Consider the following 55,776-nt stretch of genomic DNA (forward strand, 5'->3'; position numbering starts at 1 on the left):
GGCAGCCAGATCGGCTACAGCCACCGATCGGCCGCGTTGCGCGACGGCAGTTTCCAGCTGGTCGCCGGCGCGTTCGACATCGATGCCGAGCGCGGCCGGCAATTCGGCGTGAAGCTCGGTGTCGCGGCCGAACGCTGCTATCCCGATTACGCGACGATGTTCGAAGCCGAGGCGAAGCGCGCCGACGGCATCCGCGCGGTGTCGATCGCGACGCCGAACAACACGCACTTCGAGATCTGCCGCGCGGCGCTGAGCGCTGGGCTGCACGTTGTCTGCGAGAAGCCGCTGTGCTTCACGACCGAGGAGGCCGAGGCGCTGCAGCGGCTGTCGGTCGAGAAGAATCGCATCGTCGGCGTCGCGTACGGTTATTCCGGACACCAGATGATCGAGCAGGCGCGCGAGATGATCGCGCGCGGCGATCTCGGCGAGATCCGCATCGTGCAGATGCAGTTCGCGCACGGCTTCCACAGCGAGGGCGTCGAGGCCGCGAGCGCGGCTGCACGCTGGCGCGTCGACCCGAAGTTCGCGGGCCCGAGCTACGTGCTCGGCGACATCGGCACGCATCCGCTGTACATCTCGGAAGTGATGGCGCCGGAACTGAAGATCAAGCGGCTGATGTGTTCGAGGCAGAGCTTCGTGAAGAGCCGCGCGCCGCTCGAGGACAACGCGTTCACGATCATGGAATACGACACCGGCGCGATCGGCTACGTCTGGTCGAGCGCGGTGAACGCGGGGTCGATGCACGGACAGAAGGTGCGCGTGATCGGGTCGAAGGCGAGCGTCGAATGGTGGGACGAGCATCCGAACCAGTTGCGCTACGAAATCCAGGGGCAGCCCGCGCAGGTGCTCGATCGCGGGATGGGGTATCTGCATCCGCAGGCATTGCGCGAGGATCGCATCGGCGCCGGGCATCCGGAAGGGCTGTTCGAAGCGTGGTCGAACCTGTATGCGCGCTTCGCGCTCGCGATGGACGCCGCCGATCGCGGCGACGGGCAGGCGTTGGAGGGCATCCATTTTCCGGACGTCCGCGCGGGTGTCGAGGGCGTGCGATGGGTCGAGAACTGCGTGCGCTCCGCCGATGCGGGCGGCGTGTGGGTCGACTATCGTTGAGCGATGGAGGGGCGATGCCGGCATCGGCGTCGGTGAACGCCCTAGTCTTTACGCCGGGGCAAGCACGTTGGAAAATCGTTTCCAGCCAAGCCGTGGAGCGTGTGCAGGTGATGATCGAGCGCGTGGGAGCGAGCGTGCGGCGCGGTCCGTGCCGCAAACGTGATTAAATTCGCCCTTCATGCATGTGTACAGGTGAGTCCCGGGCGGCGTGCGTCGGTATCGCGCGCGCATCGGGGCCGTCAATTTCGCGCTATCCGATGAGTTCATCCGAGAAACCTCCCGCCACCGTCGAGCAGTTCCTGCAGCATCTGACGCAGGAGTACGACGGCCTCAGCAATCGCCTGAAGGTGATCGCGCGTCACGTGGAAACGAATCGGGATCAGCTTGGCCTGGAAGGCATCCAGTCGCTCGCGGAGGCGTGCGGGGTCCAGCCGTCGGCCGTCGTGCGGTTCGCGAAGCATTTCGGCTTTTCCGGCTTCTCCGAGATGCAGCGATTGTTCCGCGAGGGCCTGGCCCAGCAGATCGCGCCGGGCCGCGCGTACAACCTGCGATTGCGCGACGTCATCGAATCGGGCTCGTCGAGCCTGCAGCCCGAGCAGATCGCCGACGAATTCATCAAGGGCAGCATTGCCGGGATGCAGCAGCTGCGGCAGACGCTCGACCCGCAGGCGCTCGCGCAGGCCGTCGACCTGCTCGCCGACACGCAGGCAATCTGGATCGCCGGCTCGCGCCGCGCGTTTCCGATCGCCGTCTATCTCGACTACGCGCTGCAGCACACCGACAAGCGCATCGGCCTGTTCAGCGCGCTCGGCAGCATGCATCTCGGGCAGATCCGGTCGGTGCGCGAAGGCGACGTGATGATCGTGATCTCGTTCATGCCGTACGCGGAAGAGACGGTGCAGGTCGCGCAGCAGGCCGTGCAGCGCGGCGCGCGCCTGATCGCGATCACCGACAGCCGGATGAGCCCGCTGGCGCGGGATGCCGAGGTGACACTGATGGTGCAGGACAGCGCGACGTTCGGGTTCCGTGCGCTGACCGCGACGATGGGCCTCGCGCAGAGCCTGTTCGTGGCGCTCGCATACCGGCTCGAGCTGTCGTACCTGCCGACCGCCGACGGAGCGCACGGCACGAAGGCCGGCTGACACCGGCCTTCCGCATGCCTGCCGCCCGAGGGCACATCCGGCGGGCGGCATACCCATCGCGCTTACTTCGCGGTCGGCATCGCGAACTCGGCACCCTTGCCGATGCTCGATGACCAGCGCTGCATCACCGACTTCTGGCGCGTGTAGAAGCGCACGCCTTCCTCGCCGTATGCATGCATGTCGCCGAACAGGCTCTTCTTCCAGCCGCCGAAGCCGTGCCATGCCATCGGCACCGGAATCGGCACGTTGATGCCGACCATGCCGACCTGGATGCGCCGCGCGAATTCGCGCGCGATGCCGCCGTCGCTCGTGAAGCACGACACGCCATTGCCGAACTCGTGCGCGTTGATCAGGTCGACCGCTTCGCCGAAGTCCTTCACGCGCACGCAGCCGAGAACGGGCCCGAAGATTTCTTCCTTGTAGATGCGCATGTCGGGCGTCACATGATCGAACAGCGTGCCGCCGGTGAAGAAGCCTGCCTCGCGGCCCGGCACGCGCAGCCCGCGCCCGTCGACCACCAGTTGCGCGCCTTCGCTCACGCCTTGCTCGATATAGCCTTCGATGCGCTTCAGCGCTTCGCCGGTGACGATCGGGCCCATCTCGACTTCCGGCGACATCCCGTCGCCGATCACCAGCGCGCGCGCGCGCTCGGCGACCGCCGGCACGATCTTGTCGGCCACGTCGCCGACCAGCACCGCGATGCTGATCGCCATGCAGCGTTCGCCCGCCGAGCCGTACGCGGCGCCGATCAGCGCGTCGACCGCCTGCTCGATGTTCGCGTCGGGCATCACGACGAGGTGGTTCTTCGCGCCGCCGAGCGCCTGCACGCGCTTGCCCGACTGAACCGCACGCTGCTGCACGTAGGCCGCGATCGGTGTCGAGCCGACGAAGCTGACGGCTTGCACATCCGGATGGTCGAGCAGCGCGTCGACCGCGCCCTTGTCGCCCTGCACGACGTTGAACACGCCGGCGGGCAGGCCGGCCTGCGTCAGCAGGTCGGCCATGAACAGCGCCGCCGACGGGTCGCGTTCGCTCGGCTTCAGCACGAACGTGTTGCCCGTCGCGAGCGCGACCGGGAACATCCAGCACGGCACCATGCAGGGGAAGTTGAACGGCGTGATCCCGGCGACAACGCCGAGCGGCTGGCGCATCGTCCAGTTGTCGATGCCGGTGCTGACCTGATCGGTGAAGTCGCCCTTCAGAAGCTGCGGCACGCCGCATGCGAATTCGATGATGTCGATGCCGCGCGCGACTTCGCCCTGCGCGTCGGAGAACACCTTGCCGTGCTCGGCCGTGATGATCGCGGCGAGCGCGTCGCGGTGTTCATTCATCAACTGCAGGAAGCGGTGCAGCACGCGTGCGCGGCGGATCGGCGGCGTCTCGGCCCAGGCCGGGAACGCGGCGTGGGCGGACGCGACGGCTTTCTGCACCTCGTCGTCGCCGGCGAGCGCGACGCGGCGCACCGCGCGGCCGAGCGCCGGATTGAGGACGTCCTGGAAGCGGCCGCTGCGGCCGGCAACGGGCGCGCCGTCGACATAGTGGCCGACGTCGGCGTCGGACGTGTAGGCGGGAACCGGGTTCATCGTGTCTCCAGAGGATGGGGGTGGACGGAACCTAGTCTAGGCAAAGCGGCGGGGCGGGAGAAGGCCGCGCAGCTTGATTCACTGTTCAGAATTCTGAATAATCGGCGAATGAATCAGCAAAATGTCCAGGCGCTCTGGCCGCATATCCATTCGCTGACCGTGCTGGCGGCGGCAGGCAGTTTCACGGCTGCCGCGCAGCGGCTCGGCATCAGCAAGGCCGCGATGAGCCAGCGCATCGCCGATCTCGAGAAGGCGGCCGGCGTGCCGCTGGTGCGGCGCACGACGCGCAGCGTTCGGCTCACCGACGCGGGGCAGACGCTGGTCGACAGCACGCGCGACGCGTTCGAATCGATCGGCCAGCACTTCGCGCGCGTGAAGGACCTGGCCGGCGAACCGCGCGGGCTGCTGCGCGTGACGGTGCCCGTCGCGCTGGGGCGCCAGCAGGTCGTGCCGCACTTGCCCGATTTCCTGCGGCAGCATCCGGGCGTGCATATCGAACTCGACCTGTCCGACCGGCTGCATTCGCTGACGCAGGAGGGTTTCGACCTCGCGATCCGCCATACGACGATCGCGCCGCAAACCCACGTCGCGTGGAAGCTGTGCGACACGCGTTCGTTGCTCGTCGCGAGCCGAGACTACCTCGACGCGCGCGGCACGCCGCGCCACCCGAGCGAACTCGTCGACCACAGCTGCCTGTGCTACCTGCGCGACAACGAACCGGCGGCCTGGAGCTTCGAGCCGGACGGCCGCCGGCGCCAGCGCGTGAGCGTGCCCGTGCGCGGCAGCTTTGCGGCGAATAACAGCGAGGCGATGCGCGAGGCCGCGCTCGGCGGGCTCGGCATCGCGCTGCTGCCGGATTTCAGCGCGCGGCGCGATCTCGACGCCGGCCGGCTCGTCGCGCTGCTCGATGGCTGGCGTCCGTCGGGCGCGTTCGGCGACCACATCTTCGCGATCCGGCCGTACAGCCCGGTCGTGCCGAGTGCCGTGCGCGCGCTCGTGCGGCACCTGCGCGAGCGGCTCGCGGGCGGTTTCACGGGCGCCTGACGGGCGAGGGCTCGCGAGGGCGGGCGCGCCGCGCCGCATGACCGGGCCCCGGCCGCGCGGGCAGGGGGGCGCTGCGGTAAAATCGCTGTTTCCTCCCGCGCCCGTGTGGCGCGTCATTCGAAGGTCGACAACCGATGCAGATTCACAAGGAAGTGGATGCGCGCGGGCTCAATTGCCCGTTGCCGATCCTGCGCGCCAAGAAAGCGCTCGCCGATATGGAGAGTGGGCAGATCCTCAAGGTGCTCGCGACCGATCCGGGCTCGCAGCGCGATTTCGCCGCGTTCGCGAAGCAGACGGGCAACGAGATCGTCGAAGTGACGACCCAGGACAAGACGTTCGTGTTCCTGATGCGGCGCCGCTGACGGTCCGCATCACGCGCCGCTTGCGGCACCCGCACGGGCAGCGCTCGTTGCGGCCTGGCCGCGCCTCTGACACCTCTGACAATTCTTAAACCTCGTCACACGGCCGGCTGCGTATACTGACCCGGCCGGTCGTCCGTCTCGGATGGATGCGCCGGCCACGGTACGTCACATGAGGCTGGCACGGGGGCCATGCCTGACGCTACCGTCGTACAAACGGGGAGAGGACATGTCCTTCAGACCAGGGACCATTCGAAGTCCGTCCGCAGCGGAATGCATCGCGCCCGCACGCGCGGCGGGGTTGAGCCGGATCGAGCTCGACCCGGAACGGGATCGCCACGCGCGTGCCGCGCTGGAAGCGTATGCCGATTCGGCGGCGGCCGAGATGCCGTGGCTGGCCGAATCGCTCGATGAAAGGCTGCGCGGCGCCGCGCAGGACGACGGCGCAGGCTTCACGTATTGCGGCGCAACGGTCGAGCGCGTGTTCGATATCGCGCAGACGTGGGCGGCGAGCCAGCCCGACTACGCGGCGCCGGCGTGGGAGCGCGTGCGCGGCCAGCTGGAGCGGCTGCTGCGGCAGCCGGAAGATCTCCCGGCCGCGCGGCTGCGGCGCCTGTCGACCGACGATCTGGCCGAGCCGGTGGCCGGCAAGGCGGGCCCCGACTAGGCGCGTGATCGCGCGACGGGAAGGATTATTCGAATAAAGGACCGTAGTTCGCGCAATTTCTTGGCGAATTTCATACTACTATGGTGAAATCGCCGGTTCGTCCGTGCCCCGTTTTCGAGATATTTTGCCGGGGTGCCGTGTCGCGCAGGTTGCGCGCTCGGCAAACGACGGCTCGCCGGCCGGCGTCGGCGGTTGCGCGGGGTGAGCGCGGGGAGCTGAACTGGACGAATCGATTTCGATTTGCGGGGTGCTATGAGAATTGCTGTACTGGATGACGATCCGGCCCAGACGGATTTCGTCAGTCAAACGCTGACGGCCGCCGGCCACACATGCTATGCGTTCAAGGAAGGCAAGGCCCTGAAGAAGCGTCTGCAGCGCGAGACGTTCGATCTGCTCGTGCTCGACTGGAATGTGCCGGACATGTCCGGCGAGGAAGTGCTCAAGTGGGTGCGTGCGAACCAGACCGAGCACAGCCTGCCGATCATCTTCATGACGAGCCGCGACGACGAGGCGGGGATCACGCAGATCCTCAATGCCGGCGCCGACGATTACGTGGTCAAGCCCGTGTCGGGCCCGATCCTGCGCGCGCGCATCGGCTCGCTGCTGCGGCGCGCGTATCCGGTCAACGCGGAGGCGACCGTTCGCGAGTTCGACCAGTTCCGCTTCGACGTGAACCTGAAGCAGGCGTACGTCGGCGACAAGGCCGTGAGCCTCACGCAGAAGGAATTCGAGCTCGCGCTGCTGCTGTTCCAGCACCTCGACCGACCGCTGTCGCGCGCGCACATTCTCGATCTCGTGTGGAAGCAGGCGACCGACATTCCGTCGCGCACGATGGACACGCACATCTCGATGCTGCGCACGAAGCTCGGCCTGCGGCCGGAAAACGGCTATCGCCTCGCGCCGATCTACGGCTACGGCTACCGGCTCGAGCGGGTCGGCCAGGGAGAACCGGAGTGACCCAGCGAATCACGCAGCGCACGGCGCGCTTGCGCACGGCGGCACTGCACGCGGCGTGCGCGGTCGCGGTTGCGTTCGCGTTCGCGGCACAGCAGGCCGTTGCGCAGCCGCCCGCTGCCGTGGGCAAGACGGTCGTCTACCGCACGCATGCCGGCGACACGCTGTACGACGTCGCCGCGCGCTACCTGCAGGGGCCGGACGACTGGCAACTCCTGCAGCAGATCAACGGCGTGCCCGCGCCGAAGCGCCTGCAGCCGGGCGTTGTGCTGAAGCTGCCCGTCGCGCGCTTGCGCAAGGAAAAGCTGACCGCGCGCGTCGTCGCAGTGCAGGGCACGGCCGAGCGCGCGTCCGGCGCCGCTTACGCGCCGCTCGTGAGCGATGCGACGCTCACCGAGGGCGACCGCGTGCGCACGGGCGCGAACGGCTTCCTGACGCTTGAACTGGCCGACGGCACGCACATGAGCCTGCCGCCCGACAGTCAGCTCGACCTGAAGACCTTGCGCCGCACCGTGCTGACCGGCACGCTCGATCGCGAATTCGAACTCACGCGCGGCTCGGTCGACAGCGAGGTCACGCATCTGAAGAAGCGCGACGACCGCTTCCAGATCCGCTCGCCGTCGGTCGTGGCCGGTGTGCGCGGCACGCGGTTCCGCGTGAACTACGACGCCGCCGGCAACGCGGCGACGCGCGTCGAGGTGCTCGACGGCACCGTCGGCGTCGCGGGCAAGCAGCAGTCGGCCGATCCGACGCTCGTGCATGCGAACTTCGGCAGCGTCTCGACGTCGTCCGGCGCGGTCGGCGCACCCGTGCCACTGCTGCCGGCGCCCGCGCTCATGCATCCCGACAAGGTGCAGGACGAGTCCGACCTCACGTTCGACATCGTGCCGCTCGAGCGTGCGCATGCCTATCACCTGCAGCTCGCGCGCGACGCGGGCATGCTCGAGCTGTTCAGCGAAACGCGCACGGTCTCGTCGCGCGCGGTGTTCCGCGAGGTGCCGAACGGTACGTACTTCGTCCGGATTGCCGCGATTGACGACAACGGCCTCGAAGGCATGCCGCACATTTACGCGTTCGAGCGGCGCCTGATGGGGCTCGACGCGACGGCGTCGCCCGGCCCGAACGGCTATGAGTTCCGCTGGTCGCCGAACGGCGCGAGCAAGGATGCGCGTTATCGGTTCGTGCTGTCGCGCTCGAAGGACCTGAGCGCGCCGGTCGTCGACCAGATGGGCCTGCAGGCGCGCAGGATCACGGTTTCGCACCTGCCGCCCGGCGACTACTACTGGGCGGTGACGGTCGAGGAGTTCGACGGCGGCAAGTTCTATCAGAAGACGAGTCCGGTCAGCGCGTTCACGTTGTCGCGCTGACCCGCGGCGCATGAAAACCGACTCCGTTTCCCCGCGGCGGCGCCTCGGCCGCCGCTTCCTGATCGAGTGGATCGCGATCGGCTGCCTCGGGATCGCGGTAATCCTCGCGTGCGCGTTCGGCCGGTTCTCGTCCAGCGTCGACGGGCTCATCTACGACCGGCTGCTGATGCTGCGCAGCCTGCCGTTGTCGCCCGATGTCGTCGTCGTCGACATCGACAACCAGAGCGTGTCCGCACTCGGTCGCTGGCCGTGGCCGCGCAGCGTGCACGCGCGGCTGCTCGACACGCTGGCGCGTGCGCAGCCGGCTGCCGTCGTCTACGACGTGCTGTTTACCGAGCCGTCGCCGGAAGATCGCGCGTTCGCGGACGCAATGACCCGTGTGCCGACCTTCCTGCCTGTCTTGCTGAGTCCCGAGCAGGCGGACGGCACGCGCACCATCGATCCGCCGGTGGCCGAGCTGTCGGCACGCACGATGGGGCTTGGCCACATCAATCTCGAAGTCGACCCCGACGGTATCGTGCGCAGCGTCGCGCTGTTCGAAAGCGACGGACGCGTGCGCTGGCCGCAACTGATGGTGCCCGTCTATCGTGCGATCCAGGCCGGCCGGCTGCATCCGGTCGGCGGTGTGCCCGGCGCGAATGCGCACGACCTGTCGCGCGACGCGACCGGCGAGGGCCGCTACCTGATCCCGTTCAGCCGCAACACGCCCGCCTATCCGACGCTGTCGTTCGACGACGTGCTCGAAGGGCGTGTGAAACCCGACGCGCTGCGCGGCAAGATCGTCGTCGTCGGCGTGACCGCATCGGGCCTCTACGACCGCTTCGCGACCCCGGTGTCGGGTGACTTCGGCCCGCTCGCCGGCGTGTACATTCATGCGAACGTGCTCGACATGCTGGCCACCGGCAGCGCGATCCTGCCCGCGTCTCGTATCTGGCTCTTCGCCGCATCGCTGCTGCCGCTCGCCGTGCTGCTGGGCGGATTCCTGATGCTGTCGCCGTGGCGCGCGCTGCTGCTGACGCTGAGCCTGGCCGCGCTGTCCGTCGTCGCGAGCCTGGCGCTGCTGTTCGAGGCGCGCGTGTGGCTGTCGCCCGCGCCGGCGATCTTCGGGCTGATCGCCGTCTACCCGATCTGGAACTGGCGGCGCCTGGAAATGACGATGTCGTACCTGCGCCGCGAACTGCAGCGGCTGGCCGACGAGCCGCATCTGCTGCCCGAGGCGCCGCGCACGCGCAGCGTCGGCGGCGACGTGCTCGAACGGCAGATGGCGCTGATGGCGCAGGCCGCGCAGCGCGTCCAGGACATGAAGCGCTTCGTGTGGGACAGCCTCGACAGCATGCCGGAGCCGATCTTCGTCACCGACCTGGCCGGGACCGTGCTGATCGCGAACCACGCGGCGAAGCGCTACGGGGAACGCCTCGCGCTGCCGCTGCCGGAAGGGCGGCCGCTGCGCGCCGCGCTCGGCGAGCTGACCTTCGTGAAGACCGTCGACGGCAACGCCGAACACGACGTCACGATCCGCGAACACTGGCCGGCCGCGCTCGACCCGACGCTCGGGGCCGAAGACGAAGCGATGGCGCGCGGCATCGAGGTGCGCGATCGCGACGGGCTCGACCATCTGTTACGCTACGCCCCGTGTACGAATGCGCAGGGCCACGTGACGGGCTGGATCGCCGGCCTCGTCGACGTGACCGAACTGCACGCGGCCGAGCGGCAGCGCGAGGAGGCGCTGCACCTGCTGTCGCACGACATGCGCTCGCCGCAGTCGTCGATCCTCGCGCTCGTCGAGATCGAGCGCGATCGCGTCGAAACCGACGCGATGCGCGGGCTGCTCGCGCGGATCGAGCGGTATGCGCACCGCGCGCTGTCACTCGCCGACGAGTTCGTGCAGCTGGCGCGCGCGGAGTCGCAGGCATATCAGCTCGAACCGACCAGTCTCGTCGACGTGCTGATCGACGCGAGCGACGAAGTCTGGCCGCAGGCGCAGGCGAAGCGCATCCGCATCGAGACCGACGTCGGCACCGACATGTGCTGGGCGCGTGCCGACCGCTCGCTGATCACGCGCGCGTTCGTCAACTTGTTGAACAATGCGGTCAAATACAGTCCGTCCGACACGGTGATCACGTGTACGCTGACGGTCGAGCATGCGTCGAAGCGGATGTTCTGTACGATTCGCGATCAGGGGTACGGCATTGCGCCGGAAGATCAGCGGCATCTGTTCGAGCGTTTCAAGCGATTCCATGCGGGCGAGCGGCCTGAAATCTCGGGCTCGGGGCTCGGCATGGCATTCGTGAAGACGGTCGTCACGCGCCACGGCGGCAGCGTGACGGTCGACAGCGAAGTGGGTGTCGGCACCGCGGTGACGGTGTCGCTGCCCGCGATCGACGAGCCGTCCGCCTGACAGGGCCGGGCACGACGGCAGGCATTTGGGGGAAGTCATGAGAAAGGAATGGGCAGCGACCGCGGTGGCGGTGGCGCTGTTGACGGGTTGCGCCGGCGTCACGACCGGCGTGAGCGCGCTCGGGCAGCCGACCGCGTTCGAATCCGGGGCGCACGTCTACGATTTCGTTCGCACGGCCGCGCAGGCGGACGACGCCGAATACCGGCGGATCGAGACGCTCGTGCGCGACGAACTCGCGCACCGCGGCTTCGACGCGCAGCCCGGCCAGGCCGCGCGCTACCGGCTGTCGATCGCATACGCGACGCAGCCGGCGTCGGTTGCGGCGACGGCCGACCAGTGCGGTGCGGCAAGCAGCGCGTGCGTGACCGTCGACGGGCCGGCACCGTTGGCGCTGCCGTTCGCCGGCAAGGTGTACCGCCACGTGCTGACGCTGCGTTTCGTCGACGCGAAGTCGGGCGCCGACGTCTATCGCGTGTCGGCGTCGATGCGCGATCGCGATGCGGGCACGCAGCGGGCCGCGCCGACGCTCGTGAAGAGCGCGCTCGCGAAGCTGCCGTTCGAGCAGGGCGACGGCTGGCTCGTGAAGACGAAAAAAGACGACGCGGGCGCAATGCCAAGCGTCGTCTCGGTGAAGTCGGCCGCCATGCGCTGACGCGCCGGCCGTGAGGTGAGGGCGGGCCCGCCGCGCAGGCGAGGCCGGCCCGTGCCGCGTTCAGGCAGCCGGGTGCCCGTTGCCGCGCGCGCGCAGGTACGCGTCGAACTCTGCGCCGACTTCCGGGTGGCGCAGCGCGAATTCGACCGTCGCCTTCAGGTAGCCGAGCTTGCTGCCGCAGTCGTAGCGCGTGCCCTGGTACTTGTACGCCAGCACCTGTTCATCGGCGAGCAGCGCCTGGATCGCGTCGGTGAGCTGCAACTCGCCGCCCGCACCCGGCTTCAGCGCGCGCAGGTGTTGGAAGATCCGCGGCTTCAGGATGTAGCGGCCGACCACGCCGAGGTTCGACGGCGCGACTTCCGGCGCCGGCTTCTCGACGATCGCCGACATCTTCACGATCGACTCTTCCCATTCCTTGCCGTCGACGATGCCGTACGACTTCGTCTCCGACGGCGGGATCTCTTCCACGCCGATCACCGAGCTGTGATAGTGGTCGAACACATCGACCATCTGCTTCATCACGGGCGGGTTGCCGTCGAGCAGGTCGTCGGCGAGGATCACCGCGAACGGATTGTCGGCGACGAGCTTCTCCGCGCACAGCACCGCATGGCCGAGGCCGAGTGCTTCCGGCTGGCGCACGTAGAAGCAGTCGACGTGGCTCGGCTTGATGCTGCGCACGAGTTCGAGCAGTTTCTCCTTGCCGCGCGCCTCGAGTTCGGCCTCGACTTCGTACGACTTGTCGAAGTGATCCTCGATCGCGCGCTTGCTGCGCCCGGTCACGAAGATCATCTCGGTGATGCCTGCGGCGATCGCTTCCTCGACGGCGTACTGGATCAGCGGCTTGTCGACGACGGGCAGCATTTCCTTCGGGCTCGCCTTCGTTGCCGGGAGGAACCGCGTGCCGAGACCGGCAACGGGGAATACCGCCTTGGTGACTTTCAACATGATCGAACCTTTATTCCTGTAATCGACTTGTCAGACAGTCTATGTTCACGTTCCGATTATAGTGAACGCAAACGACCTTACTGTTTGTTACGCAGGCAACCGATCGAGCTGAGCGCGCAGTTTTTCCAGCGTGCTCTGGAATTCCGCGACGCGCTTCTGCTCCTGTTCGACCACGGCCGGCGGCGCTTTCGCGACGAACGCCTCGTTGCCGAGCTTCGCGTTGCACTTCGCGATTTCGCCCGTCAGACGCGCGATTTCCTTCGACAGGCGCTCGCGTTCGGCCGCGACGTCGATTTCCACCTTCAGCACCAGCTTGTTCGGGCCCACGATCGCGATCGGCGCGCCGTGCGCCGCCTGGTCGAGCGTGGCTTCGTCGGCCAGGATCTGCACTTCCGACAGGCGGGCGAGGGCCTGGACGTACGGCGCGAACGAGCGCAGGCGCTCGGCATCGCCGGCCGCGAGCAGCGGCACCTTGGTCGCCGGCGACAGGTTCATCTCGCCGCGCAGGTTGCGGCACGCGTCGACGATCGCCTTCAGGTCGGCCGTCCATTGCTCCGATGCCTCGTCGATCTTCTGCAGGTTCGCAATCGGATACGCCTGCGTCATCAGCGACGCTTCGCCCTCGGCCTTGCCTTGCGGATAACGGCCGGCGAGCGGCGCGACCTTCTGCCAGAGCGCTTCGGTGATGAACGGAATGATCGGGTGCGCGAGGCGCAGCACCGTTTCCAGCACGCGCAGCAGTGTGCGGCGCGTCGCGCGCTGCTGTTCCGGCGTGCCGTTCTGGATCTGCACCTTCGCGAGTTCGAGGTACCAGTCGCAGTACTCGTCCCACACGAACTTGTAGATGCTGGTGGCGATGTTGTCGAAGCGGTAGTCGGCGAAGCCCTTCGCGATGTCGGCCTCGGTGCGCTGCAGGAGCGACACGATCCAGCGGTCGGCCGCCGAGAAGTCGAGGTAGCCGCCGGGGCCGCAGTCGCCCGCGCCGCACACTTCCGGCTTGTCGGCGCCGCAGTCGTGGCCTTCGCAGTTCATCAGCACGAAGCGCGTGGCGTTCCACAGCTTGTTGCAGAAGTTGCGATAGCCTTCGCAGCGCGCGAGGTCGAAATTCACGTTGCGGCCGAGCGTCGCCATCGACGCCATCGTGAAGCGCAGCGCGTCGGTGCCGAACGCGGCGATGCCGTCCGGGAATTCCTTGCGCGTCTTCTTCTCGATGGTGGCGGCCTGTTTCGGGTTCATCAGGCCCGTCGTGCGCTTCGCGACCAGCGTCTCGAGGTCGATGCCGTCGACGATGTCGATCGGGTCGAGCGTGTTGCCCTTGCTCTTCGACATCTTCTGGCCTTCCGCGTCGCGCACGAGGCCGTGCACGTAGACGGTGTGGAACGGCACCTTGCCGGTGAAGTGCGTCGTCATCATCACCATCCGGGCGACCCAGAAGAAGATGATGTCGAAGCCCGTGACGAGTACCGACGACGGCAGGAAGTGCTTCAGTTCAGGCGTTTCGTTCGGCCAGCCGAGCGACGAGAACGGCACGAGCGCCGACGAGAACCACGTGTCGAGCACGTCTTCATCGCGCTTCAGCGCGCCCGTGTAGCCCTGCGCGGCGGCCTTCGCGCGCGCGTCTTCCTCGTTGCGTGCGACGAACACCTCGCCGTTCTCGCCGTACCATGCGGGAATCTGGTGGCCCCACCACAGCTGGCGCGAGATGCACCAGTCCTGGATGTTCTCGAGCCACTGGTAGTAGGTGGTCGTCCAGTTTTCCGGCACGAACTTGATCTGGCCGTTGCGCACGACGTCGAGCGACGTTTCGGTGATCGACTTGCCCGGGTTGAACGTGCCTTCCGGCGCCGGCTTCGTCATCGCGACGAACCACTGGTCGGTCAGCATCGGCTCGATCACGACGCCCGTGCGGTCGCCGCGCGGCACCATCAGCTTGTGCGGCTTCACGGAGTCGAGGAAGCCTTCCGCATCGAGGTCGGCGACGATCGCCTTGCGCGCGTCGAAGCGGTCGAGGCCGCGATACTGCTCGGGGCCGTTGTCGTTGATCTTGGCGTCGAGCGTCAGGATCTCGATCGGCGTGAGGTTGTGGCGCAGGCCGACCTGGTAGTCGTTGAAGTCGTGCGCGGGCGTGACCTTCACGACACCCGTGCCGAACTCGCGGTCGACGTAGTCGTCGGCGATCACCGGGATCTCGCGGCCCGTCAGCGGCAGCGTGACGAGCTTGCCGATCAGGTGCGCGTAGCGTTCGTCCTCCGGATGGACCATCAGAGCGACGTCGCCGAGCATCGTCTCGGGACGCGTCGTCGCGACGGTCAGCGAGCCCGAACCGTCGACGAGCGGGTAGCGGATGTGCCACAGGTGGCCGTTTTCCTCTTCGCTCGCGACCTCGAGATCCGACACCGCGGTGAGCAGCACCGGATCCCAGTTGACGAGGCGCTTGCCGCGGTAGATCAGGCCCTGTTCGTAGAGCGTGACGAACACGTCGCGCACGGCGGCCGACATCTTGTCGTCCATCGTGAAGTATTCGCGCGACCAGTCGGGCGACGCGCCGAGGCGGCGCACCTGGCCGGTGATCGTCGAACCGGATTTTTCCTTCCATTCCCACACGCGCTCGACGAACTTCTCACGGCCGAGGTCGTGGCGCGACACGCCCTGTGCGTCGAGCTGGCGCTCGACGACGATCTGGGTCGCGATCCCCGCGTGGTCGGTGCCGGGCAGCCACAGTGTGTTCTCGCCGAGCATCCGGTGGTAGCGGGTGAGGCCGTCCATGATCGTCTGGTTGAACGCGTGGCCCATGTGCAGCGTGCCCGTCACGTTCGGCGGCGGCAACTGGATCGAGAAATCGGGGCGGGCCGGATCGAAGGCCGGGGCCGCATAGCCGCGCTTTTCCCACTCCGGCCCCCATTGGGACTCGATGGTGCGGGGCTCGAAACTCTTCGCAAGCGTGTTGTCGCTCATGGTGGAAATCTGCCGAAAAATGCGTGAATTGGATGCCGAATCTGACAATTATAAATGGATGCACATCGGCCAGCCATTGCTTGCCCGCGCGGGCAGGTCGCAGGGGCGCCGCAACGCGGGCGACGGCATGCGGCGGAACGGATCGAAAACGGCATCGCGCGGCCGACTTATAATGGCGGGTCCGCACTTTTCTCGCACGTCCGCTGCCGCTCCATGCCCGATCTGCTCGCCAATCTGAACCCTGAACAATACGCCGCCGTCACGCTGCCGAACGAACCGGCGCTGATCCTCGCGGGGGCGGGCAGCGGCAAGACCCGCGTGCTGATCACGCGCATCGCGTGGCTGATTCAGCAGGGCTACGCGTCGCCGGCCACCGTGCTTGCCGTCACCTTCACGAACAAGGCCGCGCGCGAAATGATGGCGCGGCTGTCGGCGATGATGCCGATCGACACGCGCGGCATGTGGATCGGCACGTTCCACGGGCTGTGCAACCGGATGCTGCGCACGCACTGGCGCGACGCCGGCCTGCCGCAGACCTTCCAGATCCTCGATACGGCCGACCAGTTGTCCGCGATCAAGCGGCTGATGAAGGCGGCGAATGTCGACGACGAAAAATATCCGCCGAAGAACGTCCAGTACTTCATCAACAACGCGAAGGAGCAGGGGCTGCGTCCCGACAAGGTCGACGCGTCCGACAACTTCAACCGCAAGTTCGTCGAGCTCTACCAGGCGTACGACCAGCAGTGCCAGCGCGAGGGTGTCGTCGACTTCCCCGAGCTGCTGCTGCGCTGCTACGAGCTGCTCGCGTACAACGCGCCGCTGCGCGCGCACTACCAGGCGCGCTTCAAGCATATCCTCGTCGACGAGTTCCAGGACACCAACAAGCTGCAGTATGCGTGGCTCAAGATGCTCGCGGGCGGCGAGAACGCGATCTTCGCCGTCGGCGACGACGACCAGTCGATCTACGCGTTCCGCGGTGCGAACGTCGGCAACATGCGCGACTTCGAAGACGAATTCCGCGTGCGCAACCTGATCAAGCTCGAGCAGAACTACCGGTCGCACGGCAACATCCTCGACGCGGCGAACCAGCTGATCTCGAACAACTCGCATCGCCTCGGCAAGAATCTGCGCACCGACGCCGGCCATGGCGAGCCCGTGCGCGTGTACGAGGCGAGCACCGATGCGCAGGAAGCCGGCTGGATCGTCGAGGAGATCCGCTCGCTGATCAACACCGGGATGTCGCGCAGCGAGGTGGCCGTCCTGTATCGCAGCAATGCGCAGTCGCGTGCGATCGAGCACACGCTGATGACGTCGGGCATCCCGTATCGCGTGTACGGCGGCCTGCGCTTCTTCGAGCGCCAGGAAGTGAAGCACGCGCTCGCGTACCTGCGCCTGATCGACAACCCGAACGACGACACCGCGTTCGTGCGCGTCGTGAATTTCCCGACGCGCGGGATCGGCGCGCGCTCGATCGAGCAGCTCGCGGACGCCGCGCGCCTGTACGACTGCTCGATGGCCGCGGCGATCCCGTACGTCACCGGCAAGGCCGGCACGAGCCTCGGCGCGTTCGCGAACCTCGTCGCGAAGATGCGCGCCGAGACGCAGCAGATGAGCCTGCCGGAAACGGTCGAATACGTCGTGCGCGCGAGTGGCCTCGCCGATTTCTACCAGGGCGAGCGCGAAGGCCAGGACCGCCTCGAGAACTTGCAGGAACTCGTGAACGCGGCCACCGCGTTCGTCAGCGAGGAAGGTTACGGGCTCGATGCGCCGGCCCGCTCGATTCCGCTGCGCGCGGGCGCGATCGCGGCGCCGGAGCTTGGCGTGGCCGTGGACGATCCGACAGTCGACGTGCTCGATCCGGCGCCGCTCGGCGACCCCGCGCAGAACCCCGACACGATGACGCCGCTCGCGGGCTTCCTGTCGCACGCGTCGCTGGAAGCCGGCGACAACCAGGCGCAGGCCGGCCAGGACGCGGTGCAGCTGATGACGGTGCACGCGGCGAAGGGTCTCGAATTCTCGGCCGTGTTCATCACCGGCCTCGAGGAAGGGCTGTTCCCGCACGAGAACAGCGTGCTCGAATCGGATGGTCTCGAGGAAGAGCGGCGGCTGATGTACGTCGCGATCACGCGCGCGAAGGAGCGGCTCTACCTGTCGTTCGCGCAGAGCCGGATGCTGCACGGCCAGACGCGATACAACGTGCGCTCGCGCTTTTTCGACGAATTGCCGGAGCACGTGCTGAAGTGGCTCACGCCGAAGGTCGAGGCGGGCTCGCGCTGGGGCGGCCGCTCGGACAACGCCGGCTGGGGGCGCGACTGGTTCGCGCGGCCGGGCGGCGGCAGTCGCGAGCAGGTCGTCGACGCGGCGGTCTCCGCGCCGCTGCCGGCGTTCGCGAACAAGCAGCGCGCGGCCGACACCGGCTTCCGCATCGGCCAGCAGGTATTCCATACCAAGTTCGGCGAGGGGACGGTCACTGCGCTCGAAGGCAACGGCGCCGATGCGAAGGCGCAGGTGAAGTTCAAACGGCACGGCGAGAAGTGGCTCGCGCTGGCGGTCGCGAAACTGCAGGCGGTGGAATGATGACCATCGCCATGACTGAAACGGTTTCGACGCGCCCGCTCGGCATTCTGGCAGCGCTGCCCGAGGAACTCGGCGACCTGATCGCCGCGATGCGTGCCGAAGGCGTGATGAAGACGATCACGCTCGGTCGCCGCGATTATCACGTCGGCACCGTGCACGGCGCGGCCTGCGTCGTCACGCTCGCGCGGGTCGGCAAGGTTGCGGCCGCCGCGACGGTCAGCGCACTGATTCATGTGTTCGGCGTGTCCGGCATCGTATTCACCGGCGTCGCCGGCGGCGTGTCGCGCACGGTACGCGTCGGCGACGTCGTCGTCGCCGATCTGCTGCTGCAGCACGATCTCGACGCGTCGCCGCTGTTTCCGCGCTACGAGGTGCCGCTGCTCGGCATCACGCGGTTCGCGACCGATGCGGCGCTGACGGCTCGTCTGAAGGCCGCGTGCACGCTGTTCGTCGCAGAGGAGGGCGCGCGGTTCGCCGAGCGTTTCGGGCTGGCGGGTGCGACGTTGCACGGCGGGCTGATCATCAGCGGCGACCGCTTCGTGTCGAGCGAGCGGGAAGTCGTCGCGCTGCGCGACGCGCTGCCGGACGCACTCGCGGTCGAGATGGAAGGTGCGGCGATCGCGCAGGTGTGCGCCGAGCACGACGTGCCGTTCGCCATCGTGCGCACGATCTCCGATACGGCCGACGATCACGCGACGCAGTCGTTCTCGCATTTCCTGTCGGCGATCGCGAGCAGCTATTCGTCCGGCATCCTCAAGCGTTTCCTTTCGCTGCATGCGACGACGGCGGCCTGAAGCCGCCGTCGCATTTTCCCTTCGAATCGGTCGGCCGGCCGCGGCACACATGCCGCGGCCGGTTCGTCACGTCTTCTTGCGCCGGCTGCTTTCGAGGTTCGGCAGGAACACCGTCAGCACGCCGATCAGCGGCAGGAACGAGCACACCTTGTAGACGAACGTGATGCTCGTCGCATCCGCGAGCTGGCCGAGCACGGCGGCACCCACGCCGCCCAGGCCGAACGCGAAGCCGAAGAACAGGCCAGCGACCATCCCGACCTTGCCGGGCATCAGCTCCGTCGCATAGACGAGGATCGCGGCGAACGCCGACGCCAGCACGACGCCGATGATCACGCTCAGCACGCTTGTCCAGAACAGGTTCGCGTACGGCAGCAGCAGCGTGAACGGCGCGACACCGAGGATCGACACCCAGATCACGTACTTGCGGCCGATCCGGTCGCCAACCGGGCCGCCGATCAGCGTGCCGGCCGCGACCGCCGCGAGGAACACGAACAGGTGGATCTGCGCGGCCTGCACGGACAGGTGGAACTTGTCGATCAGGTAGAACGTGAAATAGCTGTTGATGCTTGCGAGGTAGAAGTACTTCGAGAAGACCAGCAGCACCAGCACGCCGATCGCGGCGAGCACGCGGCCCTGCGACAGCGTCGGATGGCCGGCCGCCGCGGCCTTCTTCTTCATCGACGGATGCTTCTTGTACCAGTGGCCGATCTGCGTGAGGACGACCATCGCGACGAGCGCGGCCGCCGAGAACCACGCAATGCTGTGCTGGCCGTGCGGAATGATCACCAGCGCGGCGAGCAGCGGCCCGAGTGCCGAACCTGCGTTGCCGCCGACCTGGAACAGCGACTGCGCGAGCCCGTGCTGGCCGCCCGATGCCATCCGCGCGACGCGCGACGATTCCGGATGGAACACCGACGAGCCGCAGCCGACCAGCGCCGCCGCCGCCAGCAGCGTCGGGAAGTTCTGCGCGGCCGACATCAGCAGCAGCCCCGCGAGGGTGAAGCCCATCCCGACCGGCAGCGAATACGGTTTCGGCCGCTTGTCCGTGTACAGGCCGACAAGCGGCTGCAGCAGCGACGCGGTGATCTGGTAGGTCAGCGTGATCAGGCCGATCTGCGCGAACGACAGCGCGAACTGGCTCTTGAGCATGGGATAGATCGCGAGGATCAACGACTGGATCATGTCGTTGAGCATGTGCGAGAAGCTGATCGCGCCGAGCACGGGGTAAACGGTACGCGGAGCGGGTGGGGCAGACGGCTGGGCTGCGGCTGTTGCGCCGGCGCCCGTATCGAGGCTGGTTTCCATGTGAGCTGAGCGAGTTGAGGTGGCGGGACGCGCTCTGATGGGGATCGGCGCGTTCGAATCGTTGTTGCGTCAAAGAAGTCTAATGTGGCGCATCGAGAATGTCAGGACAAGTTTTGTCGCGATTCGGACATTGCTGTGACGATTCGGCCATGACGCGTTTTTTGGCCATGTATAACGCTGCGACGCTGCGGCGGGTCCGCCTTTCATCGGGCCGCGCGGGACCGGATCGGTGTTTGCCCGGACTCAAGGCGCGCCGATGGCGGCCGTAGAACGACGCAGCGACATCACAAGTGCGCCACGTGCGGCACCGGCCACGAGCCGGGCGAGCGCAGGGCGCGCGGCATGGCGGGCCATCGCGGCAATGCCGGCCGCCGGAACCGACCTTTCCAGCGGCATGATCAATACGGGGAAATATCGATGAAAGCAGCTTCATTGCATCCGAGGCCGGTTGCGGCCGCCGCCGCATCCGACGCAGCCGTCAGGCCCGCCGCATGGCGCGCGCGCTCAGCCGGGCGCGAACGCCGGTCGTGGACGGTCAAGGCGACGTTGCGCGCGGCCTTCGCGATCCTGCTGGCCGGCACGCTCGCGATCGGCGTGTTTTCGTTGTGGCAGATCAGCCGGCTGAACGCGTCGATTGCGTCGGTCTATGAGCAGGGGCACGTCGCGAGCCGGGCGGCGGAGGAGGTGCGCGCCGAGGTGCTACGCGCGAGCCGCGCGCAGAAGATGCTGCTGACCGCGACCACCGCGAAGGAGCGCGACGACCTGGGCGCCGAGGTTGGCGCGGGGCTCGCGTCGATCGGCCAGGCGCTCGCGACGCTGCAGCGATACGCGGATCCGTCCGATGCGGACGATTCCGCGCGACTGCGCGCGTTCTCGATGGCGGTCGGCACGTGGAGCGGCCATCTGCGCGATTTCGTCGCGCTCGTGCAGGCGCAGCCGCTCGACCTGTCGCAGATGAACTGGCAAGTCGGCACGCAGGACGTGTCGCTGCTGGTCGAGACCGGCAAGCTCGAAAAGCTCGTCGCGATGCTGGTGAAGACGCGCGGCGCGAAGTCGAAGGCGACGCTCGATGCGTCCGCAACGATCTTCTCGTCGTCGTTCGCGATGATCGCGGCGATGACGGCCGCGCTGATCGTGCTGGCGATCGCGATTGCCGAAGGGGTCGTGCGCCGCCTCGCGTCGCAGCTCGGCGGCGAGCCCGCGGAGGCGAAGGCGATCGCCGCCGACATCGCGCGCGGCGACCTCACACGGCATATACCGCTCGGCCGGCACGACCGCGACAGCATGGTGCGTGCGCTGTCCGACATGCAGACCGGGCTCGCGGCGACCGTCGGCGAGATCGCCGTCAGCGCCGAGGCGATCGCGGCCGCGTCCGGCGAGATCTCGACCGGCAACCTCGACCTGTCGCGGCGCACCGAGCAGCAGGCCGTCGCGCTGGAGCGCACCGCGGCCAGCATGGAGGAGCTCACGTCGACGGTGCGGCAGAATGCCGAGAACGCGCGGCAAGCGAGCACGCTCGCGGCCAATGCGTCGGCCGTCGCGGAGGTGGGCGGCGAAGTCGTCGGGCGTGTGGTCGCGACGATGAGCGAGATCGACGACAGCGCGAAGAACATTCGCGACATCATCGGCACGATCGAGGGGATCGCGTTCCAGACCAACATTCTCGCGTTGAACGCCGCGGTCGAGGCGGCGCGCGCGGGTGAGCAGGGACGCGGTTTTTCGGTGGTCGCGGGCGAGGTGCGGCTGCTCGCGCAGCGCGCGGCGACCGCGGCGAAGGAGATCCGTGCGCTGATCGGCGCGTCGGTCGAGCGCGTCGCGAACGGCGCGGCGCTCGCGCACGATGCGGGACGCACGATGAACGACGTGGTGCGGGCGGTCAAGCGCGTGACCGACATCATCGGCGAGATCTCCGCGGCGTCGGACGAGCAGAGCGCGGGAATCGACGAGATCGGCCGCGCCGTCACGCAGATGGATGCGGGCACGCAGCAGAACGCGGCGCTCGTCGAACAGGCGGCCGCAGCAGCGAATGCGCTCGACGAGCAGGCGCAGGCCCTCAAGTCGCTGGTCGGACGCTTTCGCATCGCGGCCTGAGCGTCGCTTCGTCCCACACCGTCGCGAGCCGTCCGTGGGCGACGCGCAGGCTGGCGGGCTGCTGTCGATCGGTGACAGTCCGTGCAGTCGGCCCGCACGCAATCCCTTACAATGCGCCTCCACATAGCTGGGGGCCAGATCCGCGCGGCGCGGTCGCACCGACTCCGGGGCGACAGCACGCCGAGCGGGTCGTAACAACGACGATGACGATTTACCTGACGGGATACGTGTGGATGCTCGCGTCCGCCGCGATCGGAATGCGCACGCGCACGGCCGCGTGGCGATGGCTCGCGGCGGGCATCGCGCCGGCCGCCGCGTTCGCCGTGCTGCGGGGCCGGACGGGCACCGACACGGCGATCTACCACGACATCATTTCCGGCATCTGGAGCGGTAACCTGAAGGTCGTGCCGCGCACGCTCGAACCGGGCTTCGTCTGGCTCGTGCGCGCGCTTGGGTGGCTCGGGCACGATCCGCACATCGCGATGGCGATCCTGTCGCTGCTGGTCGTCGTCGCCTGCGTGGCCGCGTTCGGCCGGAGCGCCGAGGACGCATGTGTGTTCGCCACGCTGATCTTTCCGCTGTTCTTCTACGACATGGCGATGAGCGGCGTGCGCTACGGCGTCGCGTTCTGTGTCGCGAAGCTTGCTTCGGACGCGTGGGCGCGCAGGCGGCACGGCGCGTCGCTCGCGTTCGCTGCCGCGGCGACCAGCATGCACGTGTCGGCGGCGCTGCTTGTCGTGCTGCTGCAGATCCGACGGTTGCGCCTGCTGCGCTATGCGGGGCTGGCAGTCGCGATCGGCGGCGTGCTGTTCGCGATGCATCACGACGCGCTGCTCGCGAAGGTCGGCCTGTATGCGGCGTTCACGCCGCCCGCGCAGACATCGGGCGGCGCACCGCTCGGCCTTGCGATGCTGACGCTCGCTGCCGGCTGGGTGCTGCTGGCGCGCATGCCGCGCACGCTCGTGTTCCTGTTCGTCTGCGAGATCGCGAGCTTCGCGCTCGCGCGGGTCAGCTATGCGGGGCTGCGCTTCCAGTGGCTCGTACTGTTCGCGATGGGCTGTCAGTTCGTGCCGATACAGCACGTGCCGGGGATCCGGCGCCGGCACGTCATCGTTGCGCTGGCCCTGATCGGCGCCGTCGGCTTCGCGATGCGAATGCGCAACATGCTCGGCGAATACGGGCTCGGCCCGTCGCCGTTCCTGCCTTACCGGTTCTTCTGGGAATGACGCGGCCGGGTGCGGTGGCGCCCGGCCGGAGTGCCGTCACGACTTCTTCTGCTTGTCCGGATCGATGATGACCGTGCAGGTTGTGCCCGCCGACAGCACCACGTCGGCCGGCACTTCGTCGATGCGGATGCGCACCGGCACGCGCTGCGCGAGGCGCACCCAGTTGAAGGTCGGGTTCACGTCCGCGACGAGGTCGCGGCTTTGCGGGTTGTCGCGATCGTAGATGCCGCGCGAGATGCTCTCGACATGGCCCTTCATCACGCCGCCGCTCATCAGCCGCATCTCGGCCGGTGCGCCGACCTTCACGCGCGGCAGCTTGGTCTCCTCGAAGTAGCCGTAGACCCAGAACGAATGGCTGTCGACGATCGCGAGCTTCGCCTGGCCGGCCACCGCGTAGTTGCCCTTGAACGTCTGCAGGTTCGTGATGTAGCCGTCGACCGGCGCGACCACGCGCGTGCGTTCGAGATTGAGCTTCGCGGCGTCGAGCGCGGCGATTGCCTGCTGGTACTGCGCGTCGGCGCTCGATGCGCTGTGCGCCGCGTTCTCGCGGTTTTCCTTCGACACGACGAGCGCGTCGAGGTCGGCACGACGGGCCGCGTCGTCGCGGCGCATCTGCAGTTCCGCGCGGCGGGCGGCGACGGCCGCCTGCGCCTGCTCGACCGCGATCTGATAGTGCGACGGGTCGATCTGCATGATCAAATCGCCCTTTTTCACGAGCTGGTTGTCATGCACCGGCAGCTCGACGATCGCGCCCGACACGTCCGGCGCGACGTTGACGATCTCGGCACGGACGCGCCCGTCGCGCGTCCACGGATCGTCCATGTAGTGCACCCACAGCGAGCGCCCGATCAGGATCGCGACGAGAAGGATGACGGCGGTCGCGACGAAGCCGAAGAGTTTTCTGAGAATCATGATGGTTCGGAATCAACGGTAAACGGCAAGACTCAGTCCGCCGCAAATGCAGACGAGAAGGCACGCGCGGAACAGCGACGGGTGCCAGACGAGACGGTAGAGGCCCGTATAGGCAAGCAGGCGGTCGACGGCCCAGGTCGCCAGCGCGCCCAGGACGAACATCAGGACCACCGTGGGCATGTAGGCATCGAGAATGGCGATTTCACGCGGCATCATGACGAGGCTCCTTGTTGGGGACGCACGGGGCGATTGCGGTTGAGCGGCTCGAGGGGCGATTCCGGATCGAGCAGCGCCGTGCGTACGAAATGCAGATGACTCAGGATGCGCTGCAGCCGATGACGCTCCTCGCGCGACGGCGTGAACGCATCGAGCGTCTGCCGGGTCGCGTCGATCGCGGCGTTGACCGCGTCGAGCGTCGCGTCGAAGCGCGCTGCGTTCGGCTTGCGGAACAGCGCGGACAGCGCGGTGCGCATCGTCTCGATCGCGCGTCGCCACGACGTCGTCGGCGCATAGCGCGGGTCGGACGGCAGCATCGCCAGTTCGGTGCGCAGGTCGAGCGCCGCATTGCCCGTCTCCAGCACCGCGAACATCCAGCGCAGCGCGTCGCGCTGCACGTCGGGCTGGTCGGCCGATAGCGTGTGCGCCTGGAACATCAGGTCGCGCGCGCCGCTCTCGAAGCGCGTGCGCAGTCCGGCCAGACGTGCGTGGCATGCGGCGACCACCTGGTGGCGCAGGTCGGCGAACAGCCGCTTCTTGAGCCACGGCGCGGTCGGCGGAAACAGCACCGCGAACGCGATCGCCGAGACCAGCATCGACAGCACCAGCGCGAGCGCGTCGTTCATGAAGCTCATCGGGTCGTAGTGCGTGATGTTGTCGGGGCCGGCGAGGAAGCTGAAGAAGATCAGGTAGCCCATCCCGTAGCCCGCGAGCTTCGGCTTCAACGTCATGAAGATGCCGATCGCGAGCAGCGGCGCGAGGGCCGCGCACAGCAGCGGGAAGCCGTCGATGTGCGGGTAGATGCCGAATGTCAGCAGGAAGCCCGTGCATACCGCCAGCGCGGTACCCATGCCCATCTGGGCGGACATCGCGGTCGGGCGCGGCGTCGACGACGCGAGCGCGCAGGTGGCCGCGGCCGTCAGCGTCATCGTCACGCCGCTCGGCCACGCGGTTTCGATCCAGAACCAGCCGAGCACCAGGATCACGGTCGCGGTCCGAATCGCCGCGATCACCATCGCCGTCACGTTGGTGCGCGGTTCGTAGCGCTCGATCCAGCGTTCGCGCTCGTGCGTCGGGGTCGACAGCGACGCATAGGTCGCCGCGTATTCGTGCAGGTCCGTGATGAAGCGGTACAGCAGCTCGGTGGCCGTGTCGAAGTCGAGCAGTGGAAAATCCGGTTGCGTCTCGAGCGCGGCGCGCGTCACGCGGATGCGGCGCGGCAGCGCGTCGCGCCACGCGAGCAGCTGTTCAGCCGCGAGCGCGGCGTCGGTCGACGAGCGTACCGGTTCGCCATTGCGCGTCAGAAGGGGCGCGATTTCGCGGAAGTACGGCTCGATCGCATCGATCGCGGCCTGCGCGCCGGCCGCGCGCAGCCGGTTCATCAACTGGTGCAGTGCGTGGAAGCGGCTCGATACGCTCATGAACTCGCTGTTCAGCCGCGCGAGGCGGCCGCTGCGCATCCGCGTGTCCGGATCCTCGAACACGGCCATGCTGCGCGCCGCTTCGAAGCCGACCACGTCCGCGACGAAGCGCGCATGGATGGTTTCGATGTGCGCGCGGTCGAGCTGGCCCGACAGCGCCGCCGCGACGTAGTCGACGAAGCTGCTGAAGCGCTTGCGCACGGTCGTGCGCATCTGCTGGCCGGTGTACTGCGGAAACACCAGCGCGCTGACGACGCCTGCGGACACGATCCCGACCATGATCTCGGCGACCCGCGTCATCGCGCTCATGAACGCGCCGTCCGGATGTTGCGATGCCGGCAGCCCGATCAGCGCGGTCGTGTAACCGGCGAGCAGGAAGCCGTAGCTGCGGAAGTTGCGGTTGCGCGCGGCGCCGGCCGTGCACAGGGCGACCCACAGCGCGACGGCCAGCAGGAACAGCTGCGGCTGCTGCGGGAACAACCCGACGAACGTGAGCGTCGCGATCAGCCCGAAGATCGTGCCGGCGACCCGGTAGAAGCTCTTCGCAAGCACCGCGCCGCTTTGCGGCTGCATCACGATGAACACCGTGGTCATCGCCGTCTTCGGCGCCGGCAGGTCGAGCCGCATCGACACGCCGGTCGCGATGAACGCGGCGAGCAGTGCCTTGAACAGATAGAGCCACGCGGCGCCGTCGCTGCGGGCCCAGTCGCCGAACGCGGCGGACCAGGCCGCGAGCGGGCCGGCGGCGTGCGTGGAAGCGGGGGAGGAGGCGGACATGACGGTTGCTCCGCGTTACCGTGCGGCCGACGCGGCACTCGCGGCGGATTCGTCATGCGGCGGATGGCCGCCCTGAACGTCTGTTTCCGTCTCGACGCCACCGCCGAGCGCGGCCATCAGCTGCGCGTGCGCGGCGAGGCGCTCGGCGTCAATGCGGGCCGCCGTCTCCTGCGCGCGCAGCAGCTGCTGTTGCGAGACCAGCACGTTCACGTAATCGGTTAGCCCGCGGCGGAAGCCTTCGCGCGACAGCTGGTAGCTGCGGTCGTTGGCGGCGACCGAGCGCGCGGCGTCCTTCTTCTGCGTATCGAGCGAGCGGATCCGCACGACCTGGTCGGCGATGTCCTTGAGCGCGCCGACGACCGTCTGGTTGTAGCGCTCGACCGCCTGGTCGTAGCCGGCGTCGGCCGCACCGAGTTGCGCGCGCAGGCGGCCGCCTTCGAAGATCGGCAGGGACAGCGCGGGGCCGGCGGTCCAGCCGCCGTTCATCGCCCGCAGGAAGTCGGCGAACGGCGCGGTCACGCCGAAGCCGCCGACCGTCGCGAGCAGATCGATGTTCGGGTAGAACGCGGCTTTCGCGACATCGATGCCCCGTGCCTGCGCGTCGACCATCCAGCGGGCCGCGACGACGTCCGGGCGGCGGCCGAGCAGGTCGGCCGGCATGGCGGACGGCAAGCCGGCCGGCGCGTCGAGCGTCAGGCTCGGCCGCTTGATCGCATCGCCGGCGCCCGGGCCCTTGCCCGCGAGCGCGGCGAGCTGGTGGCGCGCGAGCTGGATCGCTTCTTCATAGCTGTCGATCTGGCGCTCGTAGTCGGGCAGCGTCGATTCGGCCTGGCTGACTTCGAGCTGCGTGCCGAGGCCCGCCTGCAGGCGCTTGCGCGCGAGATCGGCCAGCGAGCGCTGGCGTTCGAACGTTTCGTGCGCGAGGTCGAGCAGCGCGTAGTTCATCGACATGCCGACATACGCGCGTACGACGTTGACCTCGAGCTCGAGCTTCGCCGCCCGTGCGTCGGCTGCGGTCGCATGCGCGGTGTCGAGCGCGCGCTCGGTCGCGTTCTTGTCCTTGCCCCACAGGTCGAGGTGGTACGACAGGCCGAGCGTGCCGGTGTTGTTCCACGTGTCGGTGTTGGCGAGCGGCCCCGGGCCGTAGTAGACGTTATCGGGCCAGTGCTGGCGCATCAGCGACAGGTTGCCGTTGATCTGCGGCAATTCCGCGGAACGGGCCACGCGTGCCATCGCCTGCGCTTCGCGAACGCGGGCCTCGGCGGCCGCGAGGGTCGGGTTGCCGGCCTGCGCGGCGGCGATCCACGCGTCGAGCTGCGGGTCGCGGTAAGCGCGCCACCAGTCGGACGCGGGCCAGCCCGCGTCGCGGTTCGCCGCGCGGATGGCGGCACCGGCATCGAGCGTGTTCGCTTCGATGCGGGCGGACTGCGGCTTGTTGTCGCCCATGCTCGCGCACCCGGCCATTATTAATGAGACTGCAAGAACCGCCAGTGCCAGCGTCCCTTTTGTTGCCGGAGACTGCACGATTTTCTCCCTTTCGGATATAGATGAGTCGGATGCGATTATATTTTTCAGTGATTCCTGAATAAATGGACAAGGATGCAAGTCATTTTTACGAATCCTGAGATAATATTTGTTCGACCCTGTGCAACAATCCATCCGGATTCAAACGGGTAATGCGATGGATACGCTACAAAACATGCGGGTATTCGTCCGCGTGGTCGACGCGGGAAGCTTTACCGCGGCCGCCCAGCAGATGAATTCGACTACTGCCTACGCGTCGCGCGCCGTGTCGGATCTCGAGGCGCATCTGCGCACGCGCCTCCTGAACCGGACGACACGCCGGATCGCGCTGACCGAGGCAGGCGAGCGCTACCTGCAGCGCTGCGAGCAGATCCTCGCGTACGTCGACCAGGCCGAGGCCGAAGCGGGCGACGCGCACGCGCGCCCGTCGGGCAAGCTGAAGGTCCATTGCTTCACGAGCCTCGGGCAGCACTACCTGGTGCCGGCCATCGCGCGCTATCGGCAGCGCTATCCGGACGTGCACGTCGAACTGACGCTCGCGCAGCGGATGCCCGACCTGCTCGACGAGGGGTACGACGTCGCGATCGTCGTCGGCCGCGACCTGCCCGATTCGGGGCTCGTGTCGCAGCGGCTCGGCGAGAGCTACAGCGTCGTGTGCGCGTCGCCCGGCTATGTCGACGCGCACGGCGTGCCGCGGACTCCCGCGGATCTCGAGCACCACGTCTGTCTCGGGATGGTCGCGCCGGGATTTCACTTCGACGAGTGGTCGCTGTCGGGGCCGCGAGGCGACGAGGTGATTCCGATCACGGCGCCGCCGTTCCGCGTGAACGTCGCAGAGGCGCTCGCGGTGGCCGTGCGGGAAGGAATGGGGATCGGCGGGTTGCCGCTCTATTCGGCGATCGGCGGGCTGCGCAGCGGGCACATCGTGCGCGTGATGCCCGAATACCGGTCGCACGTGATGAACATTTACGCGCTGTATCCGTCGCGCCAGTACCTCGACGCGAAAATCCGCACCTGGGTCGATTTTTTGCGCGACGAGTTGCCGGCCACGCTCGAAGCCGACGAAGCCGCGCTCGCGCAGTTCACGGCTGCGACATGAGCGCGCGGTCGACCCCGATCTGACGAGATTTGTCCTTCGCGCAACATTTTTTTACCCTCGGACGGCGGACAGTTTGATACTGTTCAAATCAGAGAGATTTGGATCTGCCCATACCCGGAGTCGCAATGGATACGCAACTGATGATCGGCCTTGGAGTTCTGCTTGGTGCGGCTGCTGCCGCCGCGGCGACGCGCGATCTGCTGCGCGCGATGAAGGCACGGATGAAGCCGGTGCCGGTGCGGGTGCGCCCGTCGTCGAACGGATCGCGCCGCGCCGATCGCTGATCGGGCGGCCTTTCGGATCGGGAAGGGCCGCATCACGCGCCCCGACGGCCGGGCGCTCAGCCGAGTTCGACCACTCTGTCCCACGCAAACGCGGGATTTTCCAGTTCGCCGGTGCGCCGGTGGATATAGCCGCGCGGGTTGCACACCACGCGCGTGCCGCTGTCGGTCACGTAATCGAATGATGTATGCGTGTGGCCGTGGATCCACAGGTCCACGGGCGGCCGCACGAGTTCAGCCATGTCCGTGACGAATCCCGCAGATGCGAGGTCTTCCGCGTAACGCTCGGCCAGCGAGCGCAGGTGCGGCGCATGATGGGTGACGACGATCGTGCGGCCGTCGAACGGCGTCGCGAGCCGTGCTTCCAGCCACGCACGGCCTTGCCGGTGCAGCGCGATCGCGTCGGCCGGCGTGAAATCCCGCTCCGGCGCCACCGCCGCATGCAGTGCCGCATCGTGCGGCCACGTCACCTGGATCAAGCCCTTGAAATCGAGCATCACACGCATGCCGGCATCGATCGCGCGTGCGATGCTCGTCTCGTCGGCGCCGAACAGCGAGAAATCGGACCACAGCGTCGTACCCAGCACGCGGAAGCGCTGCGCCGGATCGACGTACACGCCGTTGTTCAGGTAATGCACGTTGTCGATCGCCTGCGCGGCGTCGCGCATCGCGGTTTCGAGCGCGCCGAATTCCCCGTCGTAGTACTCGTGGTTGCCCGGCACGTAGATCACCGGCACGTCCGTGTCGAACGTTTCGGCGGCCCAGCGCAGGCCTTCCGCGTGATTGTGGATGTCGCCGGCCAGCACGACGAGATCCGCATCGGCATGCGCGATCGTGTCGGGCTGGTTGCTTTCGAGATGCAGGTCGGAAAGGACGCGAACTCTCATGGACATCGCTCCGGGTTGGGGGCTTCAGCGCAGGACCTTGCCGGGATTCATCAGCCCGCGTGGGTCGAGCGCGTTCTTCAGCGTGCGCATGAGTGCCGTTTCGACCGGCGACTTGTAGCGCTGTGCGTCGTCGATCTTCAACTGGCCGATCCCGTGCTCCGCGCTGATCGTGCCGTGGTGGCGGTGCACGTTGTCGTAGACGATGCGATTGATCGGCTTCTGGAATTCCGCGAGGAACGCCTTCGGGTCGCCGCCTTCGGGCGTCTGCACGTTGTAGTGCAGGTTGCCGTCGCCGAGGTGGCCGAACGTGACCATCCGTGCGCCGGGCGCGGCCTGCTGGATTGCCGCGTCGGTTTCGTCGATGAAGCGCGCGATCGACGAGATCGGCACCGCGATGTCGTGCTTGATGTTCAGTCCCTCGTCGGCCTGCGCGAGCGGGATGTGTTCGCGCAGATCCCAGAACGCGCGCGACTGCGCGAGATTTTCCGCGACCACCGCGTCGACCACGAGCCCGGCCTCGAACGCCTCTTCCATCAGCTTTTCGAACAGCGCGCGTGCGTGCGTTTCGCTTTCGTTGTCCGACAGTTCGAGCAGCACCGTCTGCGCATGCGTGCGGTCGAACGGATAGCGCAGTTGCGGATAATGCTTGCCGACGAGCTGCATGCAGAAGTCGGACATCAGCTCGAAGCCGGTCAACAGCGGGCCGGCCGCGCGCTGCGCGAGCGCGAGGAAGTCGAGCGCCGCGTGCGGCGACTCGAGCGCGGCCAGCGCGGTGACCTGCGCGGCCGGCAGCGGATGCAGCTTCATCACGGCGGCCGTGATGATCCCGAGCGTGCCCTCCGCACCGATGAACAAATCGCGCAGGTCGTAGCCCGTGTTGTCCTTGCGCAAGCCGCGCAGGCCGTCCCAGGTCTCACCCTGCGGCGTCACGATCTCGAGCCCGAGGCACAGCTCGCGCGCGTTGCCATAGCGCAGCACCGCGGTGCCGCCCGCGTTGGTCGACAGGTTGCCGCCGATCGTGCAGCTGCCTTCGGCGGCGAGGCTCAGCGCGAACAGGCGGCCGCCTTCGCGGGCGCGCGCCTGCACGTCGGCGAGGATCACGCCGGCTTCGACCGTGATCGTGTTGTTGTGCGGATCGAGCGCACGCACGCGGTTCAGGCGCGCGAGGCTCAGCACGGCCTGGCCGCCGCTCGCGTCAGGCGTCGCGCCGCCGGCGAGGCCCGTGTTGCCGCCCTGCGGCACGAGCGCGACGCCATGCGTGTTCGCGAGCCGGACGAGCGCGGCGACTTCGGCCGTATCGGCCGGTTTCAGCACCGCGCACGCGCGGCCTTGGTAGCGGCGGCGCCAGTCGATCAGGAACGGCTCGGTGTCGTGCGGATCGGTCAGAACGTAGGTGGCGCCGATCGCGTCGCGGCAGGCGGAAACGAAGGCTTCGGAAGAATTCATCACGTTCGGTCGCGTAAGGGTCAGGACGCGGCGCGCTGCCGCTTCGCCGCGCGCTTGAACGGCGCGACGTATGCAAGCGCTGCCACGAAGAAGCCGACGGCGAGCGCGGTCTCGCACCAGCCGAGCGTCGCGGACAACCCGCGGTCGGACATGCCGCGCACGATGCCTTCGGCGAAATAGACGAGGATCAGCATGCTCGCCCACTGCATCGTATAGATGTTACGCCGCCAGACGCCGGGCAGCGCGAGCGCGAGCGGCACGGCCTTGAGCATCAGCGCCGAGCCGCCCGGCCGCAGCGGCGCGAGCCACAGTTCCCACGCGAGCGACAGCGCGATCAGTGCGACGAGGCACGCGGCCGCGGCCAGCGCGTAGCGCGGCCGGGCGGCGACGGCGGGGCGGGCGGGCGCATTCATGCGGCTTCGGCCGCCTGGGCGGCGGACAGGGCCGACGCCGCGCGGGCGAGCCGCGCGCCGAGCGCGGCCGCGAGCGCTTTTTCGTCGGCCGACAGTCCTTCGGGCGCGCTGCGATCGTGCTGCGACACGTGCGATGCGCCGTATGGCGTGCCGCCGGTGCGCGTCGTGCTGAGCGCGGCTTCCGTGTACGGGATCCCGACGATCATCATCCCGTGATGCAGCAGCGGCAGCATCATCGACAGCAGCGTCGATTCCTGGCCGCCGTGCAGGCTGCCGGTCGACGTGAACACGCAGGCCGGCTTGCCGGTCAGCGCGCCTGACAGCCATTGCGGGGTCGTGCCGTCGAGGAAATACTTGAGCGAGGCGGCCATGTTGCCGAAGCGGGTCGGCGAGCCGAGCGCGAGGCCCGCGCATTCCTCGAGATCGCGGAGTTCCGCGTAGGGCGGGCCGTCGTCGGGGATGTCGGGGGCGGTGGTTTCGCAGACAGTCGAGACGGGCGGCACGGTGCGGATGCGGGCCTGCATGCCGGGCACGCTGTCGATGCCGTTCGCGATAGCTAGCGCGAGATCGCGCGTGGCGCCGTGGCGGCTGTAATAGAGGACGAGAATGTCTTTCATGGGCGACGGGGCCGCGTGCGGCCGCGCGCATGCCCGGTGCAGTCGGCCCCTGCTGGATCGAGCGGCTATTATAGGGGCTGAAGTCGTCGCGCAGCGCGGCGGCGGCGCGCCGTCGCGCACGCGCCATCGAGAAGGAGAAGCCGTTTGCCGAAGTTGAGCGTCGATCTCGACACCCTCAAGCGCCTCGCGCAGTTCGCGGCCCGGCGTAGCGCCGAGGATCGCATCCCGCAAGTGGCGGGCAGCCTCACGTTCACGACGATGCTGGCACTCGTGCCGCTCGTGACGGTCGCGTTCGCGCTGTTCACCGCGTTCCCGATGTTCGCATCGTTTCAGATCTCGCTGCAGGGGTTCCTCGCGGATCACCTGATGCCCGCGCAGTTCAACGTCCAGATCTTCAAGTACCTGAACCAGTTCGCGTCGAAGGCCAAGGGGCTGACGACGGCCGGCCTGATCGTGCTCGTCGTCACGTCGGTGATGACGATGATGACGATCGAGTCCGCGTTCAACCTGATCTGGCGGGTGCGCAAGCCGCGGCCGTTCGCGCAGCGCGTGCTCGCGTACTGGGCGCTGATCACGCTTGGCCCCTTGCTGTTCGGCGTGAGCCTGTCGATCTCGTCGTACCTATTCACGCAGTCGCTGGCGTTCACCGGCGCCGGGCCGTCGACGTCGATCGTCGAATGGCTGCTCGCGTTCGTGTCGCTGCCGCTGACCGTGCTCGCGTTCACGCTGCTGTACGTGTACCTGCCGAACTGCACGGTCGCATGGCGCGACGCGGTGATCGGCGGGCTGTTCGCGGCTATCGCGTTCGAGCTCGCGAAGCGCGGCTTCGGCTATTACGTGCGGCGTATTCCGACCTATACGGCCGTCTACGGTGCGTTCGCGGCGCTGCCGGTGTTCCTGCTGTGGGTGTACCTGAGCTGGTTCATCGCGCTGCTCGGCGCGATGGTGGCGTCCGCGCTGCCGGCGATTCGCGTCGGCCAGTTCCATCGCATCCACTATCCGGGCAGCGATCTGCTCGACGCGCTCGAATTGCTCGCGCGACTGGCCGAGGCGCGCGCGGTCGGCAAGGCGGGCTATACCGCGATGCGGCTCGCGACCATGTTGCGCTGCGACATGGAAACCGCGCAGCGGCTGCTGCTGACGATGGAGGAGCGGGAATGGATCGCGCGGCTGGAAAGCGGCGAACCCGCGCCGCGCTACATCCTGCTGGCGAATCCGGAGCAACTGACGCTGGCGCAGCTGTTCGACGTGTTGGTGATCGACCGCACGGAACTGACCTACCAGCTGCAGCGACGCCGCAGCCACGTCGAAGGTGCGGCATTGCTGGAGGTGCTGTCGAACGACCGGTTCGACGTATCGCTTGCGTCGCTGATCGCCGAGCACCGGCTCGCCGGCGTGCAGCCGGCGGAGACCGTGCCGGGGTCCGTGCCCGGCGCGGCGCCCGACCCGCACGCGCGGCCGCCGAAAACGGCGTGACGCGCCGCCGGGCGGGCGTTACAGCGGGATCTTCCCGGTGCAGATGTCCTTGAACATCACCCAGTCGCCCATCAGGCTGTAGATCGGGTGCCGGAACGTGGCGGGGCGGTTCTTCTCGAAGAAGAAGTGTCCGACCCACGCGAATCCGTAGCCGCACACGACCGCCGCCGGCAGCCACGGCCAGTGGCCCGTCGCGATCGCCATCGCGACGCAGCCGATCACGCCGAGCGAGCCGATGAAGTGCAGCCGCCGCGACGTGAGGTTCTGGTGCTCGTTCAGATAGTACGGGTAGAAATCAGCGAAGCTGGCGAATTGCTCCGTATGCGTATGCGCCATGGCCGTCTCCTCGGGCCGCTGTCGATGGAGTCATTGTGCGGCGGGCGGCCCGCGTCCGCAAGCGGGGGCGGCCGCGCCGCGCGGGCCCGCGCTTTCCTTTTGACAGGCTTTCCGATAGGATCGAAAGCGGATTTGCATTCAAGCATGAGGGGACTACGATGCGCGTCAGCGATATTCTGAAAGTGAAGGGCAACACGCTGTTTACGGTGACGCCCGATAAGCCGCTGCGCGAAGCGGTCGATACGATGGCCGAACACGATATCGGTTCGCTCGTCGTGATGGAGTACGGCGATCTCGTCGGGATGCTGACGTTCCGCGAGATCATCCTGCGTCTCCACGTGAACGGCGGCGCGATCGGCGACGTGCAGGTGCGCAAGGTGATGGACGAGCCGCTCACGTGCACGCCGGAAACCGATGTCAACGAAGTGCGCCGGATGATGCTCGAGCGCCACGCGCGCTACATGCCGGTGCTCGACAAGAAGGTGCTGATGGGCGTCATCTCGTTCTACGACGTCGCGAAGACGGTCGTCGAGGCGCAAAGCTTCGAGAACCGGATGCTGAAGGCGTACATCCGCGACTGGCCGGAATCGGAAGCCGAAGCGCAGAAGCCGTGAAGCACGTCGCGCCCTGTGCCATGACGCGCGGGCGCTGCCACTCGGCGCACGGCGGCGCAGGTTCAGCCTGCGCCGCCGTTTTTTCGACAACCATACAAGGCCCGCGCAGCTTCGCCTAGACGATGCGCGCGTATTCCGCATGAGCGATCACACGCAAGTCTCTTCCGCGTCGCGCGGCGAACGGCGCGCCCACGCGTCGCAATTCGACCTGTTGCGCCAGCGCCGTTTCGCGCCGTTCTTCACGACCCAGTTCCTCGGGGCGCTGAACGACAACGTGTTCAAGATCGGATTCACATCGCTCGTCACCTATCACACCACGCGGTTCTCGGGCGTCGACGCGAAGACGGCCGCATTCCTGATTTCCGCGATCTTCATTCTGCCGTTCGTGCTGTTTTCGGCCACCTCCGGCCAGATCGCCGACAAATACGACAAGGCGACGCTCACGCGCTTCGTGAAGACTTTCGAGATCGTGCTGATGTTGGTCGGCGCGGCCGGCTTCGTCACGCACAGCGCGACGCTGCTGTACCTGTGCACGTTCATGATGGGGATGCACTCGACGCTGTTCGGCCCCGTCAAGTATTCGTACCTGCCGCAGCATCTCGGCGACCACGAACTGGTCGGCGGCAATGGCCTCGTCGAGATGGGCACGTTCATCGCGATCCTGATCGGGACGATCATCGGCGGTGCGGCCGCGGGCATCGAAGGCAGCGGTGAGCGCGTGCTCGCCGTCAGCGTCGTCGTCATCGCGCTCGCGGGGCGGCTCGTCGCGCAGCGCGTGCCGCCGACGCCGGCGCCGCAGCCCGATCTCGTGATCAACTGGAACCCGTTCAGCGAGACGTGGCGCAACCTCGGGCTCGCGCGACAGAATCGCACCGTGTTTCTGAGCCTGCTCGGCATCTCATGGCTGTGGTTCGTCGGCGCGACGTTCCTGACGTCATTCTTCAATTTTGCGAAGGATGTGCTGTCCGCGAGCCCCGATGTCGTCACGGTCCTGCTCGCGACGTTCTCCGTCGGGATCGGCCTCGGCTCGCTGCTGTGCGAGCGGCTGTCGCAGCGGCGCGTCGAGATCGGCCTCGTGCCGCTCGGTTCGATCGGCATCAGCGTGTTCGCGATCGAGCTGTATTTCGCGAGCCACTCGCTGCCGTCGCCCGGGCATTTGCTGTCGGTCGGGGAATTCCTGGCCGGTGCGCGCCACTGGCGCATCCTGGCCGACCTGTTCCTGCTCGCGATGTTCGGCGGCTTCTACAGCGTGCCGCTGTATGCGTTGATCCAGAGTCGCAGCGCGCCGACCCATCGTGCGCGGATCATCGCCGCGAACAACATCCTGAACGCGCTGTTCATGATCCTGTCGGCCCTGATGGCGATGGGGCTGACCAAGGCCGGCGTCGACATCCCGGGCCTGTTCCTCGTCACCGCGCTGCTGAACGTCGTGGTCGCGACGTACATCTACCTGCTCGTTCCGGAGTTCCTGCTGCGCTTCGTCGCGTGGGTGCTGGTGCACACGTTCTACCGGATTCGCCTCGTGCATGCGGAGCGAATCCCGGAAGAGGGCGCGGCCGTGCTCGTATGCAACCACGTGAGCTACGTCGACGCGCTCGTGCTGGCGGCGGCGAGCCCGCGGCCGATCCGGTTCGTGATGGATCACCGGATATTCAAGACACGCTTCGCGAGCTGGGTGTTCCGGCATGCGAAGGCGATTCCGATCGCGCCGCGCCATGAGGATCCCGACATGCTCGCACGCGCGTACGACGCGTGCGAGGCCGCGCTGAAGGATGGCGAACTCGTGTGCATCTTCCCGGAAGGCAAGCTGACCAAGACGGGGGACATCAACATGTTCCACCACGGCATCACCGAAATCCTGGGCCGTACGCCGGCGCCCGTGATTCCGATGGCGTTGCGCGGGCTGTGGGGCAGCTATTTCTCCCGTCATGCCGATGCGCGCATGCCGCGACCCATCAAGCGCGGCGTGATGAGCCGGCTGACGCTCGCGGTCGGCGAGCCGATCCCGGCCCCGGTCGCGACGCCCGAGGCGCTGCAGGCCGCGGTGACCGAGTTGCGCGGCGCGCGAAAGTGAGCAGGGGCGGGCCCGGCGCGAAGCCGCCGGGCCGTGCCGACGGCGGCGAACCGGCCCGTTTGACCGGAACGGTGCGGGTCGACGGCCCTTGCGCCCGGCCGTCTGCGTGACAGGTCCGTGTGGTCTGAACGGTTCACGCGGCCCGCGGGCACGGGACGGCTGGCATAATAGCGGTTTACTTCTTTTTCTCGACCGGCAAACGATCGGCCTGCCAGCGGTCCCGGCAGCGCATCGGTTTGTCCAATTCTCTTTGGGCGGTTCCATCATGTCCGGCAATACCCTCGGCACGCTTTTCACTGTCACGACCTTCGGCGAATCGCACGGTCCCGCGATCGGCTGCGTGATCGACGGCTGCCCGCCGGGAATGGGGCTGACCGAAGCCGACATCCAGGTCGAACTCGATCGCCGCAAGCCCGGCACGTCGCGGCACGTGACGCAGCGCCAGGAGGCGGACGAGGTCGAGATCCTGTCCGGCGTGTTCGAAGGCGTGACGACCGGCACGCCGATCGCGCTGCTGATCCGCAACACCGACCAGCGCAGCAAGGACTACGGCAACATCGTCGAGACGTTCCGCCCCGGCCATGCCGACTACACCTACTGGCAGAAATATGGCATCCGCGACTACCGCGGCGGCGGCCGCTCGTCCGCGCGCCTGACCGCGCCGATCGTCGGCGCGGGCGCGGTTGCGAAGAAATGGTTGCGCGAGCGTTTCGGCGTCGAGGTGCGCGGCTACATGAGCGGTCTCGGCGAGATCGACGTGCCATTCGTCGACTGGTCGCACGTTCGCGAGAATCCGTTCTTCTCGCCGAACGCGGCGGTCGTTCCGGAGCTGGAAGCCTACATGGACGCGTTGCGCAAGGACGGTGACTCGATCGGCGCGCGCATCGACGTCGTTGCGTCGGGCGTGCCGGTCGGCTGGGGCGAGCCGGTATTCGACCGGCTCGACGCGGACATCGCGAAGGCGATGATGAGCATCAACGCGGTGAAGGGCGTCGAGATCGGCGCGGGCTTCGACAGCGTCGCGCAGCGCGGCTCGGTGCACGGCGACGAACTGACGCCGGCCGGCTTCGTCGGGAACCATGCGGGCGGCGTGCTCGGCGGGATCTCGACGGGGCAGGACATCACCGTGTCGATCGCGATCAAGCCGACATCGAGCATCCGCACGCCGCGCCGTTCGATCACGAAGTCCGGCGAAGAGGCGACGGTCGAAACCTTCGGCCGCCACGATCCGTGCGTCGGCATTCGCGCGACCCCGATCGCCGAGTCGATGCTCGCGCTGGTGCTGATCGACCATGCGCTGCGCCATCGTGCGCAGTGCGGCGACGTCGAGACGCCGACGCCGAAGATCGCGGGCAGCGCGACCTGATGCAGCGGGGCCGGCACGCGCCGGCTCGACCGATTCGATGCGAAACGGGGCGCCTGGGGCGCCCCGTTTTCATTGGGCCGCCGAATTCGGCGGCGCGGCCGATTCGCGCACCCGCAACTCCGGCAGGATCGCGCAACCGGGCCCGGCTTCTCCGTGCTCGAGTGCGTCGAGCAACGCGCGGGCGGCCTTGCGGCCGATCGCATCGGTGTCGACCCACATCGTCGTCAGCGCAGGCCGGATTTCGCGAGCCAGCGCGACATCGTCGAAGCCGGTGATCGACAATTGCGACGGCACCTCGAGGCCGATTGCCTGCGCTTCCAGTAGGGCGCCGAGCGCGAGCGCGTCGTTGCCGCAGATCACGGCCGTTGGGCGCGTCGCCCCGCTGTCGGCGATCGCGCGCAGGCTCGCACGCCCGAACGCGATCGTGGCCGGGCCTTCATGCTGGTGGATCGGCCGGACCGCGAGCCCACGCGCGGCGAGCGTGTCGTGGATGCCGCGCAGGCGGGCCTGCACACGATCGTTGTCCGCCGAAGGCTGCATGATGATCGCGAAATCGCGATGCCCAAGGTCGAGCAGGTGCGTGGTCAGTCGCGCGAATGCCGCGCGGTTGTCGAAACCGATGCAGCAGTGCGGGCTGTCGTCGCGGTAGGCATAGGTGACGACGTACGGCACCCGATGCAGGTCGAGCAGTTCGAATACTTCCGCCGGATAGGCTTCGCCGACCAGCGACACGGCTTCGACGCCGCGCGACAGCATCGCGCGCACCTGCGCGAGCGCCTGTGCCGGGTCGTAATTCGAGCAGCCGAGGAACAGGGTAATGCCGTGCTCGGCCATGACCGCCTGCATGCCCGCTACCTGCGACGCAAACACCTGGTCGTCGAGCGTCGGGATGATCGCACCCGTGATGTGGGTTCGCGTGGATGCGAGTGCTCGGCCGGCCGCGTTGGGAATCCAGTTCAGTGCGCGTGCCGCGTCGCGCACGCGCTGCTGCACGTCGGCCGAGACCTTGCCGGGGTCGTTGTAGACACGCGAAACGGTCGCGGTCGACACGCCGGCGAGTTTCGCGACATCCCCGAGCACCGATCGACCGCTGCCGCGGCGTGCGCGAGCCGCGCCGCCGCTGGATGGGGGCGTACTCATTGGTCATCCCCGGGCGCGGCTGCCCCGCAGGCGCCGCGCGTGGTCAAAAACGCCATCGTTTACCCTCGATTCATCGTGGTCCTGCTTGCATTCCCGGTCGTGCCTGTGCGAATGTAAGCGCTATCTTGATGCTACTCCGTATTATGTCAGACACAGATTGCAGCCGCATTGTGAAATTTTCGTCGACGACGGCCGTTCCGGCTATTTTGTTGGCCGCAAATGTAAGCGGTTACATTGAATGAAGATCCGCGCAAAGCCCCCTCGAATCGCGGTCGTCGGCAGTATCAACGTCGACCTCGTCACGCATGCGCCACGGCTGCCCGTGCCGGGCGAAACGCTGCTCGGCACGACCTTCCAGACCGTTCACGGCGGCAAGGGTGCGAACCAGGCGGTGGCGGCGGCCCGTCTGGGGGCGTCGGTCGCGATGATCGGCTGCGTTGGCGACGACGCGTTCGGGGCGCGCGTGCACGACGCGCTGGCGGCCGAACGTATCGACGTGACGCACCTGCACCGGATCGACGGCGAGGCAACCGGCGTGGCGACGATCACGGTCGATGCGCACGGGGCGAACAGCATCGTGGTCGTGCCCGGTGCAAACGCACGCCTCGATGCCGAATTGATCGACGAGGCGCGCGAGGCGATCGCCGGCGCGGCGCTGATGGTGTGCCAGCTCGAGGTGCCGATCGAGAGCGTCGCGCGCGCAATCGGCAGTGCGATCGCACATCGCACGCCGGTGCTGCTCAATCCGGCGCCTGCACGGCCGCTGTTCGACGCGTTGCTGGCCCAGATCGACTACCTCGTCGTCAACGAAACGGAAGCGGAGTCGCTGACCGGCATCGCCGTCGGCGACGACGCCTCGGCGGTGCGCGCCGCCAAGGCGCTGCGCGCGAAAGGCGTCGGCAACGTGCTGGTCACGCTGGGTGCGCGCGGCGTCTGCTGGCGCGGCAGCGCAGGGAACGGCCGCCATCGGGCAATGGCTGTGGCCGCCGTCGATACCACGGCGGCCGGCGACACCTTCGTCGGCGGATTCGCGGCCGCCCGGACGAGTGGTGCGTCGATGGACGACGCGATCGCGTTCGGCCAGCGTGCGGCCGCAATCAGCGTCACGCGCCACGGCGCGCAGACGTCGATTCCGACACGCGAAGAAGTGGAGAGCATGGCGGTATAGATTCCGCGACGACGGAAAGCGCGGGCAGGCACCCGCCTATGACATGGAGACAATCGAAATGAACGAAGACCAGGCTGTTCCGACTGCGCCGCCACGTATCCGGCGCGGACAACGTATCGCGCTTGCGCTGCTGATGGCGAGCGGAATCGTCAACTATCTCGATCGCGGCACGCTGGCCGTCGCGAGTTCGGCAATCCGGAGCGATCTCGGGCTGTCGCTCTCGCAGATGGGGTTGCTGCTGTCGGCATTCTCGTGGAGCTATGCGCTGTGCCAGTTTCCGGTCGGCGGACTCGTCGATCGCATCGGGCCGCGACGGCTGCTCGGCATCGGGCTGATCGCCTGGTCGTTCGCGCAGGCAGCGGGCGGCCTCGTCTCCACCTTCGGCTGGTTCATCGTCGCGCGCATCGTGCTCGGCATCGGCGAGGCGCCGCAGTTCCCGTCGGCGGCGCGAGTGGTGAGCAACTGGTTTCCGTTGCGTGCACGCGGTACGCCGACCGGGATCTTCAACGCGGCGTCGCCGCTCGGTACCGCGCTCGCGCCGTTGCTGCTGTCGGTGCTCGTCGCCTCGTTCGACTGGCGCTGGGCATTCGTCGTCACAGGGGCACTCGGTCTCGTTGTCGCCGTCGTCTGGTTTGCGTCGTATCGCGATCCGGCGCGTGCGCAATTGACCGCGGCGGAACGAGCGTATCTCGATGCCGATGCGCAGACGGCCGTCGCGGCACCCAAGCTGACCTTCGCCGACTGGCGCAGTCTGTTTTCGCACGGCACGACCTGGGGCATGCTGATCGGATTCTTCGGTTCGGTGTATCTGAACTGGGTCTATCTGACCTGGCTGCCGGGATATCTGACGATGGAGCGTCACATGAGCCTCATTCGCACCGGGTTTGCGGCATCCGTGCCGTTCCTGTGCGGGTTCGTCGGTTCGCTCGTTGCCGGCTGGCTGTCGGATCTGGTGACGCGCCGTAGCCGCTCGCCAGTCGTGAGCCGGCGCAATGCGGTGGTCGTCGCGATGCTCGGGATGGTCGCGTTCACGATTCCGGCCGCGCTCGTGCAGAGCAACACGGTGGCGCTCGCATGCATTTCGGTCGTGATCTTTCTCGCCAATGCGGCATCGGCATGTTCGTGGGCGCTCGCGACGGCGGCCGCACCGCCGAGCCGTGTCGCATCGCTCGGCGCGATCCAGAATTTCGGCGGTTTCATCGGCGGTGCGCTCGCGCCGATCCTGACGGGTGTGATCGCGCAGAAGTGGTCGTTCGTGCCGGCGCTGCTGACGGCGGCGGCAATCGCATTCGCCGGCGCAATGGCTTACCTGCTGCTGGTGCGCAAGCCGATTCCCGAGCAGTCCGCGAGTGCGGCGCCTGGCGCGCTTCCGGCCTGAGGCCGCCGGCTACCCCCTGTATTCATTGAAGGAAGGAGAAACAGATGCAATCACATCAGCAGGCGAGCACGACCATCGAAGGGATCGTGCCGGTGATGCTGACGCCGTTCGACGATACCGGCTCGATCGACTACGCGGGTCTCGAGCGACTCATCGAATGGTATCTGGCGCACGGCTCGGATGCGCTGTTCGCGGTCGCGCAATCGAGCGAGATGCAATTCCTGAGTCTTGCAGAACGGGCGGAGCTTGCGCGTTTCGTGGTCGAGCGGGTGGCCGGGCGCGTGCCTGTCGTCGCGTCCGGGCACGTCAGCGAAGATCTGGACGCGCAGGTCGCCGAGCTGTGTGCCGCGGCGGAATCGGGTGCGCAGGGCGTCGTGCTCGTGACCAACCGCCTCGATCCACAGCGCAAGGGCAGCGCCGCGTTTCTCGATCATCTTCACAAGCTGCTCGCCCGATTGCCGGCGGATCTGCCGCTTGGCTTGTATGAATGTCCGGCGCCTTATCGGCGATTGCTGTCCGATGACGAACTGCGCGCGTGCATCGACACCGGCCGCTTCGTGATGTTGAAGGACGTGAGCTGCGACCTGGAGACGGTGAAGCGACGCGTTGCGCTGGCCGCGGGCTCGCCGATGAAGATCCTGAATGCGAACGCCGCGATCGCATGGGATGCGATGAAGGCGGGCTCCGCCGGTTTCAACGGCGTGTTCACCAACTTCCATCCCGATCTGTATCGGTGGCTGCGCACGCAGGGCGACTCGGATCCGGCGCTTGCCGAAGAATTGTCGGCGTTCCTGGTGCTCTCGGCGGTATCGGAAGCGCTTGGCTACCCGGCGCTCGCGAAGATCTATCATCAACGGATCGGCACGTTCGGATCGATTCGCTGCCGCTCGATCGACTACGACGTGCGGGAGCGGTTCTGGGCGCTCGATGCGGTGCTCGACAAGATCGTGTCCGGTACTGAGCATTTCCGTCGACGGATAGCGGCGCGCTAGCGCAGCCGGTGCGGGGCGCGGTGGATGAATCGCGCGACCGATGGCGGGCAGGGCAGCGTCGAATGCCGATCGGACGAAAAAAACGCCGCGCAATGCGGCGTTTTCCGGCAGGTTACATGTTCGGGTAATTCGGCCCGCCACCGCCTTCCGGCGTGACCCACACGATGTTCTGCGTCGGGTCCTTGATGTCGCACGTCTTGCAGTGCACGCAGTTCTGCGCGTTGATCACCAGCCGGTCGCTGCCGTCGTCGTTCTTCACGAACTCGTACACCGCCGCCGGGCAGAAGCGCCCCTCCGGCCCCGCGTAGGTCCGCAGGTTCACGTTCACCGGCACGTTCGCATCCTTCAGCGTCAGGTGCGCCGGCTGGTTTTCCTCGTGGTTCGTGTTCGAGATGAACACCGACGACAGCCGGTCGAACGTCAGCTTGCCATCCGGCTTCGGATATTCGATCGGCGTGCATTGCGAGGCCGGCTTCAGCATCTCGTGATCCGCATGCTTGTGGTGCAGCGTCCACGGCACGTTGCCGCCCATCACCTTCTGCTCGAGCCCGACCATCAGCGTGCCCAGGTACAGGCCCTTCGCCATCCACTGCTTGAAGTTGCGTGCGCGGTACAGCTCCGTATGCAGCCACGACTGCTTGAAGGCGTCCGGGTACGCGTTGAGCTCGTCGCTCTGACGGCCGGCCTGCAGCGCGTCGAACGCGGCGTCCGCCGCCAGCATGCCCGTCTTGATCGCCGCGTGGCTGCCCTTGATCCGCGATGCGTTCAGGAAGCCCGCGTCGTCGCCGATCAGCGCGCCGCCCGGGAACACCGTCTTCGGCAGCGACAGCAGGCCGCCGGCCGTGATCGCCCGCGCGCCGTACGACACGCGCTTGCCGCCTTCGAGGAACGCGCGGATCGACGGGTGCGTCTTGTAGCGCTGGAATTCCTCGAACGGCGACAGATACGGGTTCGTGTAGCCCAGGCCCACCACGAAGCCGACCACGACCTGGTTGTTGTCCATGTGATACAGGAACGAGCCGCCGTACGTATCCGACTTCAGCGGCCAGCCGGCCGTGTGGATCACGAGGCCCGGCTTGTGCTTCGCGGGATCGATTTCCCACAGTTCCTTGATGCCGATCCCGTACGCTTGCGGATCAGCGTTCGCGTCGAGCTTGAACTTCGAGATCAGCTGGCGGCCGAGGTGGCCGCGGCAGCCTTCGGCGAACAGCGTGTACTTCGCGTGCAGCTCCATGCCGAGCTGGAAGTTCTCGGTCGGCTCGCCGTCCTTGCCCACGCCCATGTTGCCGGTGGCGACGCCCTTCACCGAGCCGTCGTCGTTATAGAGAATCTCGGCAGCCGGGAAGCCCGGGAAGATCTCGACGCCCAGCGCTTCCGCCTGTTGGCCGAGCCAGCGCGTGACGTTGCCCAGCGAGATCACGTAGTTGCCGTGGTTCTGGAAGTTGGCCGGCAGCGCCCAGTTCGGCGTCGTGATCGCGCTCTTTTCCGACAGGAACAGGAAGCGGTCTTCCGTCACCTCGACGGTGAGCGGCGCGCCCTGTTCCTTCCAGTCGGGGAACAGCTCGGTGATCGCGCGCGGGTCCATCACCGCGCCCGACAGGATGTGCGCGCCGATCTCGGAACCCTTCTCGAGCACGCACACGCCGATCTCGGTGCCTTTCTCGGCGGCCAGCTGCTTGAGCCGGATCGCCGCCGACAGCCCGGCGGGGCCGCCGCCGACGATCACGACGTCGTATTCCATCGATTCGCGCGGGCCGTATTGCTCGATGAGGCTTGCGGGGGTCATTGGCGTTCCTCTAACCGTTAGAATGCTTTTATTCGGGAGCGTATTGTCTGCGAAACGAAACGCTTGCCGCAACAGCATGCGCGTAGATTAGCACGATCGTTCTATTTTTTGTGCTAGGGTTATGCTGCGTGGGACAGGGCGCCCGCGGCGGCGAAACGACATCGAAAGGGGATGTGCAATGGGTCGATCGATCAATCTGGAAGGCAAGGTCGCACTGGTCACGGGCGCATCGAGCGGCCTCGGGCAACGCTTTGCACAGGTGCTGTCGCAGGCCGGTGCGAAGGTCGTGCTCGCGAGCCGCCGCGTCGAGCGCCTGAAGGAGCTGCGCGCGGAAATCGAGGCGGCGGGCGGTGCCGCGCACGTCGTGTCGCTCGACGTCACCGACGTGCAGAGCATCAAGGCGGCCATCGCGCACGCGGAAACGGAAGCCGGCACGATCGACATCCTCGTGAACAATTCGGGCGTCTCGACGATGCAGAAGCTCGTCGACGTGACGCCCGCCGATTTCGAGTTCGTGTTCGACACCAACACGCGCGGCGCGTTTTTCGTCGCGCAGGAAGTCGCGAAGCGGATGATCATGCGTGCGAACGGTAACGGCAAGCCGCCTTACCGGATCATCAACATCGCTTCGGTGGCCGGGCTGCGCGTGTTTCCGCAGATCGGGCTGTATGCGATGAGCAAGGCGGCGGTCGTGCAGATGACGCGTGCGATGGCGCTCGAATGGGGTCGCCACGGAATCAACGTCAACGCGATCTGTCCGGGTTACATCGATACCGAAATCAATCATTACCTGTGGGAAACCGAGCAGGGCCAGAAGCTGCAGTCGATGCTGCCGCGCCGGCGCGTCGGCAAGCCGCAGGATCTCGACGGGCTGTTGTTGCTGCTCGCGGCCGACGAGTCGCAGTTCATCAACGGCTCGATTATCTCCGCCGATGATGGCTTCGGCCTCGCCTGAGTGGATGACATTCAGCAACAAAGAAGACTGCAATGAGCGAATATTCCCCCGTATTTGAAATGTCGATGCCGATCCGCTGGGGCGACATGGATGCATTCGGCCATGTGAACAACACGGTCTATTTCCGCTACATGGAGCAGGCCCGGATCTCGTGGTTCGAGGAACTCGGCATCGCGGGCGGCAACGGCGAGGGGCAGGGGCCCGTGATCGTCACGGCGTCGATGGAGTTCCTGAAGCAACTGCACTATCCGGGTGACGTGATCGCGAGGATGTCGGCCGCGAAGCCCGGCCGCAGCAGCTTCGACACCGGTTTCGAGCTGACGCGCGCGGACGATCCGGAGCATGTCTATGCGCGCGGCAACGCGCGATGCGTGTGGGTCGACTACGCGCTCGGCAAGTCGGTGCCGCTGCCGCAACTGTTGCGCGATACGATCGAGCGCGCGCTCGCGGCGAAGGTCGGCTGAGCGCGGCGGCACCGAAGCCGGCGCTCGGGCGCCGGTGTGTCGCCATTTCCCGTTGATTTCCCGAATCGGCCGCTTCACGCGGCCGATTGCCATTCCCGGGTGCGTTTTACTGGCCGAGCAGGCGCTGCAGCAGTTCCGGCGTATTGTTCGTGCCGTACTTGCGCATCAACCGCGCCCGATAGATGTCGACCGTGCGCGAACTGATGCCGAGCACGCGCCCGATCTGCTTGCTGGTCTTGCCGGTCGCGAGCTGCGCGGCGATCTCGCGCTCGCGCGGTGTCAGCTCGACAGCGACGCGGCGCGTCGCGCTCAGGTCCTCGAACGTCCAGACGCCGGCCGCGAGCGGTGCGGTGCGGTCGAGTGCGCGCCCCGTCACGTGGCACCAGAACAGCTCGCCGTCGGCTCGTTTCATGATTCTGTCATCGGCGTAGGTGCCGTTCGCGATCATCACGCGCGAGATGCGCTCGCCGATGCGCTGGAATTCGTCCGGCGACGGATAGAGCACCTCGTACGACTTCCCGATCAGATCGGCCCGCGCACAGCGGAAGATCGACGCGAGCGCGTCGTTGCAGTCCTCGATCACGCGGTCGCGCGACATCACGAGGCCGAGCGGCGCGAGGTGAAAGGCAGTCTGGTAATCGAGAGCGGGCATGGCGCAGGCAAGCGGAGGCAAACGCTTATGTATTTTTGCGTATTGTGCCGCATCCGCGCCGCATCGTACCCTTTCAGGCATCTCGCGGCGCCTTGTCGCGATATAAAAACAGCGCGCTTCGACGCAGGTATCGCCGTGCATGCATAGAATGATGCGGCGGGCTTGCGGCCCAGTGGGCGCGTGAACCGGTTTTGCTGGTTTCCATAGAGGAAGGGACATACAGATGAACAAAGTCTATCCAAGCGCGGCGGCCGCGCTGGAAGGGATCGTCCGCGACGGACAGACCTTCGCGGTGGGCGGCTTCGGCCTGTGCGGGATTCCGGAGGCGTTGATCGCGGCGCTTCGCGATTCCGCCGTCAAGGGCATCACCTGCATCAGCAACAACGCGGGTGTCGACGGCTTCGGTCTCGGCCTGCTGCTGGAAACGCGCCAGATCAAGAAGATGATCTCGTCGTACGTCGGCGAGAACAAGGAGTTCGAGCGGCAGTACCTGGCCGGCGAACTCGAGCTCGAATTCACGCCGCAGGGCACGCTCGCCGAGAAGCTGCGCGCGGGCGGTGCCGGCATCCCGGCGTTTTTCACGAACACCGGCTACGGCACCGTGATCGCGGAAGGCAAGGAAACACGCCAGTTCGGCGATCGCCACTACGTGCTCGAGCCGTCGCTGACGGCCGACGTCGCGCTTGTGAAGGCGTGGAAGGCCGACAAGTCCGGCAACCTGATCTATCGCCGCACCGCGCGCAACTTCAACCCGATGTGCGCGATGGCGGGCAAGATCACCGTGGCGGAAGTCGAGGAGATCGTCGAGAACGGCACGCTGGATCCGGACCAGGTCCATACGCCGGGGATCTTCGTGCAGCGCATCGTGCTGAACGCGACGCCCGAAAAACGCATCGAACAACGCGTCGTACGCGCAAAAGGAGACTGACATGGCCTGGAATCGTGACCAGATGGCCGCGCGCGCGGCGAAGGAACTGCAGGACGGCTTCTATGTGAACCTCGGCATCGGGCTGCCGACGCTCGTCGCGAACCACGTGCCGGCGGGCGTCGAGGTGTGGCTGCAGTCGGAAAACGGCCTGCTCGGCATCGGCCCGTCGCCGACCGAGGACGAAGTCGACGCCGACCTGATCAACGCCGGCAAGCAGACCGTCACGACGCTGCCGGGTTCGTCCATCTTCTCGTCGGCCGATTCGTTCGCGATGATCCGCGGCGGCCACATCAACCTCGCGATCCTCGGCGCGATGCAGGTCAGCAAGACGGGCGACCTCGCGAACTGGATGATCCCGGGCAAGATGATCAAGGGGATGGGCGGCGCGATGGACCTCGTCGCGGGTGTGAAGCGCGTCGTCGTGCTGATGGAGCACGTCGCGAAGGGCGATCAGCACAAGATCCTCGACGAATGCAACCTGCCGCTGACGGGTGTTGGCGTGGTCGACCTGATCATCACCGATCTCGGCGTGATCGAAGTGACGCCGAATGGCCTGAAAGTGCTCGAGCTCGCCGACGGCGTGAGCGCGGAAGAGATCCAGGCGAAGACGGGCGCGCCGCTCGATGTGAGCGCGGTCGTGTAAGCGCCGGCTTTCCGGCACGACGCTCGACGCCCCGCGTTCCCCTATGGAACGCGGGGCGTTTTGTCATGGCCGCATACGTTACGCGATCGCACCGCCGCCGTCGATCAGCACTGTCGAGCCGGTCGCATAAGGCGTTGCCGCCAGATATACGATCGCATTCGCGACATCCTCCGGCTGGCCCACGCGGCGTGCCGGAAGGCGCTGCGCGGCGCCCGCGTACATCGCATCGCGCGCATCGGGTGCGAGCTTGTCCCATAGCGGCGTCGCGATCAGGCCGGGTGACACGGCATTCACTCTCACGGGTGCCAGCTCGAGTGCAAGTCCGCGGGCGAGCGCCTCGAGCGCCGCGTTGATCGCGCCCTGCAGTACCGACGATGCGTTCGGCCGTACGCTGAGGTACCCCGACACGAACGTCAGCGAACCGCCGGGCGCGATATCGATCGAGCGTGCGACGCGGTATGCGCCCCAGAATTTGCTGTCCATCGCGGCTTGCGCGTCGGCAAGCGGCAGCGTGCGGACCGGGCCCGTCGCCGTCTTCGCGGCCGAAATCACGACGTGGTCGAACTGCCCGATGCGCGCGCAGAACGCATCGACGGCCGTTGTATCGGTGATGTCGAGTGCTTCGGTGCGCACGGGCGCGCCCAGCGTGGCATCTGCATTGACCCTGGCCGGATCGCGCGATGCAATCGTGACGACAGCGCCACGTTGTGCGAATGCTTTCGCGGCGGCGGCACCGATGCCGGAGCTGCCGCCGACGACGAGTACCTTCTTTCCGTGGAGTGAATCGTTCATGGTGGTCCTTCCGAGGTGAAGAGGTGGGCGCAATCCGGTCAGATCGTTTCGGCTTCGCGCACCGTCGACGGGCTGTGCAGGGCAAAGCGGGCAATGTCATCCTTGCGCATGAAGGCTACGCCCGGATGCGATCGAGCGTAGTGCAGGAATGCGTCCCATGCGCGGACCATCTGCGGCGTGCCGCTAATCCGGTCGTGCGCGCTGATCGACATCAATCGCCGCCGCTGTCCGGCTTCCGCGTACAACTGGTCGAAATCGAGTTTGATCTGCTCGAGGAACATCGTCGGGGAATAGTTGCGGCCTTCGATCAGCAGGATGTCGTTGTTGCGCAACGTGTACGGAACGACCGCGAAATCGCGGCCGTCGACGGTTTCGATGAACGGCTCGTCACGGCTGACGTCGTCGATGTGATACACGTAGCCGAGTTCTTGCAGCAGCGGCAGCGTGTTCGGTCCGCGCCGCAGCCAGTTGCAGTTGTAGCCGATCGGTCGCTGTCCCGTCACTGCTTCAACCATGTCGCGAGCTTCGGTGAGGAAGCGGCGCTCGTCGTCGCGGCTCATCGCGAATTGCGATCGCCACGTCGGGCCGTGCGCGGCCGCTTCGTGGCCGCGCGTCACGATCTCGCGTGCCAGTTCGGGATGCCGGCGTGCGGCCTCTCCGATCATGTGCGACGTGACTTTCACGCCATGCCGGTCCCACAGGTCGAGAAGGCGCGGAATTCCTTCACGGTAGCCATATGCGAACCACGTGGCCGAGGCCAGATCGATCGGCACCGACGACGGAAATTCGACGGACGGGAACGGGCTGTCCGCGCCCTTGGGCGGTTGTCCGCCGGCCTCGAACTGCATCGAGATCGAGATGACGAGGCGCGTGTCGCCTTGCCAGAACCTGCCGGTACCTGTCGATGCGGGGCCCGGTGTCGGGGCGGCCGTTGCCGACCCGGAGGCGCCCGCGGCCATCGCGATGCCGGCTGCCAGCCCGGCACCCGCTTGCGCAAGAAACGTGCGGCGAGCCGGATGCGTCGTCGAACCGTGATTGCTGTCAGTCATCGTTTCCTCCGTCAGCCGACGAGCCCGAGCTGACGCATCAGCGTCAGGTTGTCCTCGATGTGCCAGTTTTCTGCTATCCGGCCATGGTCGATCCGGTAGATGTCGGTCGCGATGAAGTCGATCGACTGTCCGCTTCCGGTCGTGCCATTGAACGTGCCGGTGAAATGTCCGCGAAAGTGCAGGTGCACGACGACACGGTCGCCCGCCACGATCATCTGTTCGATGTCGCAACGCAGGTCGGGGATGGCTGTGCGCATCGTGCTGGACGCCGCGAGCGGTCCCGCTACACCTTGCTCACGGCCGGCCGGCAATGTCCGGTCGACGAAATCGGCCGCGAGCGCGGTGCGGGCGAGGGTCGCATCACCGGTATTCCAGAACGTGCCGTAGCGACGCGCGGCGAGGATTTGCGCACGTGCCTGCGTAGCCGGCACGTCGGTCGCGACGGTCAGGCTGTGCGGATCGAGAAGGTCGGCGGCGCGGGACGCTGCAGGCAACAGTGCAACGACACAGGCCGCTGCAGCGATGACGCGGGTAATCGGGCGTGCGATCGGAGGAAAGTGAATCGACATGGTTTCGGGTGTCCTGTGGATGGCGTCGTGGGGCGACGCGCTACAGGTATGGTAGGTTTCCATTTCGAGCTTAAATACGGGGAAAAGGCGAATGGATTATTCGACAAAAGGAAATGTCGAGGCTGGACAGGTGCCGCGATGCTGATCGACGATCTCCCGGCGCTCGATACCTTCGCGAGAATCGTGTCGGCCGGCAGCCTGTCCGCGGCGGCGCGCGAGCTTGACTTGTCGCTGTCCGTCGTCAGCAAGCGGCTCGCGCATCTCGAGTCGCAGCTCGGCGTGCGTCTGCTGCACCGGACGACGCGGCAGCAGACGCTGACCGACGACGGTGCGCAGTTCCATGCGCAGGTGCTGCGCATCCTGGCCGAGGTCGATCGCGCCGAAACGCTGATGAGCGATCGTCGCGGCACGGTCAGCGGCGTGCTGCGCCTGACGGCGCCCGGCGAACTCGGCCGGCTGCGGATTGCGCCGCTCGTCGCGGCGTTTCAACGGCAACATCCGGAGTTGACCGTGCAACTGATGCTGACCGACACGATCGTCGATCTGCTCGCGCAGGACATCGACGTTGCCGTGCGGATCGGCAGCCTTGCCGATTCGACGATGATCGCGCGCGAACTGGCGCCGAATCATCGCGTGCTATGCGCGTCGTCGAGCTATCTCGCCGTGCACGGGATGCCGGCTCATCCGGCCGAACTTCGTGCACATCGATGCATCGTGATGGGCGACCAGCCTCGTACGGAGTGGCGGTTCGACGGTGCAAACGGTGCAGTGGCGGTCGAAGTGACGGCCGCACTGCTGACGAACGACGGCGGTGCGGCTCGCACGTTGGCATTGGAGGGCGCCGGAATTGCGCTGAAGTCGATCTGGGACGTCGGTGCCGATCTGGAGGCCGGCCGGCTCGTCCGTGTGCTGCCGACGTTCGCGGCGCCTGCCGCACCGCTCCATGCCGTATACCCCGGCGGCCGTCACGTGCCGCTGCGCGTGCGGACCTTCGTCGATTTCCTGCGCGACCAGTTGCGCGAGACGTGGCGCCGCAGTGCGTGAGCGGTTGCGAACGATGCGTCGGATGACTGCGGCCGCGTGACGGCCCGTCGTTGCGAAGCGGTTTACAATCGTTCGCATCGGGCGGCGCGAGTGTTGCCCGCCGCACCGCCCCCGTTCGACAGGATGCCAACGATGCCATCAACTTCAGCGAATCCTCCGGTTCCCCGTCAGCGACGTGTGCAGTGTGCGAGCGCCGCCGGCCTTCACCACGTCGCCTATACCGAATGGGGCGACCCCGCCAATCCGCGTGTGCTGGTCTGCGTGCACGGGCTGACCCGCTCGGGGCGCGACTTCGACCGGCTTGCCGCCGCGTTGTCCGATACGTATCGCGTCGTCTGCCCCGACGTCGTCGGGCGCGGGCGTTCCGACTGGCTCGCCGATCCGCGGCTTTACGCGATCCCGCAATATGTGGCCGACATGGTCACGTTGATCGCGCGGCTCGACGTCGAGTCGGTCGACTGGTTCGGCACGTCGATGGGCGGGCTGATCGGCATGGCGCTCGCGGGGCTGCCCGGTTCGCCGCTGCGCCGGATGATCGTCAACGACGTCGGCCCGCGCATCGAGCCTGATTCGCTGACGCGTATCGGCGAATACCTCGGCGTGCAGCCGTGTTTCGCGACCGAACAGGAGGGCATCGACTATCTGACGTCGCTGTCGCTGCCGTTCGGTGCGTTGACCGACGACGAATGGCGCGAGATCAATGGGCCGTTGCTGCGCGAGCTGCCCGACGGGGGCTGGACGATGCGCTACGATCCGCGCATCGCCGAACCGTTCAAGGCGACGACGCCCGAGCTGGCCGCGCTCGGCGAGGCCGCGCTGTGGCGCGCGATCGAGACCACCGATGCGTCGCTGCTCGTCGTGCGCGGCGAGCGTTCCGACCTGCTGTCGCGCGACACGGTGGCGGAGATGGTGCGTCGCGGCCGGCATGTGACGCAGGCCGAGATCCGGGGCGCGGGCCATGCACCGGCGTTCATCGGCGTCGACCAGATTGCGCTCGCCCGCCGGTTTTTCGTCGAAGGCGGCGCATAAACGCGTCATAATATGCGGTTCGGCGGCACGCGGGCCGCGTCGTCGCCGATTCTCACCCACTCACACGACCGGAACATTCCATGGCAGTCATTCGTCACCACGTCGGAGCGCGTCTCTCCGAAACCGCGATCCACAACGGTACCGTGTATCTGGCCGGCCAGATCGCCGAAGACACCACCCAGGACATCAAGGGCCAGACGCGCGAAGTGCTCGGCCACATCGACCGGCTGCTCGCCGAAGCGAACAGCGACAAGGCTCATCTGCTGTCGGTGCAGATCTACATTTCGGATCTGGCGAACTTCGAAGGCATGAACGCCGAGTGGGACGCGTGGGTCGCGCAGGGCAATACGCCGCCGCGCGCGACCGTCGAGGCGAAGCTTGCGGATCCGGCGCTGCTCGTCGAGATCGTCGTCGTCGCCGCGCAACGGAGCTGAGCGAAGCGAAGCATTCCGATGACCGCGATACGCCTGGCCGTGCGATGACCGAGTCCGTTTCCGCTTCTTCCGTCACAGCGCCGTCGTTCGACGACGTGCTCGCGTTCGTGCGCGAGCGTGCCGGTGACGCGCGCCTGTCTTCGGGCGAACTGCTCGCCGATCACTCGGCGGGCACGGCGTCGATCATGCGCACGCTGAACGTCGACCCGCACGCAATGCAGGCGGCCGCGCTGTTCGTGCTCACACCGCACCTGAATGATCCCGAGCGGGAGCTGACCGAACGGTTCGGCGAAGAGGTCGCCCGGCTCGTATCCGACGTGCGCAAGCTGCTGCGGCTCGGCACCGTCAGCCTGCGCGCCGCGCAGAGCGTGATGCCCGATGCCGGGCGCGACGCCGCGCAAGAGCGGCGCACGCAGATCGAGGCGTTGCGCAAGATGCTGCTCGCGTTTGCGCAGGACATCCGCGTGGTGCTGATCCGGCTGGCGTCGCGGTTGCAGTCGCTGCGTTACTACGCGGCGGCGAAGATCGATCCGCCTCCCGACGTCGCGCGCGAGACGCTCGAGATCTATGCGCCGCTCGCGAACCGTCTCGGTATCTGGCAACTGAAGTGGGAGCTCGAGGACCTCGCGTTCCGCTTCGAGGATCCGGTCACCTACAAGCGCATCGCCAAGCTGCTCGACGAAAAGCGCATCGAACGCGAGGCGTACGTCGCGCAGGCGATCGAGCGGCTGCAGCACGAACTGGCGGAAGCGCACATCCCGGCCGATGTGAGCGGGCGGCCGAAGCACATCTACAGCATCTGGCGCAAGATGCGCGGCAAGGAGCTCGACTTCTCCGAGCTGTACGACGTGCGCGCGTTCCGCGTGATCGTGCCGGACATCAAGGATTGCTACGCGGTGCTCGGCATCGTGCATCACCTGTGGCAGCCGGTGCCGAAGGAATTCGACGATTACATCTCACGTCCGAAGCCGAACGGCTACAAGTCGCTGCATACGGTCGTGATCGGCGACGACGGCCGCGCGTTCGAAGTGCAGATCCGCACGCAGGAAATGCACCGTTTCGCCGAGTACGGCGTCGCCGCGCACTGGCGCTACAAGGAAGCGGGAGCCCGCGGCTACGGCGGCCAGTTTTCGGCGAGCGACAAGTACGACGAGAAGATCGCGTGGCTGCGCCAGCTGCTCGCGTGGAAGGACGACGTCGAGGATGGTACCGAAGTGTCGGGCGACCAGGCGTGGGCGCAGTTGCGCGAGACGTCGCTCGACGACGACCACATCTACGTGCTGACGCCGCAGGCGCGCGTGATCGCGCTGCCGCAGGGCGCGACGCCGGTCGACTTCGCGTACCACCTGCACAGCGAACTCGGCCACCGTTGCCGCGGCGCGCGCGTCGACGGTGCGATGGTGCCGCTGAACACGCCGCTCGCGAACGGTCAGACGGTCGAGATCGTCGCGGTGAAGGAGGGCGGGCCTTCACGCGACTGGCTGAACCTGCAGCTCGGCTACCTGAAGAGTCCGCGTGCGCGGCAGAAGGTGCGCGCGTGGTTCAACTCGATCGAGCAGGAAGAGAACATCGCGCATGGTCGCGCGCTCGTCGAAAAGACGCTGCAGCGCGAGGGCAAGACGTCGGTCAATCTCGACAACCTCGCCGCGAAGCTCGGCTTCAAGTCGCCCGAGGAACTGTTCTCGGTCGTCGGCAAGGAAGAATTCAGCCTGCGCAACGTCGAGCATGCGCTGTCTGATGCGCCGCCGCCCGAGCATGCACCCGAGGCGCCCGCCGATTTCGAGAAGCGCAGCAGCGGGGCGAGTGTCGCGCACGGCGCGTCGACCGGCGTGCTGGTGGTTGGCGTCGATGCGCTGCTGACCCAGCTTGCGCGCTGCTGCCGTCCGGCGCCGCCCGACCCGATCAGCGGTTTCGTGACGCGCGGCAAGGGGATGTCGATTCACCGCAGTGACTGCCCGACGTTCCGGCGGATGGCCGAACGGGCGCCGGAGCGCGTGCTGCAGACAACCTGGTCGGCCGACGTGCTGGGCGGCCGTGGCGTGTCCGTCTATCCGGTCGACCTGATGATCGAGGCGAGCGACCGGCAAGGCTTGCTGCGCGATATCTCCGAAGTATTCGCGCGCGA

48 protein-coding genes and 1 pseudogene (2 of these 49 only partly in view) are annotated in these 55,776 nt (G+C 67.1%); 30 read left to right on the forward strand and 19 right to left on the reverse strand.

What is annotated here, in order from left to right:
- Together ACT2FV_RS23795 and ACT2FV_RS23800 are read left to right on the forward strand one after the other, a co-directional pair.
- Positions 1-1,110, forward strand: partial view of a Gfo/Idh/MocA family protein gene (locus ACT2FV_RS23795; RefSeq protein WP_444504932.1) — the 3' portion only. Its footprint begins 63 nt before the window's first position; only the last 1,110 of its 1,173 coding nucleotides appear in the window; its start codon lies beyond the left edge, outside the window; it ends in the stop codon at positions 1,108-1,110.
- Between the two features lie 257 nt (positions 1,111-1,367).
- Positions 1,368-2,252, forward strand: a complete 885-nt coding sequence (locus ACT2FV_RS23800; protein ID WP_124626518.1) for a MurR/RpiR family transcriptional regulator — start codon at positions 1,368-1,370, stop codon at positions 2,250-2,252.
- A gap of 62 nt (positions 2,253-2,314) precedes the next feature.
- Here ACT2FV_RS23800 and ACT2FV_RS23805 read toward each other — a convergent pair whose 3' ends face one another.
- Positions 2,315-3,835, reverse strand: a complete 1,521-nt coding sequence (locus tag ACT2FV_RS23805; RefSeq protein ID WP_444504933.1) for a CoA-acylating methylmalonate-semialdehyde dehydrogenase — start codon at positions 3,833-3,835, stop codon at positions 2,315-2,317.
- Positions 3,836-3,943: 108 nt separating this feature from the next.
- Here ACT2FV_RS23805 and ACT2FV_RS23810 point away from each other — a divergent pair, with 108 nt between their 5' ends.
- From ACT2FV_RS23810 to ACT2FV_RS23840, 7 genes are all read left to right on the forward strand, one after another.
- A complete protein-coding gene (locus ACT2FV_RS23810; protein WP_059606543.1) occupies positions 3,944-4,879 on the forward strand; it encodes a LysR family transcriptional regulator in 936 nt (311 codons plus the stop codon).
- A 134-nt stretch (positions 4,880-5,013) separates the two neighbouring features.
- Positions 5,014-5,241 (forward strand): sulfurtransferase TusA family protein, encoded by a 228-nt coding sequence (locus tag ACT2FV_RS23815; RefSeq protein WP_006753156.1) that lies wholly within the window; start codon positions 5,014-5,016, stop codon positions 5,239-5,241.
- Positions 5,242-5,467: 226 nt separating this feature from the next.
- A complete protein-coding gene (locus tag ACT2FV_RS23820; RefSeq protein ID WP_444504934.1) occupies positions 5,468-5,905 on the forward strand; it encodes a peptidase in 438 nt (145 codons plus the stop codon).
- Between the two features lie 252 nt (positions 5,906-6,157).
- Positions 6,158-6,862 carry a response regulator transcription factor gene (locus ACT2FV_RS23825; RefSeq protein WP_006402120.1) on the forward strand — a complete coding sequence of 235 codons (705 nt, stop codon included), beginning with the start codon at positions 6,158-6,160 and terminating at the stop codon, positions 6,860-6,862.
- Positions 6,859-8,226 carry a FecR family protein gene (locus ACT2FV_RS23830; protein WP_151049671.1) on the forward strand — a complete coding sequence of 456 codons (1,368 nt, stop codon included), beginning with the start codon at positions 6,859-6,861 and terminating at the stop codon, positions 8,224-8,226. The genes ACT2FV_RS23825 and ACT2FV_RS23830 overlap by 4 nt, the downstream gene beginning before the upstream one ends.
- 10 nt (positions 8,227-8,236) lie before the next feature.
- Positions 8,237-10,624: a CHASE2 domain-containing protein gene (locus ACT2FV_RS23835; RefSeq protein WP_444504935.1), complete on the forward strand. Its 2,388-nt coding sequence runs from the start codon at positions 8,237-8,239 to the stop codon at positions 10,622-10,624.
- A gap of 37 nt (positions 10,625-10,661) precedes the next feature.
- The gene (locus ACT2FV_RS23840; protein ID WP_444504936.1) at positions 10,662-11,276 is read left to right on the forward strand and encodes a DUF4136 domain-containing protein; all 615 of its coding nucleotides are present in this window, start codon (positions 10,662-10,664) and stop codon (positions 11,274-11,276) included.
- A gap of 60 nt (positions 11,277-11,336) precedes the next feature.
- Here ACT2FV_RS23840 and galU read toward each other — a convergent pair whose 3' ends face one another.
- Together galU and ACT2FV_RS23850 are read right to left on the reverse strand one after the other, a co-directional pair.
- Complete coding sequence (gene galU, locus ACT2FV_RS23845) at positions 11,337-12,221, reverse strand: UTP--glucose-1-phosphate uridylyltransferase GalU (protein ID WP_059606556.1); 885 nt, start codon at positions 12,219-12,221, stop codon at positions 11,337-11,339.
- An 87-nt stretch (positions 12,222-12,308) separates the two neighbouring features.
- The gene (locus ACT2FV_RS23850; protein WP_444504937.1) at positions 12,309-15,176 is read right to left on the reverse strand and encodes a valine--tRNA ligase; all 2,868 of its coding nucleotides are present in this window, start codon (positions 15,174-15,176) and stop codon (positions 12,309-12,311) included.
- Between the two features lie 213 nt (positions 15,177-15,389).
- Here ACT2FV_RS23850 and ACT2FV_RS23855 point away from each other — a divergent pair, with 213 nt between their 5' ends.
- On the forward strand, positions 15,390-17,753 hold the full coding sequence (locus ACT2FV_RS23855; RefSeq protein ID WP_059606559.1) for a UvrD-helicase domain-containing protein: 2,364 nt from the start codon (positions 15,390-15,392) through the stop codon (positions 17,751-17,753).
- Entirely contained in the window at positions 17,750-18,547 is a 798-nt protein-coding gene (locus tag ACT2FV_RS23860) for a 5'-methylthioadenosine/adenosylhomocysteine nucleosidase (protein WP_124903726.1), read from the forward strand. The genes ACT2FV_RS23855 and ACT2FV_RS23860 overlap by 4 nt, the downstream gene beginning before the upstream one ends.
- Before the next feature lie 66 nt (positions 18,548-18,613).
- Here ACT2FV_RS23860 and ACT2FV_RS23865 read toward each other — a convergent pair whose 3' ends face one another.
- Positions 18,614-19,852: an MFS transporter gene (locus ACT2FV_RS23865; RefSeq protein WP_059606563.1), complete on the reverse strand. Its 1,239-nt coding sequence runs from the start codon at positions 19,850-19,852 to the stop codon at positions 18,614-18,616.
- Positions 19,853-20,269: 417 nt separating this feature from the next.
- On the opposite strand from ACT2FV_RS23865, the gene ACT2FV_RS23870 reads away from it, so the two are divergent.
- Positions 20,270-21,943 carry a methyl-accepting chemotaxis protein gene (locus ACT2FV_RS23870; protein ID WP_444504938.1) on the forward strand — a complete coding sequence of 558 codons (1,674 nt, stop codon included), beginning with the start codon at positions 20,270-20,272 and terminating at the stop codon, positions 21,941-21,943.
- 203 nt (positions 21,944-22,146) lie between these two features.
- Entirely contained in the window at positions 22,147-23,169 is a 1,023-nt protein-coding gene (locus tag ACT2FV_RS23875) for an EpsG family protein (protein ID WP_444504939.1), read from the forward strand.
- 36 nt (positions 23,170-23,205) lie between these two features.
- Here ACT2FV_RS23875 and ACT2FV_RS23880 read toward each other — a convergent pair whose 3' ends face one another.
- The 4 genes and pseudogenes from ACT2FV_RS23880 to ACT2FV_RS23895 all read right to left on the reverse strand — a co-directional run.
- A complete protein-coding gene (locus tag ACT2FV_RS23880; protein ID WP_047900486.1) occupies positions 23,206-24,081 on the reverse strand; it encodes an efflux RND transporter periplasmic adaptor subunit in 876 nt (291 codons plus the stop codon).
- Between the two features lie 12 nt (positions 24,082-24,093).
- Positions 24,094-24,297: a DUF1656 domain-containing protein gene (locus tag ACT2FV_RS23885; RefSeq protein WP_011351756.1), complete on the reverse strand. Its 204-nt coding sequence runs from the start codon at positions 24,295-24,297 to the stop codon at positions 24,094-24,096.
- Positions 24,294-26,495 (reverse strand): FUSC family protein, encoded by a 2,202-nt coding sequence (locus ACT2FV_RS23890; protein WP_444504940.1) that lies wholly within the window; start codon positions 26,493-26,495, stop codon positions 24,294-24,296. The genes ACT2FV_RS23885 and ACT2FV_RS23890 overlap by 4 nt, the downstream gene beginning before the upstream one ends.
- A 21-nt stretch (positions 26,496-26,516) precedes the next feature.
- Positions 26,517-28,019, reverse strand: a pseudogene (locus ACT2FV_RS23895) (efflux transporter outer membrane subunit); the annotation flags it as partial.
- 157 nt (positions 28,020-28,176) lie between these two features.
- Between ACT2FV_RS23895 and ACT2FV_RS23900 the strand changes: the two are divergent.
- Positions 28,177-29,118: a LysR family transcriptional regulator gene (locus tag ACT2FV_RS23900; RefSeq protein ID WP_059606568.1), complete on the forward strand. Its 942-nt coding sequence runs from the start codon at positions 28,177-28,179 to the stop codon at positions 29,116-29,118.
- A 125-nt stretch (positions 29,119-29,243) separates the two neighbouring features.
- On the forward strand, positions 29,244-29,402 hold the full coding sequence (locus ACT2FV_RS23905; RefSeq protein WP_170296438.1) for a hypothetical protein: 159 nt from the start codon (positions 29,244-29,246) through the stop codon (positions 29,400-29,402).
- Between the two features lie 56 nt (positions 29,403-29,458).
- Here the strand turns inward: ACT2FV_RS23905 and ACT2FV_RS23910 are convergent, their stop codons facing one another.
- Genes ACT2FV_RS23910 through wrbA form a run of 4 tightly spaced genes read right to left on the reverse strand, consistent with a single transcriptional unit; the run spans position 29,459 to position 32,762 of the window.
- A complete protein-coding gene (locus ACT2FV_RS23910) occupies positions 29,459-30,286 on the reverse strand; it encodes a metallophosphoesterase (protein ID WP_124903734.1) in 828 nt (275 codons plus the stop codon).
- 24 nt (positions 30,287-30,310) lie between these two features.
- Positions 30,311-31,732 carry an FAD-binding oxidoreductase gene (locus tag ACT2FV_RS23915; RefSeq protein ID WP_151049676.1) on the reverse strand — a complete coding sequence of 474 codons (1,422 nt, stop codon included), beginning with the start codon at positions 31,730-31,732 and terminating at the stop codon, positions 30,311-30,313.
- A gap of 20 nt (positions 31,733-31,752) precedes the next feature.
- Positions 31,753-32,145, reverse strand: coding sequence for a DUF2069 domain-containing protein (locus ACT2FV_RS23920; RefSeq protein WP_059545112.1), 393 nt, complete (start codon positions 32,143-32,145; stop codon positions 31,753-31,755).
- A complete protein-coding gene (gene wrbA, locus ACT2FV_RS23925) occupies positions 32,142-32,762 on the reverse strand; it encodes an NAD(P)H:quinone oxidoreductase (RefSeq protein WP_444504941.1) in 621 nt (206 codons plus the stop codon). The genes ACT2FV_RS23920 and wrbA overlap by 4 nt, the downstream gene beginning before the upstream one ends.
- Positions 32,763-32,906: 144 nt before the next feature.
- Between wrbA and ACT2FV_RS23930 the strand changes: the two genes are divergently transcribed.
- Positions 32,907-34,238: a YihY family inner membrane protein gene (locus ACT2FV_RS23930; protein WP_151051578.1), complete on the forward strand. Its 1,332-nt coding sequence runs from the start codon at positions 32,907-32,909 to the stop codon at positions 34,236-34,238.
- 18 nt (positions 34,239-34,256) lie between these two features.
- On the opposite strand, the gene ACT2FV_RS23935 is transcribed toward ACT2FV_RS23930, so the two are convergent.
- Positions 34,257-34,574 carry an Mpo1-like protein gene (locus tag ACT2FV_RS23935; protein ID WP_044846067.1) on the reverse strand — a complete coding sequence of 106 codons (318 nt, stop codon included), beginning with the start codon at positions 34,572-34,574 and terminating at the stop codon, positions 34,257-34,259.
- A 158-nt stretch (positions 34,575-34,732) separates the two neighbouring features.
- Here ACT2FV_RS23935 and ACT2FV_RS23940 point away from each other — a divergent pair, with 158 nt between their 5' ends.
- The 3 genes from ACT2FV_RS23940 to aroC all read left to right on the forward strand — a co-directional run bounded on the left by ACT2FV_RS23940 (position 34,733) and on the right by aroC (position 38,628).
- Positions 34,733-35,188, forward strand: a complete 456-nt coding sequence (locus ACT2FV_RS23940; protein ID WP_044846066.1) for a CBS domain-containing protein — start codon at positions 34,733-34,735, stop codon at positions 35,186-35,188.
- 139 nt (positions 35,189-35,327) lie between these two features.
- Positions 35,328-37,262 (forward strand): MFS transporter, encoded by a 1,935-nt coding sequence (locus tag ACT2FV_RS23945; RefSeq protein ID WP_124626489.1) that lies wholly within the window; start codon positions 35,328-35,330, stop codon positions 37,260-37,262.
- A 265-nt stretch (positions 37,263-37,527) separates the two neighbouring features.
- Positions 37,528-38,628 (forward strand): chorismate synthase, encoded by a 1,101-nt coding sequence (gene aroC, locus ACT2FV_RS23950; RefSeq protein WP_124903740.1) that lies wholly within the window; start codon positions 37,528-37,530, stop codon positions 38,626-38,628.
- Positions 38,629-38,697: 69 nt separating this feature from the next.
- On the opposite strand, the gene ACT2FV_RS23955 is transcribed toward aroC, so the two are convergent.
- Positions 38,698-39,768 (reverse strand): LacI family DNA-binding transcriptional regulator, encoded by a 1,071-nt coding sequence (locus ACT2FV_RS23955; protein WP_124626485.1) that lies wholly within the window; start codon positions 39,766-39,768, stop codon positions 38,698-38,700.
- A 238-nt stretch (positions 39,769-40,006) separates the two neighbouring features.
- Here ACT2FV_RS23955 and rbsK point away from each other — a divergent pair, with 238 nt between their 5' ends.
- Genes rbsK through ACT2FV_RS23970 form a run of 3 tightly spaced genes read left to right on the forward strand, consistent with a single transcriptional unit; the run spans position 40,007 to position 43,306 of the window.
- Positions 40,007-40,936, forward strand: a complete 930-nt coding sequence (gene rbsK / locus ACT2FV_RS23960) for a ribokinase (RefSeq protein ID WP_151051576.1) — start codon at positions 40,007-40,009, stop codon at positions 40,934-40,936.
- Between the two features lie 58 nt (positions 40,937-40,994).
- On the forward strand, positions 40,995-42,314 hold the full coding sequence (locus ACT2FV_RS23965) for an MFS transporter (RefSeq protein ID WP_151051574.1): 1,320 nt from the start codon (positions 40,995-40,997) through the stop codon (positions 42,312-42,314).
- A gap of 44 nt (positions 42,315-42,358) precedes the next feature.
- On the forward strand, positions 42,359-43,306 hold the full coding sequence (locus ACT2FV_RS23970; RefSeq protein ID WP_174910831.1) for a dihydrodipicolinate synthase family protein: 948 nt from the start codon (positions 42,359-42,361) through the stop codon (positions 43,304-43,306).
- Between the two features lie 112 nt (positions 43,307-43,418).
- On the opposite strand, the gene ACT2FV_RS23975 is transcribed toward ACT2FV_RS23970, so the two are convergent.
- Positions 43,419-45,092 (reverse strand): electron transfer flavoprotein-ubiquinone oxidoreductase, encoded by a 1,674-nt coding sequence (locus ACT2FV_RS23975; protein WP_444504942.1) that lies wholly within the window; start codon positions 45,090-45,092, stop codon positions 43,419-43,421.
- Between the two features lie 178 nt (positions 45,093-45,270).
- Here ACT2FV_RS23975 and ACT2FV_RS23980 point away from each other — a divergent pair, with 178 nt between their 5' ends.
- Together ACT2FV_RS23980 and ACT2FV_RS23985 are read left to right on the forward strand one after the other, a co-directional pair.
- A complete protein-coding gene (locus ACT2FV_RS23980) occupies positions 45,271-46,047 on the forward strand; it encodes an SDR family oxidoreductase (RefSeq protein WP_059608590.1) in 777 nt (258 codons plus the stop codon).
- A gap of 32 nt (positions 46,048-46,079) precedes the next feature.
- Positions 46,080-46,511, forward strand: coding sequence for an acyl-CoA thioesterase (locus ACT2FV_RS23985; RefSeq protein WP_059608589.1), 432 nt, complete (start codon positions 46,080-46,082; stop codon positions 46,509-46,511).
- 106 nt (positions 46,512-46,617) lie between these two features.
- On the opposite strand, the gene ACT2FV_RS23990 is transcribed toward ACT2FV_RS23985, so the two are convergent.
- Complete coding sequence (locus ACT2FV_RS23990) at positions 46,618-47,163, reverse strand: LuxR C-terminal-related transcriptional regulator (RefSeq protein ID WP_444504943.1); 546 nt, start codon at positions 47,161-47,163, stop codon at positions 46,618-46,620.
- 223 nt (positions 47,164-47,386) lie between these two features.
- Here ACT2FV_RS23990 and ACT2FV_RS23995 point away from each other — a divergent pair, with 223 nt between their 5' ends.
- Together ACT2FV_RS23995 and ACT2FV_RS24000 are read left to right on the forward strand one after the other, a co-directional pair.
- Positions 47,387-48,091, forward strand: coding sequence for a CoA transferase subunit A (locus ACT2FV_RS23995; RefSeq protein WP_012363722.1), 705 nt, complete (start codon positions 47,387-47,389; stop codon positions 48,089-48,091).
- 1 nt (position 48,092) lies between these two features.
- Entirely contained in the window at positions 48,093-48,734 is a 642-nt protein-coding gene (locus tag ACT2FV_RS24000) for a CoA transferase subunit B (RefSeq protein ID WP_059608588.1), read from the forward strand.
- A gap of 78 nt (positions 48,735-48,812) precedes the next feature.
- Here the strand turns inward: ACT2FV_RS24000 and ACT2FV_RS24005 are convergent, their stop codons facing one another.
- The 3 genes from ACT2FV_RS24005 to ACT2FV_RS24015 are packed head-to-tail and all read right to left on the reverse strand — an operon-like array spanning position 48,813 to position 51,144.
- On the reverse strand, positions 48,813-49,526 hold the full coding sequence (locus ACT2FV_RS24005) for an SDR family oxidoreductase (RefSeq protein WP_444504944.1): 714 nt from the start codon (positions 49,524-49,526) through the stop codon (positions 48,813-48,815).
- Positions 49,527-49,564: 38 nt separating this feature from the next.
- A complete protein-coding gene (locus ACT2FV_RS24010) occupies positions 49,565-50,575 on the reverse strand; it encodes a polysaccharide deacetylase family protein (protein WP_444504945.1) in 1,011 nt (336 codons plus the stop codon).
- A gap of 11 nt (positions 50,576-50,586) precedes the next feature.
- On the reverse strand, positions 50,587-51,144 hold the full coding sequence (locus ACT2FV_RS24015) for an ester cyclase (RefSeq protein ID WP_151049115.1): 558 nt from the start codon (positions 51,142-51,144) through the stop codon (positions 50,587-50,589).
- Positions 51,145-51,282: 138 nt separating this feature from the next.
- On the opposite strand from ACT2FV_RS24015, the gene ACT2FV_RS24020 reads away from it, so the two are divergent.
- The 4 genes from ACT2FV_RS24020 to ACT2FV_RS24035 form a co-directional block, all read left to right on the forward strand.
- Positions 51,283-52,188, forward strand: coding sequence for a LysR family transcriptional regulator (locus tag ACT2FV_RS24020; RefSeq protein ID WP_124625977.1), 906 nt, complete (start codon positions 51,283-51,285; stop codon positions 52,186-52,188).
- Between the two features lie 132 nt (positions 52,189-52,320).
- Positions 52,321-53,217 (forward strand): alpha/beta fold hydrolase, encoded by an 897-nt coding sequence (locus ACT2FV_RS24025; protein WP_124625643.1) that lies wholly within the window; start codon positions 52,321-52,323, stop codon positions 53,215-53,217.
- 80 nt (positions 53,218-53,297) lie between these two features.
- The gene (locus ACT2FV_RS24030) at positions 53,298-53,651 is read left to right on the forward strand and encodes a RidA family protein (RefSeq protein WP_014897238.1); all 354 of its coding nucleotides are present in this window, start codon (positions 53,298-53,300) and stop codon (positions 53,649-53,651) included.
- Positions 53,652-53,695: 44 nt separating this feature from the next.
- On the forward strand, positions 53,696-55,776 hold the 5' portion of the coding sequence (locus ACT2FV_RS24035; protein ID WP_444504946.1) for a RelA/SpoT family protein. It continues 154 nt past the right edge of the window; only the first 2,081 of its 2,235 coding nucleotides appear in the window; it begins with the start codon at positions 53,696-53,698; the stop codon falls past the right edge of the window.

The sequence above is a fragment of the Burkholderia sp. PR2 genome (assembly GCF_052372875.1).
In the GTDB taxonomy this organism is placed as follows: Bacteria; Pseudomonadota; Gammaproteobacteria; order Burkholderiales; family Burkholderiaceae; genus Burkholderia; species Burkholderia diffusa.

What these genes read in the sequence shown, in the direction of transcription:
- ACT2FV_RS23800 (WP_124626518.1), top strand. Translation starts at nt 1,368, where the DNA reads ATGAGTTCATCCGAGAAACCTCCCGCCACCGTCGAGCAGTTCCTGCAG.
- ACT2FV_RS23805 (WP_444504933.1), bottom strand. Translation starts at nt 3,835, where the DNA reads ATGAACCCGGTTCCCGCCTACACGTCCGACGCCGACGTCGGCCACTAT.
- ACT2FV_RS23810 (WP_059606543.1), top strand. Translation starts at nt 3,944, where the DNA reads ATGAATCAGCAAAATGTCCAGGCGCTCTGGCCGCATATCCATTCGCTG.
- ACT2FV_RS23815 (WP_006753156.1), top strand. Translation starts at nt 5,014, where the DNA reads ATGCAGATTCACAAGGAAGTGGATGCGCGCGGGCTCAATTGCCCGTTG.
- ACT2FV_RS23820 (WP_444504934.1), top strand. Translation starts at nt 5,468, where the DNA reads ATGTCCTTCAGACCAGGGACCATTCGAAGTCCGTCCGCAGCGGAATGC.
- ACT2FV_RS23825 (WP_006402120.1), top strand. Translation starts at nt 6,158, where the DNA reads ATGAGAATTGCTGTACTGGATGACGATCCGGCCCAGACGGATTTCGTC.
- ACT2FV_RS23835 (WP_444504935.1), top strand. Translation starts at nt 8,237, where the DNA reads ATGAAAACCGACTCCGTTTCCCCGCGGCGGCGCCTCGGCCGCCGCTTC.
- ACT2FV_RS23840 (WP_444504936.1), top strand. Translation starts at nt 10,662, where the DNA reads ATGAGAAAGGAATGGGCAGCGACCGCGGTGGCGGTGGCGCTGTTGACG.
- galU (WP_059606556.1), bottom strand. Translation starts at nt 12,221, where the DNA reads ATGTTGAAAGTCACCAAGGCGGTATTCCCCGTTGCCGGTCTCGGCACG.
- ACT2FV_RS23850 (WP_444504937.1), bottom strand. Translation starts at nt 15,176, where the DNA reads ATGAGCGACAACACGCTTGCGAAGAGTTTCGAGCCCCGCACCATCGAG.
- ACT2FV_RS23855 (WP_059606559.1), top strand. Translation starts at nt 15,390, where the DNA reads ATGCCCGATCTGCTCGCCAATCTGAACCCTGAACAATACGCCGCCGTC.
- ACT2FV_RS23860 (WP_124903726.1), top strand. Translation starts at nt 17,750, where the DNA reads ATGATGACCATCGCCATGACTGAAACGGTTTCGACGCGCCCGCTCGGC.
- ACT2FV_RS23865 (WP_059606563.1), bottom strand. Translation starts at nt 19,852, where the DNA reads ATGGAAACCAGCCTCGATACGGGCGCCGGCGCAACAGCCGCAGCCCAG.
- ACT2FV_RS23870 (WP_444504938.1), top strand. Translation starts at nt 20,270, where the DNA reads ATGAAAGCAGCTTCATTGCATCCGAGGCCGGTTGCGGCCGCCGCCGCA.
- ACT2FV_RS23875 (WP_444504939.1), top strand. Translation starts at nt 22,147, where the DNA reads ATGACGATTTACCTGACGGGATACGTGTGGATGCTCGCGTCCGCCGCG.
- ACT2FV_RS23880 (WP_047900486.1), bottom strand. Translation starts at nt 24,081, where the DNA reads ATGATTCTCAGAAAACTCTTCGGCTTCGTCGCGACCGCCGTCATCCTT.
- ACT2FV_RS23885 (WP_011351756.1), bottom strand. Translation starts at nt 24,297, where the DNA reads ATGATGCCGCGTGAAATCGCCATTCTCGATGCCTACATGCCCACGGTG.
- ACT2FV_RS23890 (WP_444504940.1), bottom strand. Translation starts at nt 26,495, where the DNA reads ATGTCCGCCTCCTCCCCCGCTTCCACGCACGCCGCCGGCCCGCTCGCG.
- ACT2FV_RS23900 (WP_059606568.1), top strand. Translation starts at nt 28,177, where the DNA reads ATGGATACGCTACAAAACATGCGGGTATTCGTCCGCGTGGTCGACGCG.
- ACT2FV_RS23905 (WP_170296438.1), top strand. Translation starts at nt 29,244, where the DNA reads ATGGATACGCAACTGATGATCGGCCTTGGAGTTCTGCTTGGTGCGGCT.
- ACT2FV_RS23910 (WP_124903734.1), bottom strand. Translation starts at nt 30,286, where the DNA reads ATGAGAGTTCGCGTCCTTTCCGACCTGCATCTCGAAAGCAACCAGCCC.
- ACT2FV_RS23915 (WP_151049676.1), bottom strand. Translation starts at nt 31,732, where the DNA reads ATGAATTCTTCCGAAGCCTTCGTTTCCGCCTGCCGCGACGCGATCGGC.
- ACT2FV_RS23920 (WP_059545112.1), bottom strand. Translation starts at nt 32,145, where the DNA reads ATGAATGCGCCCGCCCGCCCCGCCGTCGCCGCCCGGCCGCGCTACGCG.
- wrbA (WP_444504941.1), bottom strand. Translation starts at nt 32,762, where the DNA reads ATGAAAGACATTCTCGTCCTCTATTACAGCCGCCACGGCGCCACGCGC.
- ACT2FV_RS23935 (WP_044846067.1), bottom strand. Translation starts at nt 34,574, where the DNA reads ATGGCGCATACGCATACGGAGCAATTCGCCAGCTTCGCTGATTTCTAC.
- ACT2FV_RS23940 (WP_044846066.1), top strand. Translation starts at nt 34,733, where the DNA reads ATGCGCGTCAGCGATATTCTGAAAGTGAAGGGCAACACGCTGTTTACG.
- ACT2FV_RS23945 (WP_124626489.1), top strand. Translation starts at nt 35,328, where the DNA reads ATGAGCGATCACACGCAAGTCTCTTCCGCGTCGCGCGGCGAACGGCGC.
- aroC (WP_124903740.1), top strand. Translation starts at nt 37,528, where the DNA reads ATGTCCGGCAATACCCTCGGCACGCTTTTCACTGTCACGACCTTCGGC.
- ACT2FV_RS23955 (WP_124626485.1), bottom strand. Translation starts at nt 39,768, where the DNA reads ATGAGTACGCCCCCATCCAGCGGCGGCGCGGCTCGCGCACGCCGCGGC.
- rbsK (WP_151051576.1), top strand. Translation starts at nt 40,007, where the DNA reads ATGAAGATCCGCGCAAAGCCCCCTCGAATCGCGGTCGTCGGCAGTATC.
- ACT2FV_RS23965 (WP_151051574.1), top strand. Translation starts at nt 40,995, where the DNA reads ATGAACGAAGACCAGGCTGTTCCGACTGCGCCGCCACGTATCCGGCGC.
- ACT2FV_RS23970 (WP_174910831.1), top strand. Translation starts at nt 42,359, where the DNA reads ATGCAATCACATCAGCAGGCGAGCACGACCATCGAAGGGATCGTGCCG.
- ACT2FV_RS23975 (WP_444504942.1), bottom strand. Translation starts at nt 45,092, where the DNA reads ATGACCCCCGCAAGCCTCATCGAGCAATACGGCCCGCGCGAATCGATG.
- ACT2FV_RS23980 (WP_059608590.1), top strand. Translation starts at nt 45,271, where the DNA reads ATGGGTCGATCGATCAATCTGGAAGGCAAGGTCGCACTGGTCACGGGC.
- ACT2FV_RS23985 (WP_059608589.1), top strand. Translation starts at nt 46,080, where the DNA reads ATGAGCGAATATTCCCCCGTATTTGAAATGTCGATGCCGATCCGCTGG.
- ACT2FV_RS23990 (WP_444504943.1), bottom strand. Translation starts at nt 47,163, where the DNA reads ATGCCCGCTCTCGATTACCAGACTGCCTTTCACCTCGCGCCGCTCGGC.
- ACT2FV_RS23995 (WP_012363722.1), top strand. Translation starts at nt 47,387, where the DNA reads ATGAACAAAGTCTATCCAAGCGCGGCGGCCGCGCTGGAAGGGATCGTC.
- ACT2FV_RS24000 (WP_059608588.1), top strand. Translation starts at nt 48,093, where the DNA reads ATGGCCTGGAATCGTGACCAGATGGCCGCGCGCGCGGCGAAGGAACTG.
- ACT2FV_RS24005 (WP_444504944.1), bottom strand. Translation starts at nt 49,526, where the DNA reads ATGAACGATTCACTCCACGGAAAGAAGGTACTCGTCGTCGGCGGCAGC.
- ACT2FV_RS24010 (WP_444504945.1), bottom strand. Translation starts at nt 50,575, where the DNA reads ATGACTGACAGCAATCACGGTTCGACGACGCATCCGGCTCGCCGCACG.
- ACT2FV_RS24015 (WP_151049115.1), bottom strand. Translation starts at nt 51,144, where the DNA reads ATGTCGATTCACTTTCCTCCGATCGCACGCCCGATTACCCGCGTCATC.
- ACT2FV_RS24020 (WP_124625977.1), top strand. Translation starts at nt 51,283, where the DNA reads ATGCTGATCGACGATCTCCCGGCGCTCGATACCTTCGCGAGAATCGTG.
- ACT2FV_RS24025 (WP_124625643.1), top strand. Translation starts at nt 52,321, where the DNA reads ATGCCATCAACTTCAGCGAATCCTCCGGTTCCCCGTCAGCGACGTGTG.
- ACT2FV_RS24030 (WP_014897238.1), top strand. Translation starts at nt 53,298, where the DNA reads ATGGCAGTCATTCGTCACCACGTCGGAGCGCGTCTCTCCGAAACCGCG.